Source organism: Pseudomonas bohemica (assembly GCF_002934685.1).
In the GTDB taxonomy this organism is placed as follows: domain Bacteria; phylum Pseudomonadota; class Gammaproteobacteria; order Pseudomonadales; family Pseudomonadaceae; genus Aquipseudomonas; species Aquipseudomonas bohemica.
Genome location: NZ_NKHL01000120.1, coordinates 57,672 through 113,937, shown reverse-complemented (window position 1 = coordinate 113,937; position 56,266 = coordinate 57,672). Strand labels below are relative to the sequence as shown.

Annotated in this window: 53 protein-coding genes, 1 tRNA gene and 2 pseudogenes (2 of these 56 only partly in view); 29 read left to right on the top strand and 27 right to left on the bottom strand. The window is 59.4% G+C overall.

The features are described 5' to 3' along the window. From CE491_RS26150 to CE491_RS26120, 7 genes are all read left to right on the top strand, one after another. Window positions 1–1,445, top strand: the 3' portion of a protein-coding gene (locus tag CE491_RS26150; RefSeq protein ID WP_110951228.1) for an extracellular solute-binding protein. 424 nt of this gene lie to the left of the window's left edge; the window shows 1,445 of its 1,869 coding nt (coding positions 425–1,869); its start codon lies beyond the left edge, outside the window; the stop codon is at window positions 1,443–1,445. Beyond that, the gene (locus CE491_RS26145; RefSeq protein ID WP_110951227.1) at window positions 1,445–2,509 is read left to right on the top strand and encodes a microcin C ABC transporter permease YejB; all 1,065 of its coding nucleotides are present in this window, start codon (window positions 1,445–1,447) and stop codon (window positions 2,507–2,509) included. The genes CE491_RS26150 and CE491_RS26145 overlap by 1 nt, the downstream gene beginning before the upstream one ends. Further along, complete coding sequence (locus tag CE491_RS26140; RefSeq protein ID WP_110951226.1) at window positions 2,509–3,531, top strand: ABC transporter permease; 1,023 nt, start codon at window positions 2,509–2,511, stop codon at window positions 3,529–3,531. Before CE491_RS26145 ends, CE491_RS26140 begins: the two co-directional genes overlap by 1 nt. 1 nt (window position 3,532) lies before the next feature. Further along, entirely contained in the window at window positions 3,533–5,116 is a 1,584-nt protein-coding gene (locus CE491_RS26135; protein ID WP_110951225.1) for an ABC transporter ATP-binding protein, read from the top strand. Window positions 5,117–5,197: 81 nt separating this feature from the next. Further along, window positions 5,198–6,616 (top strand): sigma-54 interaction domain-containing protein, encoded by a 1,419-nt coding sequence (locus CE491_RS26130; protein ID WP_110951224.1) that lies wholly within the window; start codon window positions 5,198–5,200, stop codon window positions 6,614–6,616. 343 nt (window positions 6,617–6,959) lie between these two features. Continuing rightward, window positions 6,960–8,351, top strand: coding sequence for a GntP family permease (locus tag CE491_RS26125; protein ID WP_110951223.1), 1,392 nt, complete (start codon window positions 6,960–6,962; stop codon window positions 8,349–8,351). Between the two features lie 10 nt (window positions 8,352–8,361). Next, window positions 8,362–9,132 (top strand): 3-hydroxybutyrate dehydrogenase, encoded by a 771-nt coding sequence (locus CE491_RS26120; protein ID WP_110951222.1) that lies wholly within the window; start codon window positions 8,362–8,364, stop codon window positions 9,130–9,132. A 230-nt stretch (window positions 9,133–9,362) separates the two neighbouring features. Here the strand turns inward: CE491_RS26120 and CE491_RS26115 are convergent, their stop codons facing one another. Continuing rightward, a complete protein-coding gene (locus tag CE491_RS26115) occupies window positions 9,363–10,529 on the bottom strand; it encodes a PilT/PilU family type 4a pilus ATPase (protein ID WP_110951221.1) in 1,167 nt (388 codons plus the stop codon). A gap of 193 nt (window positions 10,530–10,722) precedes the next feature. On the opposite strand from CE491_RS26115, the gene CE491_RS26110 reads away from it, so the two are divergent. Further along, on the top strand, window positions 10,723–10,998 hold the full coding sequence (locus tag CE491_RS26110) for a peptidylprolyl isomerase (RefSeq protein ID WP_110951220.1): 276 nt from the start codon (window positions 10,723–10,725) through the stop codon (window positions 10,996–10,998). A gap of 151 nt (window positions 10,999–11,149) precedes the next feature. Here the strand turns inward: CE491_RS26110 and kdgK are convergent, their stop codons facing one another. The 8 genes from kdgK to CE491_RS26070 form a co-directional block, all read right to left on the bottom strand. Next, window positions 11,150–12,091 carry a 2-dehydro-3-deoxygluconokinase gene (kdgK, locus tag CE491_RS26105; protein WP_110951219.1) on the bottom strand — a complete coding sequence of 314 codons (942 nt, stop codon included), beginning with the start codon at window positions 12,089–12,091 and terminating at the stop codon, window positions 11,150–11,152. Between the two features lie 12 nt (window positions 12,092–12,103). Continuing rightward, a complete protein-coding gene (locus CE491_RS26100; RefSeq protein ID WP_110951218.1) occupies window positions 12,104–13,327 on the bottom strand; it encodes an amino acid deaminase in 1,224 nt (407 codons plus the stop codon). A 74-nt stretch (window positions 13,328–13,401) separates the two neighbouring features. Beyond that, a complete protein-coding gene (locus tag CE491_RS26095) occupies window positions 13,402–14,166 on the bottom strand; it encodes an IclR family transcriptional regulator (protein ID WP_110951473.1) in 765 nt (254 codons plus the stop codon). Window positions 14,167–14,341: 175 nt separating this feature from the next. Next, the gene (locus CE491_RS26090) at window positions 14,342–14,731 is read right to left on the bottom strand and encodes a RidA family protein (RefSeq protein ID WP_110951217.1); all 390 of its coding nucleotides are present in this window, start codon (window positions 14,729–14,731) and stop codon (window positions 14,342–14,344) included. Window positions 14,732–14,754: 23 nt separating this feature from the next. Next, on the bottom strand, window positions 14,755–15,546 hold the full coding sequence (locus CE491_RS26085; protein WP_110951216.1) for an amino acid ABC transporter ATP-binding protein: 792 nt from the start codon (window positions 15,544–15,546) through the stop codon (window positions 14,755–14,757). Continuing rightward, window positions 15,543–16,205 (bottom strand): amino acid ABC transporter permease, encoded by a 663-nt coding sequence (locus tag CE491_RS26080; protein WP_110951215.1) that lies wholly within the window; start codon window positions 16,203–16,205, stop codon window positions 15,543–15,545. The genes CE491_RS26085 and CE491_RS26080 overlap by 4 nt, the downstream gene beginning before the upstream one ends. Before the next feature lie 12 nt (window positions 16,206–16,217). Next, window positions 16,218–16,880: an amino acid ABC transporter permease gene (locus CE491_RS26075; protein ID WP_110951214.1), complete on the bottom strand. Its 663-nt coding sequence runs from the start codon at window positions 16,878–16,880 to the stop codon at window positions 16,218–16,220. A 64-nt stretch (window positions 16,881–16,944) separates the two neighbouring features. Further along, window positions 16,945–17,793 (bottom strand): transporter substrate-binding domain-containing protein, encoded by an 849-nt coding sequence (locus CE491_RS26070; RefSeq protein ID WP_110951213.1) that lies wholly within the window; start codon window positions 17,791–17,793, stop codon window positions 16,945–16,947. A 395-nt stretch (window positions 17,794–18,188) separates the two neighbouring features. Here CE491_RS26070 and CE491_RS26065 point away from each other — a divergent pair, with 395 nt between their 5' ends. After that, window positions 18,189–18,506 (top strand): hypothetical protein, encoded by a 318-nt coding sequence (locus CE491_RS26065; RefSeq protein WP_110951212.1) that lies wholly within the window; start codon window positions 18,189–18,191, stop codon window positions 18,504–18,506. Window positions 18,507–18,700: 194 nt separating this feature from the next. Next, window positions 18,701–19,069 carry an NUDIX hydrolase gene (locus CE491_RS26060; protein WP_110951211.1) on the top strand — a complete coding sequence of 123 codons (369 nt, stop codon included), beginning with the start codon at window positions 18,701–18,703 and terminating at the stop codon, window positions 19,067–19,069. A 173-nt stretch (window positions 19,070–19,242) separates the two neighbouring features. Here CE491_RS26060 and CE491_RS26055 read toward each other — a convergent pair whose 3' ends face one another. Both CE491_RS26055 and CE491_RS26050 read right to left on the bottom strand, forming a co-directional pair. Beyond that, window positions 19,243–20,064: an NADPH-dependent oxidoreductase gene (locus tag CE491_RS26055; RefSeq protein ID WP_110951472.1), complete on the bottom strand. Its 822-nt coding sequence runs from the start codon at window positions 20,062–20,064 to the stop codon at window positions 19,243–19,245. Between the two features lie 43 nt (window positions 20,065–20,107). Beyond that, a complete protein-coding gene (locus tag CE491_RS26050; RefSeq protein ID WP_110951210.1) occupies window positions 20,108–21,427 on the bottom strand; it encodes an LLM class flavin-dependent oxidoreductase in 1,320 nt (439 codons plus the stop codon). Window positions 21,428–22,003: 576 nt separating this feature from the next. On the opposite strand from CE491_RS26050, the gene CE491_RS26045 reads away from it, so the two are divergent. Genes CE491_RS26045 through CE491_RS26035 form a run of 3 tightly spaced genes read left to right on the top strand, consistent with a single transcriptional unit; the run spans window position 22,004 to window position 24,840 of the window. Then, window positions 22,004–22,972 (top strand): aliphatic sulfonate ABC transporter substrate-binding protein, encoded by a 969-nt coding sequence (locus CE491_RS26045; RefSeq protein WP_110951209.1) that lies wholly within the window; start codon window positions 22,004–22,006, stop codon window positions 22,970–22,972. Further along, window positions 22,969–24,300, top strand: coding sequence for an LLM class flavin-dependent oxidoreductase (locus CE491_RS26040; RefSeq protein ID WP_110951208.1), 1,332 nt, complete (start codon window positions 22,969–22,971; stop codon window positions 24,298–24,300). Before CE491_RS26045 ends, CE491_RS26040 begins: the two co-directional genes overlap by 4 nt. A gap of 48 nt (window positions 24,301–24,348) precedes the next feature. Then, window positions 24,349–24,840 (top strand): GNAT family N-acetyltransferase, encoded by a 492-nt coding sequence (locus CE491_RS26035; RefSeq protein ID WP_110951207.1) that lies wholly within the window; start codon window positions 24,349–24,351, stop codon window positions 24,838–24,840. Between the two features lie 58 nt (window positions 24,841–24,898). On the opposite strand, the pseudogene CE491_RS30890 reads toward CE491_RS26035, so the two are convergent. Both CE491_RS30890 and CE491_RS26025 read right to left on the bottom strand, forming a co-directional pair. Next, window positions 24,899–25,074 (bottom strand): annotated as a pseudogene (locus CE491_RS30890) (ParA family protein); the annotation flags it as partial. Window positions 25,075–25,198: 124 nt separating this feature from the next. After that, window positions 25,199–25,274, bottom strand: a tRNA-Asn gene (locus CE491_RS26025). 184 nt (window positions 25,275–25,458) lie between these two features. Between CE491_RS26025 and CE491_RS26020 the strand changes: the two genes are divergently transcribed. Next, window positions 25,459–26,133 carry an MgtC/SapB family protein gene (locus CE491_RS26020; protein WP_110951206.1) on the top strand — a complete coding sequence of 225 codons (675 nt, stop codon included), beginning with the start codon at window positions 25,459–25,461 and terminating at the stop codon, window positions 26,131–26,133. Here the strand turns inward: CE491_RS26020 and CE491_RS26015 are convergent, their stop codons facing one another. Both CE491_RS26015 and CE491_RS26010 read right to left on the bottom strand, forming a co-directional pair. After that, complete coding sequence (locus tag CE491_RS26015) at window positions 26,134–26,865, bottom strand: tRNA (adenine(22)-N(1))-methyltransferase (protein ID WP_324881953.1); 732 nt, start codon at window positions 26,863–26,865, stop codon at window positions 26,134–26,136. It abuts the gene before it with no gap. A 121-nt stretch (window positions 26,866–26,986) separates the two neighbouring features. Next, entirely contained in the window at window positions 26,987–27,223 is a 237-nt protein-coding gene (locus CE491_RS26010; protein ID WP_110951205.1) for a hypothetical protein, read from the bottom strand. 513 nt (window positions 27,224–27,736) lie between these two features. Here CE491_RS26010 and CE491_RS26005 point away from each other — a divergent pair. From CE491_RS26005 to CE491_RS25995, 3 genes are all read left to right on the top strand, one after another. Next, window positions 27,737–29,323, top strand: coding sequence for an ABC-F family ATPase (locus tag CE491_RS26005; protein ID WP_110951204.1), 1,587 nt, complete (start codon window positions 27,737–27,739; stop codon window positions 29,321–29,323). Window positions 29,324–29,478: 155 nt separating this feature from the next. Continuing rightward, window positions 29,479–30,576, top strand: coding sequence for a tetratricopeptide repeat protein (locus CE491_RS26000; protein ID WP_199885256.1), 1,098 nt, complete (start codon window positions 29,479–29,481; stop codon window positions 30,574–30,576). Between the two features lie 371 nt (window positions 30,577–30,947). Then, entirely contained in the window at window positions 30,948–31,310 is a 363-nt protein-coding gene (locus tag CE491_RS25995) for a histone-like nucleoid-structuring protein, MvaT/MvaU family (RefSeq protein ID WP_110951203.1), read from the top strand. Window positions 31,311–31,761: 451 nt separating this feature from the next. Here the strand turns inward: CE491_RS25995 and CE491_RS25990 are convergent, their stop codons facing one another. After that, entirely contained in the window at window positions 31,762–32,313 is a 552-nt protein-coding gene (locus CE491_RS25990; protein WP_110951202.1) for a DUF4946 domain-containing protein, read from the bottom strand. Window positions 32,314–32,461: 148 nt separating this feature from the next. On the opposite strand from CE491_RS25990, the gene gloA reads away from it, so the two are divergent. Beyond that, the gene (gloA, locus tag CE491_RS25985) at window positions 32,462–32,983 is read left to right on the top strand and encodes a lactoylglutathione lyase (protein WP_110951201.1); all 522 of its coding nucleotides are present in this window, start codon (window positions 32,462–32,464) and stop codon (window positions 32,981–32,983) included. Window positions 32,984–33,141: 158 nt separating this feature from the next. On the opposite strand, the gene ahpF is transcribed toward gloA, so the two are convergent. Continuing rightward, window positions 33,142–34,704, bottom strand: coding sequence for an alkyl hydroperoxide reductase subunit F (ahpF, locus tag CE491_RS25980; protein WP_110951200.1), 1,563 nt, complete (start codon window positions 34,702–34,704; stop codon window positions 33,142–33,144). Between the two features lie 130 nt (window positions 34,705–34,834). Continuing rightward, the gene (gene ahpC, locus CE491_RS25975) at window positions 34,835–35,398 is read right to left on the bottom strand and encodes an alkyl hydroperoxide reductase subunit C (RefSeq protein WP_110951199.1); all 564 of its coding nucleotides are present in this window, start codon (window positions 35,396–35,398) and stop codon (window positions 34,835–34,837) included. 326 nt (window positions 35,399–35,724) lie between these two features. Here ahpC and CE491_RS25970 point away from each other — a divergent pair, with 326 nt between their 5' ends. After that, window positions 35,725–36,429 carry a DNA-binding protein gene (locus CE491_RS25970; protein ID WP_110951198.1) on the top strand — a complete coding sequence of 235 codons (705 nt, stop codon included), beginning with the start codon at window positions 35,725–35,727 and terminating at the stop codon, window positions 36,427–36,429. Window positions 36,430–36,508: 79 nt separating this feature from the next. Here the strand turns inward: CE491_RS25970 and CE491_RS25965 are convergent. The 3 genes and pseudogenes from CE491_RS25965 to galU form a co-directional block, all read right to left on the bottom strand. After that, a pseudogene (locus CE491_RS25965) lies at window positions 36,509–38,143 on the bottom strand (response regulator); the annotation flags it as partial. A gap of 155 nt (window positions 38,144–38,298) precedes the next feature. Next, window positions 38,299–39,654, bottom strand: a complete 1,356-nt coding sequence (gene gorA, locus CE491_RS25960) for a glutathione-disulfide reductase (protein WP_110951196.1) — start codon at window positions 39,652–39,654, stop codon at window positions 38,299–38,301. Window positions 39,655–39,790: 136 nt separating this feature from the next. Next, window positions 39,791–40,633: a UTP--glucose-1-phosphate uridylyltransferase GalU gene (gene galU / locus CE491_RS25955; protein WP_110951195.1), complete on the bottom strand. Its 843-nt coding sequence runs from the start codon at window positions 40,631–40,633 to the stop codon at window positions 39,791–39,793. A 293-nt stretch (window positions 40,634–40,926) separates the two neighbouring features. Between galU and CE491_RS25950 the strand changes: the two genes are divergently transcribed. Then, entirely contained in the window at window positions 40,927–41,112 is a 186-nt protein-coding gene (locus CE491_RS25950) for a hypothetical protein (RefSeq protein ID WP_110951194.1), read from the top strand. Window positions 41,113–41,274: 162 nt separating this feature from the next. Continuing rightward, entirely contained in the window at window positions 41,275–41,556 is a 282-nt protein-coding gene (locus CE491_RS25945; protein WP_110951469.1) for a hypothetical protein, read from the top strand. A 35-nt stretch (window positions 41,557–41,591) separates the two neighbouring features. Here CE491_RS25945 and CE491_RS25940 read toward each other — a convergent pair whose 3' ends face one another. Continuing rightward, complete coding sequence (locus tag CE491_RS25940; protein WP_110951193.1) at window positions 41,592–41,948, bottom strand: hypothetical protein; 357 nt, start codon at window positions 41,946–41,948, stop codon at window positions 41,592–41,594. Between the two features lie 171 nt (window positions 41,949–42,119). Here CE491_RS25940 and CE491_RS25935 point away from each other — a divergent pair, with 171 nt between their 5' ends. The 3 genes from CE491_RS25935 (at window position 42,120) to alkB (ending at window position 43,376) form a co-directional block, all read left to right on the top strand. Then, window positions 42,120–42,425, top strand: coding sequence for a DUF1883 domain-containing protein (locus CE491_RS25935; RefSeq protein ID WP_110951192.1), 306 nt, complete (start codon window positions 42,120–42,122; stop codon window positions 42,423–42,425). A gap of 76 nt (window positions 42,426–42,501) precedes the next feature. Then, window positions 42,502–42,681, top strand: coding sequence for a hypothetical protein (locus tag CE491_RS25930; protein ID WP_110951191.1), 180 nt, complete (start codon window positions 42,502–42,504; stop codon window positions 42,679–42,681). Window positions 42,682–42,698: 17 nt separating this feature from the next. Then, complete coding sequence (gene alkB / locus CE491_RS25925) at window positions 42,699–43,376, top strand: DNA oxidative demethylase AlkB (RefSeq protein WP_110951468.1); 678 nt, start codon at window positions 42,699–42,701, stop codon at window positions 43,374–43,376. Between the two features lie 78 nt (window positions 43,377–43,454). On the opposite strand, the gene CE491_RS25920 is transcribed toward alkB, so the two are convergent. The 4 genes from CE491_RS25920 to gnd all read right to left on the bottom strand — a co-directional run bounded on the left by CE491_RS25920 (window position 43,455) and on the right by gnd (window position 48,725). Continuing rightward, window positions 43,455–45,269: a glycoside hydrolase family 15 protein gene (locus tag CE491_RS25920; RefSeq protein WP_110951190.1), complete on the bottom strand. Its 1,815-nt coding sequence runs from the start codon at window positions 45,267–45,269 to the stop codon at window positions 43,455–43,457. A 140-nt stretch (window positions 45,270–45,409) separates the two neighbouring features. After that, window positions 45,410–46,228 carry an HAD family hydrolase gene (locus CE491_RS25915; RefSeq protein ID WP_110951189.1) on the bottom strand — a complete coding sequence of 273 codons (819 nt, stop codon included), beginning with the start codon at window positions 46,226–46,228 and terminating at the stop codon, window positions 45,410–45,412. Further along, window positions 46,225–47,748, bottom strand: a complete 1,524-nt coding sequence (gene zwf / locus CE491_RS25910) for a glucose-6-phosphate dehydrogenase (RefSeq protein WP_110951188.1) — start codon at window positions 47,746–47,748, stop codon at window positions 46,225–46,227. Before zwf ends, CE491_RS25915 begins: the two co-directional genes overlap by 4 nt. Next, window positions 47,748–48,725, bottom strand: a complete 978-nt coding sequence (gene gnd, locus CE491_RS25905) for a phosphogluconate dehydrogenase (NAD(+)-dependent, decarboxylating) (protein ID WP_110951187.1) — start codon at window positions 48,723–48,725, stop codon at window positions 47,748–47,750. Before gnd ends, zwf begins: the two co-directional genes overlap by 1 nt. 314 nt (window positions 48,726–49,039) lie before the next feature. On the opposite strand from gnd, the gene CE491_RS30460 reads away from it, so the two are divergent. Both CE491_RS30460 and CE491_RS25900 read left to right on the top strand, forming a co-directional pair. Continuing rightward, window positions 49,040–49,213: a DUF6026 family protein gene (locus CE491_RS30460; RefSeq protein WP_199885255.1), complete on the top strand. Its 174-nt coding sequence runs from the start codon at window positions 49,040–49,042 to the stop codon at window positions 49,211–49,213. 348 nt (window positions 49,214–49,561) lie between these two features. Beyond that, window positions 49,562–51,307: a phosphoethanolamine transferase CptA gene (locus CE491_RS25900; RefSeq protein ID WP_110951186.1), complete on the top strand. Its 1,746-nt coding sequence runs from the start codon at window positions 49,562–49,564 to the stop codon at window positions 51,305–51,307. A 182-nt stretch (window positions 51,308–51,489) separates the two neighbouring features. On the opposite strand, the gene CE491_RS25895 is transcribed toward CE491_RS25900, so the two are convergent. Further along, window positions 51,490–51,981 (bottom strand): GNAT family N-acetyltransferase, encoded by a 492-nt coding sequence (locus CE491_RS25895; protein ID WP_110951185.1) that lies wholly within the window; start codon window positions 51,979–51,981, stop codon window positions 51,490–51,492. 600 nt (window positions 51,982–52,581) lie between these two features. Between CE491_RS25895 and glgA the strand changes: the two genes are divergently transcribed. The 3 genes in view from glgA to malQ are tightly spaced (at most 25 nt apart) and all read left to right on the top strand, a layout consistent with a single transcriptional unit that may run on beyond the window. Next, on the top strand, window positions 52,582–54,168 hold the full coding sequence (gene glgA / locus CE491_RS25890; RefSeq protein WP_110951184.1) for a glycogen synthase GlgA: 1,587 nt from the start codon (window positions 52,582–52,584) through the stop codon (window positions 54,166–54,168). Window positions 54,169–54,193: 25 nt separating this feature from the next. Next, window positions 54,194–56,008, top strand: coding sequence for a malto-oligosyltrehalose trehalohydrolase (gene treZ, locus CE491_RS25885; protein ID WP_110951183.1), 1,815 nt, complete (start codon window positions 54,194–54,196; stop codon window positions 56,006–56,008). After that, window positions 55,998–56,266: the beginning of a 4-alpha-glucanotransferase gene (malQ, locus tag CE491_RS25880; protein WP_110951182.1), read on the top strand. 1,801 nt of this gene lie beyond the right edge of the window; only the first 269 of its 2,070 coding nucleotides appear in the window; the start codon lies at window positions 55,998–56,000; its stop codon lies beyond the right edge, outside the window. The genes treZ and malQ overlap by 11 nt, the downstream gene beginning before the upstream one ends.

Below are 56,266 nucleotides of genomic sequence, written 5' to 3'. Positions count from 1 at the left end.
TGCGCTTCACCTACAACCTGCTGATGACCCAAGGCAGCCTGTCCTATCGCACCGAGTTCGGTGATGTGCAAGGTGTCGAAGTCGAGTCGCCGACGCAGATTCGATTTGACTTCAAAAGCAACGAAAGCCGCACCCTGCCACTGGACCTGGCATCCCTGCCGGTGTTTCCCGAGCACTATTGGAAAGACAAGGACTTCGCCAACAGCGGCGGTTTCGAGGTCCCGGTGGGCAGCGGTCCGTATCGCATCGGCAAGGTCGACCCCGGCCGCAGCATCACCTTCGAGCGCGATCCGAACTGGTGGGCCAAGGATCTGCCGGTGAACCGAGGCGTCTACAACTTCGATCATTTCAGCGTCGAATACTTCGGCGACACCGACGTCGCTCGCCAGGTGCTGCGCGGCGGCGGCTATGACTACAACCGCGAGTACTCGGCCACGGGTTATTCCATCGGCTACGACAGCCCGGCCCTGACCGAAGGTCGTCTGCAGCGCGCGCATCTGGCCAAGGGTGCGGTGCAAAGCTCTCAAGGCTTCGTGTTCAATCTCGATCGGCCCAAATTCCAGGACCGCCGCGTGCGTCAGGCGCTGGCCATGCTCTGGGACTTCGAATGGACCAACAAGCAGATGATGCGCAACGTGTACGTGCGCCAGAACAGCTACTTTTCCAACAGTGACCTGGCCGCCACGCAGTTGCCTACACAATCGGAGCTGAAAGTGCTGGAGCCCTTGCGCGGTCAGGTTCCCTCTGAAGTTTTCACCACTGTTTTCCAGACACCGAAGACCGATGGCACCGGCTTCATCCGCGATAAGCAGTTGCAAGCGCTGGCATTGCTGGAGGAAGCAGGCTGGATGCCCAGGGAAGACAAGCTGGTCAACGCCGCTGGCGAGCCGCTGAGCTTCACCTTCCTCAACGGTCAGAGCGGTTTCGAGAAGATCCTGCTGCCCTACAAGCGCAATCTTGCGCAGATCGGTATCGATTTCGAAATCCGGCGCATCGATTCGGCCCAGTACCTGAATCGGGTAATGGCCCGTGATTACGACATGATCGTCACCGGGTACGGCGTATCGACTTCACCGGGCCTGGAGCTGTACAACAACTTCGGTTCCAAAGTGGCCAGAGATTCGGGGTCCAGCAACTACATGGTGCTGCGTGATCCTGCCGTCGACACCCTGATCAACGGCCTGGCCAAGGCCGACACCAAACCCGCCATGATCGACTATGCCCACGCGCTGGACCGCGTGCTGCAATGGGGCTTCTATTGGATACCCAACTATTATCCGCCAGGCTCTTCCACGGTCTGGTGGAACCGTTTCGGCATCCCCAAGGTGCAGGCCAGCAACAGCGAAGCCATCGACACTTGGTGGGAAATCAGCCCGCAGCCGCTGACCACTGAACAATTCGCCCAGCAACGGGGCGCCTCAGCCATTCCTTCGGAGGTGAAGTAATGCTCGGCTACCTGACCCGGCGTTTGCTGCTGATCATCCCGACCCTGCTGTGCATTCTTCTGGTGAATTTCTTCATCGTCCAGGCAGCGCCGGGCGGCCCGGTGGAACAAGCCATTGCCAAGCTGCAAGGCGTGGCCGGTGGCACCATCGGCGCCGGTCATACCGAAACCATGAACACCGGCCAGTCCCGTGCCAGTCGCGGTCTGGACCCCAAGCTGATCAAGGAAATCGAACACCAGTACGGCTTCGATAAACCGCTGCACGAGCGCCTGTGGCTGATGCTCAAGAACTACGCCAGCCTGGATTTCGGCAACAGCTTCTTCCGCGGGGCCAAAGTTACCGACTTGATTCTGCAGAAGATGCCCGTATCCATATCCCTGGGTTTATGGGCGACGCTGATCACGTATCTGGTGTCGATTCCGCTGGGCATTCGCAAGGCGGTTAAGCATGGCAGTCATTTCGACATCTGGAGCAGTACCGCAATCATCGTCGGTTACGCCATGCCAGCCTTTCTGTTCGCCATGCTGCTGGTGGTGCTGTTCGCCGGCGGCACTTCGCTGAGCTGGTTCCCGGTGCGCGGGCTGGTCTCGGAAAACTTCGATCAGATGACCACCCTGGGCAAGCTCGCCGACTACTTCTGGCACTTGGTCCTGCCTGTCGCGTCGCTGGTGATCGGCGGGTTTGCGACGCTGACCATCCTGACCAAGAACTCTTTCCTCAACGAAGTCACCCGGCAATACGTGGTCACCGCCCGCGCCAAGGGCTTGAGTGAGCGCCGCGTGCTCTACGGGCATGTGTTCCGCAACGCGATGCTGCTGGTGGTAGCGGGCATTCCGCAGGCGTTCATCAGCGTGTTCTTCGCGGGCTCTCTGATGATCGAGGTGATTTTCTCCCTCGACGGCCTGGGTCGCATGAGTTACGAGGCCGCGGTGTCTCGTGACTATCCGGTGGTGTTCGGCTCGCTGTTTATCTTCACCCTGTTCGGGCTGCTGATAAAACTGGTCGGGGACATCTGTTACACCCTGGTCGACCCCCGAATCGACTTCAGCGCGAGGAACGCCTGATGCGCAGACTGTCCCCGGTGGCTCGCCGGCGTTTCGAGCGTTTCCGCAACAACCGCCGTGGCTGGTGGTCGCTGTGGTTGTTTTGCGCCTTGTTCGCCATCAGCCTGTGCGGCGAGCTGATCGCCAACGACAAACCCCTGGTGCTCAGTTATCAACACGAGTTGTACTTTCCTGCCTTCAAGCGACACACCGAGCAGGAGTTTGGCGGCCAGTTGCCGTTCCAGCCGGATTACCGCAGTGACTACGTACGCCAGCTGATCAGCAAGGGCGACGGCTGGATGCTGTTTCCGCCGATCCCGTTCAGCGACGATACCCCCAACTACGACCTGAACAAGCCCGCACCCAGCCCGCCGTCGGCAATCAACTGGCTGGGCACCGACGATCAGGCCCGCGACGTGCTGGCCCGGGTGATCTTCGGCGCGCGGGTATCGATCCTGTTTGCCCTGGCCCTGACGGTCATCAGCGCCTTGATCGGCATCGCCGCAGGTGCCCTGCAGGGTTATTACGGCGGCTGGGTCGACTTGATCGGTCAACGTCTGCTGGAGGTCTGGTCCGGACTGCCGGTGCTGTATCTGTTGATCATCCTCTCGGGGTTCGTCGAACCCAACTTCTGGTGGCTGCTGGGCATCATGGCGCTGTTCTCGTGGCTGGCCCTGGTGGACGTGGTGCGTGCCGAATTTCTGCGCGGACGCAACCTGGAGTACGTCAAAGCTGCGCGTGCGCTGGGTCTGGATGACCGCAAAGTGATCCTGCGCCACATTCTGCCCAACGCGATGAATGCGACCCTCAGCTACCTGCCGTTCATTCTCACCGGCGCCATCTCGACCCTCACCGCCCTGGATTTCCTGGGTTTCGGCATGCCGGCCGGCAGTGCGTCACTGGGTGAATTGATCGGCCAGGGCAAGCAGAACCTGCAAGCACCCTGGCTCGGCTTCACGGCATTCTTCACCCTGGCGTTGATCCTTTCGCTGCTGGTGTTCATTGGCGAGGCGTTGCGTGACGCCTTCGACCCGAGGTCCTGACATGTCTGAACATCTCATTGAAATCCGAGACCTGTCGGTGTCTTTCAACGGCAATACAGTGGTCAAGCACATCAGTCTCGACATCCCGGCCGGCGAATGCCTGGCGCTGGTAGGCGAGTCGGGTTCCGGCAAGTCGGTGACGGCGCACTCCATCCTGCAGTTGCTGCCTCAGGCCGGTACGGTCAGCAGCGGCAGCATTCGCTATCGCGGCCAGGAGTTGCTGGGTGCCGACGGCAAGCTGATGCGGCGCATCCGTGGCAACCAGATCGCGATGATCTTCCAGGAGCCGATGACCTCGCTGAATCCGCTGCACACGGTGTCCCGGCAGATCGGCGAAACCTTGCTGCTGCATAAAGGCTTGAGCGGCAAGGCTGCACAGACACGCATTCTCGAATTATTGGAGCTGGTCGGTATTCAGCACCCGAAGAAGCGCCTGAAGGCCTACCCCCATGAATTGTCCGGCGGCCAGCGCCAGCGGGTGATGATCGCCATGGCCCTGGCCTGCGAGCCGGAGCTGCTGATTGCCGACGAGCCCACCACTGCACTCGACGTCACCGTTCAGCGCAAGATTCTGTTTTTGCTCAAGGAGCTGCAGCAACGTCTGAACATGTCGCTGTTGCTGATCAGCCATGACCTTAATCTGGTGCACAGCATCGCGCAGAAGGTCTGTGTGATGCGCGCCGGGGAGATCGTCGAGCAGTCCAACTGCCAAACCCTGTTCAAGCACCCGCAACACCCGTACAGCCAGCTACTGCTCGACGCTGAACCTGCTGGCGAACCTCTGCCCCGCGACACCCGTGAGAAAGTCCTTGAAGTCGAAAACCTGCGGGTCTGGTTCTCGCTGGGCGGCGGCATCTTCAATCGCCATCAGGAGTACCTCAAGGCCGTCGATGACATCAGCCTGAGCATCGAGCGCGGCAAGACGCTGGGCATTGTCGGCGAATCCGGCTCGGGAAAATCGACACTTGGTCAGGCAATTCTGCGCTTGCTGGAATCCCGTGGCAGTATCCGCTTCAAGGGTCAGGCACTCGACAGTCTGAGTCAGAAGCAGATGCGCCCCTGGCGCAAGCAGATGCAAGTGGTGTTTCAAGACCCTTACGGTAGCCTCAGCCCGCGCATCTCGGTGGCGCAGATCATCAGCGAGGGCCTGGAAGTACACAGCGAACTGGACAAGGTGCGCTGTGAAGCCGAAGTGATTCGTGTCCTGGAGGAAGTCGGCATCGATCCGTTGAGCCGACATCGGTACCCCCATGAGTTTTCCGGCGGGCAACGGCAGCGTATCGCCATCGCCCGGGCCCTGGTGCTCAAACCTGCCTTGATTTTGCTCGATGAACCCACGTCGGCACTGGATCGCACAGTGCAGAAACAGGTGGTGGCGCTGTTGCGCCAGCTGCAAGAGAAACACGGCCTGACGTACCTGTTCATCAGCCACGATCTGGCGGTGGTCAGGGCCCTCGCCCATGACCTGATCGTGGTCAAGGACGGCAAGGTCGTCGAGCGCGGCGCAAGCCACGATGTGTTCGACGCGCCGCAGCATCCCTACACCCGGGAGCTGCTGGCTGCGGCGCACCCGGGTTTTAACTGACGCCCCGGGGTTCAATTGAGAAAGCGCTTAACCTGCAGTCTGATCGGCCAGATGCCGGGTATGGGAACCACGGAACAGTGCATGAAAGACAGTGACAGCCTCAAGGATTACCGACGCGTGCGGCACTTAGCGATCCGTTCGTTGTTCGAAATCATCGAGCAGTCCAGTGAAGGTACTGTGATCGTGGACAAGGATGCGCGGATCGTCTGGATCAACGAACGCTACGCACGGCGCTTCGGCCTTGAAGATCCGGATCGGGCCGTGGGCCAGCCGTGCGAAAAAGTCATTCCGGGAAGTCTGCTGCGAGAGGTCGCGAGCAACGGCCAGCCGATCCTGCTGGACATGATGGACACCGCCAAAGACCCGCTGGTGGTCATGCGCCTGCCGATCCATGACGACAGCGGAGGGGTGATCGGGGCGATTGGGTTTGCCCTGTTCGACGAGCTGCACGCGCTGTCGCCATTACTCAAGCGCTACGCGAGCATGCAGCAGGAACTGGCGTCGACCCGCTCGCTGCTGCGCGCCCGTCAGGCCAAATACAGCTTCGCGCAGTTCATCGGCACCAGCGCCGCGAGCCTTGAGGTCAAGCGTCGCGCCCGACGCAGCGCGAGCACCGAGTCCGCCGTCTTGCTGCTGGGCGAGACCGGCACGGGCAAGGAGCTGCTGGCCCACGCCATTCACAACACTTCGCCCAGGGCTCACAAACCCTTTGTCAGCATCAACAGCGCGGCCATTCCCGAAACGCTGCTTGAAGCCGAGTTTTTCGGCACGGCACCAGGCGCGTTTACCGGTGCTGACCGACGCGGCCGACCAGGCAAGTTGCATCTGGCTGAAGGCGGCACGCTGTTTCTCGACGAGATTGGCGACATGCCCCTGGCCCTGCAGAGCAAATTGCTGCGGGTGTTGCAGGAAAAGGAATACGAACCTGTAGGCTCCAACCAGATGATCAAAAGCAATGTCCGGCTGATTGCCGCGACGTCCACGGACCTCGACGCGGCGATCAAACGCGGCGAGTTTCGCGCCGATCTGTATTACCGCTTGAGCGTGCTGCCGATCGAGGTACCCCCCCTGCGAGACCGGCTGGATGACCTGCCGGCGCTGAGCGAAGCGATTCTGGAGGATTTGCACAGCCAGCATGAGCTTGATCCCGGTGCCATGGCGATGCTGGGACAACACGCCTGGCCGGGCAATGTCCGGGAATTGCGCAACGTGCTGGAACGCGCTGCGCTGCTCAGCGACGATTTGCAATTGACCGCTGCCCAGATCCGCGCGGCCATCGGTACGTTGATTCCCCACGAAGGCGGCGCGCTGAGCCGGCGCCTGCAGCCCGTGACGAACGAAACCTACAGTGAGGCCCGCGACCGGTTCGATCGCGAGTTTATCCAGGCAAAACTTGCGCAATGTCGAGGCAACGTGGTCCTGGCGGCGCGTCAGCTGGGTCTGGGGCGTTCGACGCTGTACAAGAAGATGGCTGCGCTGGGGATTGCCGAGTCTCGTTAAAGAGACTTAATCCACAAATAGAGACTTAACTGCTTTCTCATGACTGGCGCAGAATTCATTCTTGACCGTGCCCCTAAGCATCCGCCCTGGGTGAACGCGGATGGCCAAACGGCATCCCCACTGCATTCCCCGGCAAGCAGCTGCTACGAATGCCCATCTTCGAGGCGAAGGTTAAATTTCGCGTCGCGAGACGTCTCTGTATGGAGACAAACCCAGTATGGCGCTTCCGAAATTTAAATTATTTTCCTAAAAATCAATGACATAGAAGAGCGGCACAAAACTAGCTATATCACTAGGCAAGCGGCTCGACCGCGTCCATAACAAAAACAACAGGAGACACTCGATGAGTGTGATCATCGCCTTGGCAGCCCTCGCGCTGCTGATGCTTGCTGCGTACCGTGGTTACAGCGTCATTCTATTTGCCCCCATTGCCGCGCTCGGCGCGGTGCTGCTCACTGATCCGTCCGCCGTGGCGCCCGCCTTTACCGGCGTGTTCATGGACAAGATGGTAGGTTTCGTCAAACTCTACTTTCCGGTTTTCCTGCTCGGCGCAGTGTTCGGCAAGCTGATCGAGCTGTCCGGGTTTTCCCGCTCCATCGTTGCCGCGGCGATCAGGCTGTTGGGCACCCGTCAGGCGATGCTGGTGATCGTGCTGGTCTGCGCCCTGCTCACCTACGGCGGCGTTTCGCTGTTCGTCGTGGTGTTCGCGGTCTATCCGTTTGCGGCCGAGATGTTCCGCCAGAGCAATATTCCGAAACGGCTGCTCCCGGCCACCATCGCCCTCGGCGCGTTCTCGTTCACCATGGACGCCCTGCCCGGCACGCCGCAGATTCAGAACATCATTCCCTCGACCTTCTTCAACACCACCGCCTGGGCTGCGCCGTGGCTGGGTTTGATTGGCACGCTGTTCGTGTTCTGCGCCGGGATGCTGTTCCTCCAGCGTCAGCGCAACAAGGCCCAGCGCGCGGGCGAAGGTTACGGCAGCGAATTGCGCAACGAGCCGGAAACCCCAGCCGACATTCATCTGCCCAACCCCTGGGTCGCCTTGGCGCCGCTGCTGCTGGTAGGGGTGATGAACCTGCTGTTCACCCAGTGGATTCCGCAATGGTATGGCAAGACTCACACCCTTGCCTTGCCCGGCATGGCCGCCCCGGTACAGACAGAGATTTCCAGGATCACCGCGATCTGGGCGGTTGAGGCTGCTTTGCTGGTCGGCATCGTTTTCGTACTGCTGTTTGCCTTCAGCGCCGTGAAATCAAAACTGGCCGAGGGCAGTAAAGGCGCGGTCAGCGGTGCCCTGCTGGCGGCGATGAACACGGCGTCTGAATACGGCTTCGGTGCAGTCATCGCCTCGCTGCCGGGTTTTCTGGTACTGGCGGATGGGCTCAAGTCGATCCCCAATCCGCTGGTCAATGAAGCGATCACCGTAACGCTTCTGGCGGGCATCACCGGTTCGGCATCGGGCGGAATGAGCATCGCGCTGGCGGCGATGTCAGATAGCTTCATCGCTGCGGCCCATGCCGCCAACATCCCGCTCGAAGTGCTGCACCGCGTGGCGGCCATGGCCAGCGGCGGCATGGACACCCTGCCGCACAACGGCGCAGTGATCACGCTGCTGGCGGTCACCGGCCTGACTCATCGAGAGGCGTACAAGGACATTTTCAGCATCACCATCATCAAGACCCTGGCGGTGTTCGTCGTCATCGCCACTTTCTATGCAACCGGCATCGTATGAGGAACCCAACATGAGTCTGCAAGGCAAAACCGCATTGGTCACCGGCTCCACCAGCGGCATCGGTCTGGGCATTGCTCTGACCCTGGCCAAGGCCGGCGCCAACCTGGTGTTGAATGGCTTTGGCGATGCGTCGGCAGTGATCGAACAGGTCAAGCAGTTCGGCGGCAAGGTCGGCCATCACCCGGCCGACGTCAGTGACGTGGCGCAAATTGCCGACATGATCGCTTACGCCGAGCGTGAATTCGGCGGCGTGGACATTCTGGTGAATAACGCCGGGATTCAGCACGTCGATGCGGTCGAGGACTTTCCGGTCGAAAGCTGGGACAAGATCATCGCCATCAACCTGTCTTCGGTGTTCCACAGTACCCGCCTGTGCCTGCCGGGCATGCGCGCCAAGGGCTGGGGGCGGATCGTCAACATCGCTTCGGTGCATGGCCTGGTGGGCTCGACGGGCAAAGCCGCCTACGTTGCGGCCAAGCATGGCGTGATCGGCTTGACCAAGGTCGTCGGCCTGGAGACCGCCACCCGTAACATCACCTGTAATGCCATCTGCCCCGGCTGGGTGTTGACGCCTCTGGTGCAGAAGCAGATCGATGATCGGGGTGCCGAGACGGGAGATCTGGAACAGGCCAAACAAGACCTGCTGGCCGAGAAACAGCCGTCGCTGGAGTTCGTGACACCTTCGCAACTGGGCGAGCTGACGCTGTTTCTGTGCAGCGAGGCCGGTTCCCAGGTGCGTGGCGCGGCGTGGAATATCGATGGAGGGTGGCTGGCCAGATAAAGACTTTCCAGATACCTCGCCCCTGCAGCAATGAGCTTTTTCACACATGCGGCGTGTCAGTCACCCTAGTTACAAACTGACGCACCGCCTTCGCTGACGTCGCTACTCCGGCGTCTTCACAGCAATTGCGCTGAGTCGAAGATGCGCGAACACCGCTGGACCTGTAGGAGTCGGCGGTGTGAGCGGGGGTAAGTGGTGAGTGTCAGCACGTTCGGGGCAGACATCAGACCTCATGCCCCAGGCTCATCCCGCTCATCCACCAGCCCCCAATCCTTCACATCCACCTGCACGGCGGGCTGGGGCGCGGGAGGCGGCGTAGTGATCGCTGATACGCGGCCTTCGTCATGCAGCTTCAGGCGCAGACGCACGTTGTTCGCCGAGTCGGCATTCTTCAGCGCTTCGTCCTCGGTGATGGCCCCTTCCACCGCCAGGTCGTACAGCGCGTTATCGAAGGTCTGCATGCCCAGATTGGTGGACTTCTCCATGATGCCCTTGAGCTCGGTCAACTCGTTGCGATGAATCAGGTCGCGGATGGTCGGCGTGCCGAGCATCACTTCCACCGCAGCCCGGCGCTTGCCGTCCTTGGTCTTGACCAGTCGCTGGGAAACGAACGCCTTGAGGTTGTTGCCCAGGTCATGCAACAACTGCGCGCGCCGTTCTTCGGGGAAGAAGTTGATGATGCGATCCAGCGCCTGGTTGGCGTTGTTGGCGTGCAGGGTCGAGATCGCCAGATGCCCGGTATCGGCGAAGGCCAGGGCGTGCTCCATGGTTTCGCGATCGCGGATTTCACCGATGAGGATCACGTCCGGTGCCTGGCGCAGGGTGTTTTTCAGGGCCGCGTGGAAGCTACGGGTGTCGACCCCGACTTCGCGCTGATTGATGATCGATTTCTTGTGTTTGTGGATGAACTCCACCGGGTCTTCAATGGTGATGATATGGCCGCTGGCGTGGCGGTTGCGGTGGTCGATCAAGGCTGCCAGCGATGTGGACTTACCCGAACCGGTGGCGCCGACGAACAAGACCAGGCCGTGCTTTTCCATGATCACGTCGAGCAGCACTTGCGGCAGGTGCAGGTCTTCGAACCTGGGAATATCGAGCTTGATGTTACGCGCGACGATGGAGACTTCGTTGCGTTGCTTGAAGATATTGATCCGGAACCGGCCAACGCCTGACAGGGAAAACGCCAGGTTCATTTCCAGTTCGCGCTCGAAGTCCTGACGCTGCTCGACGTCCATGATGCCATCTGCGATCAGCGCGACATCGCCGGGTTTGAACGCTTCGGTGCCCAGCGGCTTGAGCACGCCGTTGAACTTGGCGCAGGGCGGCGCACCGGTGGAAAGGTACAGGTCCGATCCGTCCTGGGTGGCCAGAACCTTCAATAACGCCGGGAAATCCATAATTCGCACCGCACATAAAAGTTTAAGAAGACAGCAGGTCGACGCTATACATCAAGCTTGTAGGTGCGACCATCGACCCGTACCAACGTTCGCTCAAGGTTAGCGCAACGCTCGTCCGTCCAAGGTGAAGGAAATTACCTGAAATCGCGCGACAAGGGCATAATGCGCGGCTTTTTTATCGAGGCGATTCATCATGAAAGCTCAAGCCCGTCACATTCTGGTCAAGACCTTTGATGAGGCCGAACAGCTCAAGCAACGCATTGCCAAGGGCGAAGCCTTCGATGTGCTGGCCAGGAAGTATTCCACCTGCCCGTCCGGCAAGCGCGGCGGCGACCTGGGTGAAGTGCGACCGGGGCAGATGGTCGGTGCGATCGACCAGATCATCTTCAAAAAGCCCCTGCGCACGGTGCATGGGCCGGTGAAGAGCAAGTTCGGGTATCACCTGGTGCAAGTGTTTTATCGGGATTGACGTTGCGCTCTCAACGCCGCCTCTGCCGACTTGCCTCGAACCTGTAGGAGCGCGCTTGCCCGCGATAGCGGTGTGACAGTCACAATATCCGGCACAGGAAAATCACATCGCGGGCAAGCGCACTCCTCCAGGTGGGTGCGCGTTTACACGATCAAACCGGCATGACACTGCGCGGAATCAGCGCCCCTGGATGTTGAATGACCAGGCTCGCCAAGCGGTGCCCGGCCTCGGCCGCTTCTTCCGGGCTGCTGCCACGCAGGCGCCGGGCCAGATACGCCGCGCTGAATGAATCCCCCGCCGCGGTGGTGTCGATGACCTTCTGCACCGGTTGTGCGGGCACTTCGTAACGACGATTGTCTGCGCAGACCAGACAGCTCTGCGCGCCGCGCTTGATTACCACTTCGGCAATGCCCAGATCCCGATAGGTCGTCATGATCTGCTCGCTGTCGGTGCAGCCGAACAGCGCTTGCTCGTCGTCTTCGGTGAGCAGCGCGACGTCCACCTCATGCATCACCGCCCGATAGGCCTGCCGTGCCTGATCGACATTGCGCCACAGCCGTGGCCGATAGTTGTTGTCGAACACCACCCGCGCGCCACGATCACGGGCATCACCCAGGCTCGACAACAGCCGCGCCCGACCCACTTCACCCAGCACCGCCAGGGTAATCCCGCTGAAATACAGCACGTCGTATTCCGGCAACGCGTTAAGAATCGGCTCGGCGGAGGGCGTGGTGAAACACTCGCGCACCGCCGCCTCATTGCGCCAATACAGGAAGCGTCGCTCACCATTGGCATCGGTCTGGATGCAATACAGACCTGGCAGACGTCCCGGCAGACGCTGCACACGACTCAGGCCAATGCCTTCGTCGGCCCAGATCGCGCACATGGCGTCGCTGAAGCTGTCGTCGCCCAACGCCGTGACGTAATCCACCTGGGACGCCGAACCCAGCAGGCGCGACAGATACACGGCCGTGTTCAACGTGTCGCCGCCGAAGCTCTGCTTGAGCGTGCCGTTGGCGTGCTGCTGCAGCTCGATCATGCATTCGCCGATCAGGGCGACCCGTGGATGACTGTGGCTGACCAGCTCACTCATCACAGACTCCTGTCAGAAGAAGGTTGCAAACGATTCGATGACGCTCAGGTCATCGCCGACCAGACAGCCCGTGCGCCATTTGTCGAAGGTCAGGCAAGGGTGCGAAGTGCCGAAGGAGATGATGTCGCCGATGTTCAGCTCACAGCCCGGCGCCACGGTCATGAATGCGTGCTGATCCATCACCGCCGTCACCTTGCAGGCACTGACGTCGTCGCCCTGAGCCGGGACCACGCCTGCCTTGTAACGCTTGATCGGGTTCGGCATGCCGGCATCGAACGCCACATCGCGTTTGCCCAGGGCGATCACGGCAAAACCCGGTTCGGGCATCGATTGCACGTGGGCCCAGACTTCCATGGCCGGCTGCAGGCCTTCGCTCAGATCATGGCGGCGATCCAGCACGCAGCATTGAGCCTCTTTGTAGATGCCATGGTCATGCACCACATAGCTGCCGGGGCGCAACACGCCGAGGAAGCGATCGCGCACCTGCTGCTTGTCGAACTCTTCGGCGATCAGGTCGTACCAGGCCGAACCTGACGCGGTCACGATCGGGCGAGCCAGTGCGAACGCGCCCTTGTCCTGCAGGGTCACTGCCAGGCGTACGAGTGACGCAGCGAACTGACGAATGCCGCTGACGGCCTGATCGCCATGAATCACGCCCTCATAGCCTTCTATACCGGTCAGCTTCAACGCTGGCTGCGCCGCGATGGCGTCGGCCAGGGCCATGACTTCGGCTTCGCTGCGGCAACCGCAACGGCCGCCCACCACGCCATACTCGATCATCACGTTGAGGTGCAGGCCCCGGGCGGCGAAAAACTCGCCCAGCGCCTTCACGTTGTCCGGGTGATCGACCATGCAGTGGAAATCGAACATCGAGTCGGCGAGCAACTCGGCGATGATCGCCATGTTTGGCGCGCCGACCAGTTGGTTGGCCATTAGTACCCGCCGCACACCATGGGCGTAGGCCGCGTGAGTCTGCGTGGCGGTGGCCAGGGTCATGCCCCAGGCGCCGTGCTGCAACTGACGCAGGAACAGCGCCGGGACCATGCTGGTCTTGCCGTGGGGAGCGAGTTCCGCGCCGCTGTCGGTGACGAACGTCTGCATCCAGCGCAGATTGTGTTCCAGCGCCTTGTTGTGGATGACCAGGGCCGGAAGGCTGACATCCAGCACAAGCTGGTCGCCCGGGTTGGCGCCGCCCTTTTCTACTACCGCGCCCTTTTTTACTGTGGCAGTGGTCATGTCTGTTCTCCAGAATTCTTGTGGGTACGGGATATCGAACCGATGCTCGTCCATCCCGTTAATCGGTGATCGCGCTAATCATTGACTCGGCGCGCCAGGCCATTGGCGCTGTCGATCAGCACGCGCCGGTAGTCGTCGTAGTGCGCGGTGGCGTCGGCCCGAGGGGCGACGATGCACAGGGTGGCGATGCAGATGCCCTGCTTGTCCTTGACCGGCGCGGCGAAGCAATGGGTGAAGGTGTCGGCGATGCTGTCGAAGGAAAAGAAGCCTTCTTCATGGGCCTTGCGAATCTCACCAAGGAACGTCTCCAGCGGCAGGCGTTTGCCGTCCGGGAGAATGAAGTCCTCAGGGTCGATCAGGTCGATGATCTGCTGATCGCTGAGATGCCCCAGCAGCAGGCGACCGGATGCGGTCCACGGGATCGGTGCGTCCTCGCCGATGTCCGAAGAGATGCGGAAATGCCGGGCGCCCTCCTTCATCAGCGCGACGGTGTATTTACGGCCGTTGAGCAGGCACATCTGCGCGGTCTCGCGGGTCTGCTCGACGATCTCGACCAGGCTCACTTCGGCCTCGCGGGTGAAGTCGAAATGACGCAAATGCGCCTGCCCGAGGAAATACAGCTGGCGCCCCAGATAGACGTGGCCATCCTTGCCCACGGCTTCGAGAATACGTCGTTCCAGCAAGGAGCCAACCAGCTCATAGACCGTCGATTTCGGGCTGCCGATGCCGCTGGCAATTTCGTTCGGGCGCAACGGCGTGCCCTTCTCCTTGAGGAAATCGAGAATATCGAACGCCCGATCCAGACCTCGCGCCCGGCGTTTGATGGTGTCTTCGGTCATGGTGACGGTGTCCATTGAGGCGGTTATATCCTGAAATAAGTACGCAGTTTACAAGCACGGCACCGACCGCAGGAGCGCGCTTGCGCGCGATAGCGTTCTGTCAGGCAATATTTGGCTTGCAGACACATTGCCATCGCGGGCAAGCGCGCTCCTATAGGGCCGCGCCCGTCCTCATTTACGCCTTCTTCTTGTAGGCGATGCAATCGATCTCTACCTTGCAGTCGACCATCATGTTCGCCTGCACACAGGCCCGCGCGGGGGCATGTTGGGGTTTGAAGTATTCGCCGAACACCTTGTTGAAGCTCCAGAAATCCCGAGGGTCTTCCAGCCAGACGCCCACGCGCACCACGTCTTCGAGGCCGTAACCGGCTTCGGTGAGGATGGCGACCAGGTTTTGCAGGGTCTTGTGGGTCTGTTCGACGATACCGCCATTGATGATTTCGCCATTCTCCGCCGGCACCTGGCCGGACACATGCAGCCAGCCATCGGCCTCCACGGCGCGGGCGAAAGGACGTGGCTGGCCGCCACCTGCAGTGCTACCTGCGCCGTAACGAGTAATGCTCATGAAAATCTCCTTTGATTGAGCGTTTAAAAACGGATGTTCTTGAGGAATTCTGCCAGGCGCGCCGACTTCGGCTGCTCGAACAGCGTTTTGGGTGGGCCCTGCTCCTCGATGCGGCCCTGGTTCATGAAAACGATCTGATCGGACACTTCATAGGCGAAGCGCATTTCGTGGGTCACCAGCAGCATGGTCATGCCCTCTTCAGCCAGGCCCTTGATCACGCTGAGCACCTCGCCCACCAGTTCCGGGTCCAGGGCCGAGGTCACTTCATCGAACAGCATCAGGCTTGGGTTCATGGCGATGGCGCGAGCAATCGCCACACGCTGCTGCTGGCCACCGGAAAGCTGACCAGGGTAATGATTGCGACGCTCCAGCAGGCCGACTCGTTCCAGCCATTTCTCGGCCAGGGCGACCGCTTGATCCTTGGGCAGCTTCTTGACCTTGAGCAGGCCCAGGGTCACGTTCTGCAATGCGGTCAGGTGCGGAAACAGGTTGAATTGCTGGAACGCCATTCCGGTCATGGCACGGTGTTGCGCGATGACCTTTTCGCAATGGCGCACGCGCTTGCCACTGACGTCGCTGTAACCGATGTCCTGGCCGTCCAGCCGAATGTGGCCGCCCTGAAACTCTTCCAGCAGGTTGACGCAACGCAGCAGCGTGGTCTTGCCCGAGCCACTGGACCCGATCAGGGTCACCACGTTGCCCTTGTTCATCGTGAGGTCCACGCCCTTGAGCACTTCTACAGGGCCGTAGGATTTGTGCAGCCCTTCGATGCTCAGCAATGCCGGGGTGGCAGTCGCGGTTTGAGTCTGTGTCATGGCAAGGCCACCCGTTTTTCGATTTGCCGCCCAAGAAGCTCGATGGCGTAGTTGATGACGAAGAAGAGGAATCCGGCGAACAGGTAAAACTGCAGGGTCATGAAGTTGCGCGCGATCACCTGCTGCGTGCTAAGCAGGAGCTCGGCCACGCCGATGACCGAGAGCAACGTCGAGGCCTTGACGATTTCGGTGGACGAGTTGACCCAGGTCGGGAGGATTTGACGCAGCGCCTGGGGCAGCAGCACATAGCTCAGTGACTGATTGAACGTCAGGCCAATCGCCTTGCCCGCCTCCAGCTGTCCTCGGGGAATCGCCTGCAACGCGCCGCGCACGATTTCCGCGACATGAGAGCCGCAGAACAGCGTCAGGCCCAAGGCGCCAGCCTGAAACGCGCTGATCTGCCAGCCAAGGGCCGGGGCCATATAAAAGCAGGCCAGCACCAGCACGAAGACCGGTGTGCCGCGGATCAGGTCGACGTAGCAACGAAACGGCAGACGCGCCCACAACTTGCCGTAGGTCAGGATCAGCCCGGCAAACACGCCGATCACGCTGCCGAAGATGATCGCCAGACCCGCGCACTGCACGCTGGTCAGAAAGCCGCTCCACAGCGCTTCGCGGGCGATCCACAATTCATGCAGCCAGGTAGGTTGTTCGTACATGTCCCGGGCCTCCTAGCGGCGAATCGCCAAGCGCTGTTCGAGGTAGCGCAAGAGCATGGCGATGAGGTAACAGGCCGCGACATACAACGCCGTGGTCACCAGCCAGGTTTCGATGACCCGGTAGCTTTCGACGTTGATCTTGCGCGCGTAGTAAGTCAGTTCCGGCACGGCGATGGCGGCCGCCAGCGAAGTGTCCTTGAACAGCGAGATGAAGTTGTTCGACAGCGCTGGCAGCACGTTGCGCAGCATGACCGGCACGATGATGTAGGCCCGCACTTGCCATTCCCCCAGTCCAATCGCCAATCCCGCTTCCCGCTGGCCCTTGTGAATGCTCAAAAGGCCGGCCCGGAAGACTTCGGTCAGGTAGGCCCCGGCATACAGCGACAAGGTGACGATAAACGAGGGAATCTTGTCCAGGCGAATCCCTAAGCTTGGCAAGGCAAAGTAGATCAGCAGGATCAGCACCAGAATCGGCGTGTTGCGGATCACCGTGACATATACCGACGACACCACGCGCAAGGCGCGGTAGCGCGACAGCATCGCAAACGCCGCCATCAGGCCGATCACGCAGCCGATGGCGATGGAGATCAGGGCCAGTTCAAGGCCCAGCCCCAGCCCCGCCAGCAGACTGGGAAAATCCCGCCAGACCGCTGCAAAGTTCAACTGATAATTCATGGTCGGTAGTACCTGGGATGGGAAGGCGCCACGGTCTTCCCTGCCCTGTCAGTTGCGGGTCGTATCACTTGTATTCCATTGGGAAGCCGATCTGCGGCGTCGGCAGATCGACGCCGAACCACTTCTTGAAGGACTCGGCATACGTCGGGAATTCCACGCCGGTCATGGCCTCATGCAGCGCGGTGTTAACGAAGTTCAGCCAGTCCTGATCGCCACGTTTCACCGCACAGGCGTAGGTCTGAGGGCTCCAGGCGAACGCTGGCGAGCGGTACCGGCCAGGGTTCTGCACCATCAGGTATTTGACCGAAGACTGGTCGGTGGCGGCGGCATCGGCGCGGCCGGAGTTGATCGCCTGATACATCAGATCGACGCTGTCGTATTGATCGACCTTGGCCGTGGGCAGCGCCTGATGCACCAATTCCTCGGCATAGACGTTTTGCAGCACGGCCACGGTAAGGCCGTCGCCCGCCGCTTTCAGGTCATCGATTTCCTTGTACTTGCTGTTGGCCGGCAGCAGCAGCGCCACGCCTTCGCGGTAGTACGGCAGGGTGAAAGCGACCTGTTGCGCGCGGCTGGCGGTGACGGTGATGAACTGGCAGCTCATGTCGACCTTATCGGTCAGCAGATTGGGAATCCGCGCATCGGAGGATTGCACCACGAACTCGACCTTGCTCGGGTCATTGAACAGGCCCTTGGCGACAATGCGCGCGATGTCGATATCGAAGCCCTGCAATTTGCCGTCTGCACCCTGGAAGTGCCACGGGGCGTTGGTGCTGCCGGTGCCGACCACCAGATGGCCGCGCTGCAATACGCTGTCGAGCTTGCTTTCGGCTGCCTGAGCAGTCGCTGCCAGTGTCGCTGCTGCCGCCAGAACGAACGCACAAGCTTTAAGAAAAAAAGGTTCGCGATGCATGTGATGAACTCCGCCGAGAAAGTGTTTATTCCGCTATACCGGAACCTAGTATGTAACAACGGAATTAACAGCAGAAAGTGTGCCACACAACGGCGGCAAAAAAACAGGGAATGAAAAGTTTGAAATATCAAGGGTTAGCGACAAGCACGTGCAAGCGAATCGGAAAATACAGGCCCCTGAAGCCGCTACCGATCACCACAACAGCTGTGTAGCCCGGCCCCACAGTTGTGCGTGACGCGTCAAAAGTGGGCAGCGCGTGCGGTTCTCGGTTTCAGGTGTAAACCTCAGCGAAGACCCTGCACGCGTGCAGCACCCACCGTTCGTCATGCGGACGGCACATTGGCACCCGTTCACTGGCCTAAATTCAGATAACAACCCTCGAGGGGAGGCACATCATGACCACGCGCACAACGTCGAAGCTGCTGTTGACCGCGCTACTGATCTGGGCAAGCGCGCCCGTTCTGGAGGGCAACTTTGCGCTGGCGGCATCCGAGTCGACAGGATCAGGTCTGCCACCGGGCATCGATCCGTCCTCGCCCGCCGGCGGCAATGGCAGTGACGCGCAGGGCTACGACAAAAAGCCGATTGCTCCCGCGCCAGCCGGTACGCAGCTAAAAGCTTCCGAACCTTCGTCATCTGGGGGCACTACAACCCCCAGGACCGAACGCAAGCATTCCGACCCTGATAAAAAAAACGAGGTTAAAAATCCGTAACGGGATGCAGCTTGTCCACTCCGACATTGGCTACGCTGCATGTCACTAAGGACGAGTCAGTACCCGCCAACCTTAACGTATGGGGAACATTGGCACCGTTAGTGCTTCAAAGCTTTTTATGAAGCTTTTGTGACAAGCGCGTGACGAGGCGTCATCACTGCGCATCTCACAGCGTGTACGGCGGAGGAACACCAATGAAAGAACGAGCCACAGTCATTTGCCGGCGGGACAATCAGATCCTTTACGTGCGCAAGCCCAAAGCCCGCTGGACATTGCCTGGCGGTAAGGTCGAGCCCAACGAATCTCCAGCCCAGGCAGCGGCCCGTGAACTGCGCGAAGAAACCGGCCTGATACTGCAGGAACTGGCTTACGTCACGCGTTTCGAGGGCGACAGCGTGGTGCATCACGTGTTCGAAGTGTCAGTCACCTTCATGGCCACGCCGATGCCGAAAAACGAAATAGCCGATTGCCGCTGGTTCACCGCCAAAGAACTCAACGACCTGAAGGTCAACCCTTCGGTGAAGTCCATCGTCAAAGCATTCCTCGACAATGCGATCGCCTAATCGGCGCTGACGCTGAATCTGGAAACTCCGCCCTTGATCAGTTGCTTCTGTCATCGGCATTGGGGTATCGGGGCTGTACCGTCGCCCCGGCTGGCGTGTTTATGCCGAAATGGCGTCGGGTTGAGCGCAGTTTCAGGCACAGCCTTCATGGCCCTGCCCGCTTTGGTGATCACTCAGCGCAAGCCAAAACCCAGCCGTTTCAATTCATCCACCAGCTCTTCGCGACCATGAAGGTTTGCCACGCTGCGCAACCGGGCAATGACCTGCTCTGACCAACCCGCGGCTTTCAGCCCTTCCCGGCTATAGAACGCGCCGAGACGACTGTCGTACTGCTCGATCGCTGCAAATTCGGTTTGTGCAGAGTAAGTTTCGTGATGCAGCACGGCAGCCTGGGGCAGACGCGGTTTAACCTGCGCAGGACGTTCCAGCGAGGGATAGCCCACGCACAGACCGAAGACCGGATAGACCTGAGGCGGCAACTCAAGCTCCTTCGCCACGGCCTCGATGTCATTACGAATCGCGCCGATATAGACGCTGCCAAGCCCCAGCGACTCCAGTGCCACGACCGCGTTCTGCGCCGCCAACGCCGCGTCGATGGTGCCCAGCAGCAGGCTTTCAAGATAGGGGACCGCTTCAAGCGCCACGCCTTCGCGTTCCGCCAAACGAGAAACCCTGGAAAGGTCGGCCAGCCAGACAAGGAAAAGCGGCGCCTGACGAATGTGCGCCTGATTCCCGGCAAAAGTCGCGAGGCGCGCCTTGCACTCCTGACTCTGAACCGCAACCACGCTCCAGACCTGCAGGTTCGACGAACTGGCGGCGGACTGCGCGGCCGCAACCAGCGCTTCGAGCGTTCCCTCTGGCAATGGTGCGTCGGTAAACGAGCGCACGCTGCGATGATCAAGCAAGTGGTCGAGGACTGGGCTCCAGTTGCCAGGCACCTGAATGTCCGCCTCGCCGTAGCGGGAGGCCAGCTTTTTTTGCGTCACATCGGTCATGAAGAGCATCCGGCATTATCAATTGAAGAAATCGGTTTGAGCCTCAGATCTGCCCGTTCCAGCGACGATGCGCCGGACGCGGCAAGCCCAAATGCTCACGCAGGGTAGCCCCGCTGTATTCGTGACGAAACACCCCGCGCTGACGCAGGATCGGCAGAACGCCACTGATGAATGAGTCCAGACCTTCGGGGAAATGCGGCGGCATGAGGTTGAAACCATCGGCAGCCTCACCCTCGAACCAGGCAATCATCTCGTCCGCGACCTGCGCCGGGGTGCCCACGACGATCTTATGCCCCCGTGCGCCAGCCACCAGATTACAGATTTGGCGCAAGGTCAGGCCGTCACGGTGGCTCATGTCGAGCAACAGCCTGGCGCGGCTTTTCATGTTTTCCGGCAGCGGCAGGTCGGGCAGCGGCTGATCCAGGTCGAACCCGCTCACGTCCTGCCCCAAGCGCTCGCCCACCAGAGTCAGCGCGTTATCGATATTCGTCCACTGCTGCAGACGCTCGAAATTATCCTGCGCTTCGGCGGCGCTGGCGCCCAGGATCGGCATAATGCCAGGCATGACTAGGCAGTGCTCAGGCTTGCGCCCCTGCGCCATCACCTGACGCTTGAGGTCACCGTAGAACTGCCGGGCCGTCTCGATATCCTGCTGGGCGGTGAACACCACCTCGGCAATCCGCGCGGCCAGGCTCATGCCCGGCCCGCTCGATCCGGCCTGAATCAATACCGGATGGCCCTGAGGACTGCGGGTCAGATTCAATGGACCGTCAATGCTGAAATGCTTACCCCTGTGATCCAGCCGGTGCATTTTGTCGGCATCCAGATAGACACCTGACTCGGCATCGCGCACATAGGCCTCGTCATCGAAGCTGTCCCACAAGCCCCTCACCACGTCGACGAACTCCTCAGCCACTTCGTAGCGCAGATCGTGATTGGGATGGGTGGCGCGGGAGAAATTCGCGGCGCTGTCGTAACCGGTGGTGACGACGTTCCAGGCGGCTCGGCCAGCGGAAATATGGTCCAGGGTGCCGAACTGGCGCGCGACGCTGTACGGCTCGCCGTACGTTGTGGACGCAGTGGCCGCAAGCCCGATTTTGTCCGTGATCGACGCCAGTGAACCGAGCAAGGTCAACGGCTCGAAACGCACGATCATCGAAGGATGCTCCTGCGGGCTGGTCACCAGCTTGTCACCGAAGAACACCATGTCCAGGCACGCTTGCTCGGCAGCCAGGGTCAGCTGTTTGATCAACGCGAAGTTTTCGCTGCCGCTTTGGGCACCTGGGTACCGCCAGCCGCTGGCATGATGGCCGGCGGCCTGGATGAACAGCCCAAGGCGCATGTGTTGAAGAGTCTGACTCATGAAGATCTCGAGTACCTGATCGTCGCGCGTCGCTCACAGCACGCATCCAGCATCGGGACGCTGCCATCGCACGCGACGATCTAACGTTAGATGAAACAGTTATTAAAAGTATTCATTAAATACGTAATTATAATAAATATTTTTCATGCGAAACGTCTAGCGCAGGTGCTCTGCTGATGCCTGATTAGGAACTTCTGCCCTGGCACTGTCCACGCGAGCGGCAAGCAAATCACTTCTGATTCATCAACGTGTCCGCATCGGCGGACGTTGAGTCCAGCTCCAGCAGCCATTACTCCGCTGTCAGGACCTGTCCAGCTGTCATGTGGATGGATTTGACCATCGCCTGACCTTCGTCTTGCACTCGGAATGATCATGCCTGTCGCTGTAGCAACCCCGTCAATTTCTCCAATGCCTGCCCAGGACAGGGCAAGGCCGAGGCCGACCTCTTACTCTTTCTCGAGTAACACCCGGCCGGTAATCGTTGTTTGCACGTATAAGCTTATGTTTATTGGATATTTATAGCGCAGTGCCAGGACTGGATACCCTGACGGCCCTCCCGTTCATGAAGCGTCAATAATGCACATTCAATTCAAGGCAACGCTATGGGTTGCCGCAGTCCATCTGGCAGTTCTGTGTGTGAGCACAGCGCAGGCCGCGGCGCAATATCCGCAGACCATTCGGGTCGGCTACCAGAAAGGCAACAGCCTGGTGGTGCTGAAAAATCGCGGGACGCTGGAAAAGGCCCTCGCCGACCATGGCGTCAAAGTGGTTTGGCAAGAGTTCGCTTTCGGCCCGCCACTGGTCGAAGGCATCAACAGCGGTGACATCGACATCGGCTTCGTTGGCGCGACGCCGCCCGTCTTCGCACAGGCTGGCGCCGGCCCCGATGTGACGTATGTGGGTTATAGCGAACCCTATCAAGACAACTACGCGATCCTCGTCCCCAAGGATTCCACGGCAAAATCCCTGGCAGATCTGCGCGGCAAGCGCATCGCTGTGGCCAAGGGTTCAGCGGGCCAATACTTGCTGATTGCTGCACTGGAGCAGGCGAACCTGAAACTCGGCGATGTAGAAGAGGCGTATTTGGGCTATAGCGAGGGTCGTGCTGCGTTCGAGCGCGGGGACGTTGCAGCATGGGTGGTACCGGACCCACGCCTGGCGGATACCGAGCAGTCAAGTGGCGCCCGCCCTTTGATCACCGCCCGCAGCTTGCCGACCCAGTACAGCTTCTACATAGCGCCAAGGCCCTTCGCCAAGCGCTATCCGGAAACGCTCGCCACCGTGTTGCGTGAACTCGACAGCACCGAGCGATATGCCCAGACTCATCAGCAGGAAGTGGCGAAACTGTTGAGCGACGACACCAAGGTGCCGGTGCCGGTATGGATTCAGTCCCTGGCCCGGCAGCCCTGGGGCGTGCACTTTCCGCTCACCAGCAAGGTGATCGCCTCCCAGCAACAGGTGGCTGATACGTTCTACCGCAACCAGTTACTTCCCAAGGCCGTGCATGTCGCCGATGCAGTCGTCGATCTGGAGCACCCGCAATGAGTCGGCAACTGCATCTTGGCGCCTTCCTCATGGGTATCGGCCACCACGCCAGCGCCTGGCGTCTGCCTGATGCCGAGCCCTCTCAGCTGACCAGCCCCGCCTACTACAAAGCTTTGGCTCAGACCGCCGAGCGGGGCAAGTTCGACTATCTGTTTTTCGCCGACCGACTGGCACTGTCCGACCGTTACGGCGACAACCTGGAAGCCAGCCTGCGCTATCTGAGCAGCTCTCGGCTTGACCCGGTGGCGTTGCTGGGTCTGCTGGCGGGCGCGACTTCGCACATCGGCCTCGCGGCTACCGCCTCCACTACCTTCAATCACCCTTTTACCCTGGCACGCACCTTCGCCACACTCGACCACTTGAGTGAGGGGCGAGTCGGTTGGAACATCGTCACTTCCACCAACGACGGCGAAGCGCTGAACTACAGCGCCGAGCCGATCCTTGAGCATGAGCTGCGCTACCGCCGCGCCCGGGAATTCGTCGAGCTGGCGATTAAACTGTGGGACAGCTGGGAGGACGACCCATTCATTCACGATAAGGCCACCGGCGAATTTGCTCACCCGGATCGGGTTCATTATCTGAACCATCAAGGCGATTTTTTCAACGTTCGAGGGCCACTCAACGTTCCGCGCTCGCCCCAGGGCCGTCCGGTGCTTATCCAGGCAGGCTCCTCCGACACCGGCCAGGACTTTGCCGCGAGCGTCGCTGATGTGATCTTTACGGCACAACCGGATCTGCAAAAAGCCAAGGAGTTTTACCAGGCCGTCAACCAGCGCCTGCTCGCTCAGGGCCGACCGGCCGGCTCGTTGAAAATCATGCCGGGAGTCATGCCCTTCGTGGGTAAAAGCAAGGATGAAGCCCTGGCACGGTTTGCCGCGCTGGAAGAAAACGTACACCCTCTGGCCGGCCTGGCGCTGCTGTCAGACAGCATGAACCACGACCTGTCGATCTACCCGCTGGACGAGCCGTTGCCAGAGGTCAAAGACATTCGCGGCAATCAGAGCCGCTTCAAACTCGTGCAAGAACTGTCGCAGCGTGAAGGCCTCACCCTACGCCAGCTGGGAAAACGTTTCGGTGGCAGCCGTTCTCACCGGGTACTGGCAGGCACTGCGAGCGAAATAGCCGACGACCTCGAACAATGGTTCAGCGAACGGGCCTGCGATGGGTTCAACATCATGCCTCCCTATCTGCCGCACAGCCTCGATGACTTTGTCAGCGGCGTAGTGCCTGAGTTGCAGCGACGTGGACTGTTCCGCCGGGAATACACGGGACGTACATTGCGCGACCACCTGGGCCTGGCGCGGCCAGCGAGCGAGTCTGGATTGTGACGTAGGCCTTCGATCCTGCCGGCTCCTCTTCAACACCGAGACATTGTGATGACCGAGCGACAAGGAAGTATTGAGTTTTCAGGCCTGACGTGCCGACCGATCGAATCAGGTGATGCCGATATGATTTGTTCACACCGACAAGCGATGTTTCTTGAGGCCGGCGGGGATCCGGAAAAGCTAAGAGTGATGACTCAGCACTTTCGCCCCTGGCTCACGAAGCGACTGAATGATGGCCGGTACTACGGTTTCGTACTGTCCGATGCGCAACGGGCTGTTGCCGCCATCGGCCTGATGACCATCGACTGGCCGCCCCATCCTTCGCACCCGACCCTGGATCAGCGCGGTTACGTGCTGAATGTGTTCGTCGAGCCGGAATACCGCCGCCGTGGTTTGGCCTCAGCGCTAATGCAAACAGCTGACGCCGAGTTTGCTCGACGAGGCATCACCTTCGCCGTACTGCACGCGACCAAGGCTGGCAGACCCGTATACGAACAAATTGGCTGGCTGGGAACCTCGGAAATGGCCAAGGTCATCTCTTGAAGCGGCCTTTCCGGGCCCAGACGCCTTTAGCGCCCACGTTTCGCTGGCGACCTGGCGGGTAAGTCCCGCCGATTGCTTCGTTTTCAATGCGATAAAACGACGACAACGAGGGCTGCGTGTCGAGATCGATCAGTAGGGTTCGTATGTTTGAGTCGGCGCAGAATGTGCCAGGATTTGCGGTAACCGTCGTTTTGCCGGGCCGCCTTTGGTCGAGCTAATCGACGCGATTTTCATGATGCTTGCCTCTGAATCGATTGATTAAGAGACAGCGGGTTGAGAAATGTATCTTCGATGCAGCCGAGCAGCTATGGAAGCTGATGGAAAATCCAACAAAACGCGTGCTCGACCTTGAAATGTTTGGCTCCACGACCTGGACTCGAACCAGGGACCCAGTGATTAACAGTCACTTGCTCTACCAACTGAGCTATCGCGGAATGCGAGCTATCTTACTGATTGAAAAAGAGAAGTCAAGCAACCGAACAAAAAATCTTCTGTTTCATCAGCGACGCTGCTGCCCCAAGTCGTGAAGGTACAAAGGCGTGAGAGCAAGCACCGCAAAGTGAACCAACACCTTCCGCGTCCGGTCCATCCTCAACACCAAATGTTCAGGACAACGCAATGCTCAGCGATTGGGAAATGTGTATTCGACTGTTGCTGGCTGCATTGCTCGGCAGCCTGATCGGCCTTGAACGTGAGCGGCTGTTATGGGCGGCCGGGCTGCGTACCCACATGCTGGTGTGCGTGGGTTCATGTTTGCTGATGATCGTCTCAGCCTTCGGTTTCAACGATGCGCTGCAAATGGCTCACACCGAACTCGACCCTTCGCGGGTAGCCGCGCAAGTGGTGTCGGGCATCGGTTTTCTCGGTGCAGGCTCGATTCTGCTGCGCGGCGAGGTGATCCGGGGGCTGACCACTGCCGCGAGTCTGTGGACCGTGGCGGCAATCGGCCTGGCGGTAGGCGGAGGCCTATATGCGGTCGGCGCTGCCGCCACCTTCATCATCCTGGTGATTCTGGTCGCGATCAAACCCATGGAGCGGGTATACCGCAACCGGATCAAGGTGCACGTACTGAAGCTGGTGGCGCCGTCGCACATTCTGACCATGGGCAAGCTCAACGATGTGATGGGCAACCGTTCGAGCAAGGTCAAGCAGTTCATCGTCGAGAAAGGCAGCCACGAAGACACCGACAACATCACTATCGAACTGGTGAATACTTCAGGCGCGCAGGCGAAGGAGATACTCGCGCAATTGCTGACGATCGACGGCGTGCACGAGGATCAAGCGGGTCAGTGATCATTCTGCGCAGGTGCTGGCTTGCGTATCGGCCGGGCCGTCGAGCAACGTGACTATCCACTCGATTTGTCGTGCCATCTCTTGCAGTTTCTCTTGGGGCACAGCCCGCCGTGCGCGGGAGAAATTGGTCAAGGTCCGTTTCTTCAGACTCAACAGACGCTGCCACTTGAGCAGGAACGCCGGGCTACGGGCTTGCATATGTAGCGGGCCAAAATACAGTTGCTCGGCGGTGTACGGCACAGGTCCCGTGCGCTCGGCGACAATGATCTCGTAGTCGAAGCGCTTCTCGCGCAGCATTTCCTCGCAAAGGATGCGGTAATCATTGTTCATCAACCAGTGGCGCAAGGGCTGTTCGCCGCCGTTGGGCTGCAGGATCAGACGCTCCTGACCGGTCAAATGCGCCTTGCCGCTGTCGAGGATGTCGCGAATCGTCTTGCCGCCCATGCCGCAAACGCTGATCGCCGTGATCCGGTCGGGCGGTTCGATCGCCGCGAGTCCATTGGCCAGACGCACAGTGATCTGTCGACCGAAGCCATTCTCATGCACCGTGCGCACAGCCGACTGGAATGGCGTCACTGCCACTTCCCCAGCTACCGCTGCCTCAATGAGGCCGCGACGCATCAGCGCGACCGGCAAATAGCCGTGATCCGAACCTATATCCGCCAGTCGCGCCCCCATCGGCACATGGGCCGCCACGCGCTCCAGGCGCATGGACAATGTTTGTTCGTTCAACTGCTGCCCCAATTCACTTCAACCTTCCGGCAAGTGGCTGCCAGATCGGGGCGCGATTCTGTGGGACAACGCGAGGCTTTTCAAATGCTACCGCAACAATGCACCTGTTTTGACGACTGCGTCAGGCGGATTGATCGACGACCCTGATTTCAGTCAGCCCATCGCGCTTGGCCTGCTCCAGAATTTCTTCCGGCGACGCTTCGCCATTGGGCATGATCAAGCTGTTCTCGGCATCGCCGAAATGCAGCTGGAGCAGGTGCATGGCCGCCTCATGCACGGGCAGCTGCGGCTGTTTGAGTTCGAAGCGATGCGTCCGCGGTTCGTCGTTGAACAGGTACTCGAGGGTGTAGGTGCGCATGATGATTCCTTGGGAGAGAAAATGCCGATGACTATCCTGACTTACCAGTCAGTTTTTAGTTCAGCTTTTTCCCCTTTCAAAGCTCAGCGAGCTTCGTAATGAAACTCTGACTCGTCAGCTCACGTCGCACCGCCCAGCCCGGGTCCACCAGTTGCTACGAACCGCATGGCAGCTTTGCCGGATATGCGAGCTATTTCCCAGCCTTTTGTAGGATTGCTGAATAAATCCCAAATTTCCTGCCCTAGGCCCTGCCTACCGCCGGCGATAAAACATCGGATAGCCAAGCGACGTGATTTTCGATTGACCAGAGGGCCGCCATACAACTGTCGTCCGACTTATGCGACAATGCGCGCAAATTCCGGTTTGATTCCGCGTCAAGTTTCTCAGCAGCTCCGCCATGAAGCGTGGACGCTGCTGTTTATGTATGCGCGCAGGATTGACTCAAGTTCAGATTGGTATCAAATCGGTATCAGCTCAAACCGGCGCTCCGTAAGTTATTGATAGGTAAGCCCTTTGATTTCCACAGCTAATATTACGATGCAGTTTGGCGCCAAGCCGCTGTTCGAGAACGTCTCGGTCAAATTCAACAACGGCAATCGCTATGGCCTCATCGGCGCAAATGGCTGTGGCAAATCCACTTTCATGAAGATTCTGGGTGGTGACCTGGAGCCTTCTGGTGGCCAGGTCATGCTCGAGCCGAACGTGCGCCTGGGCAAGCTGCGCCAGGATCAGTTCGCCTATGAAGAATTCACCGTGATCGACACGGTGATCATGGGTCACGAAGAGCTGTGGAAGGTCAAGGCCGAGCGCGACCGTATCTACTCACTGCCGGAAATGAGCGAGGACGACGGCATGGCCGTTGCCGAACTGGAAACCGAATTCGCCGAAATGGACGGTTACACTGCAGAATCCCGCGCTGGCGAGCTGCTGCTGGGTCTGGGCATTGCGCTGGAACAGCATTTCGGCCCGATGACTGAAGTCGCGCCGGGCTGGAAACTGCGTGTGCTGCTGGCTCAGGCGCTGTTTTCCGATCCGGAAGTGTTGCTGCTCGACGAACCGACCAACCACCTGGATATCAATACCATTCGCTGGCTGGAAACCATTCTCACGGCGCGTAACAGCACCATGATCATCATTTCCCACGACCGGCACTTCCTCAACAGCGTCTGCACCCACATGGCCGACCTGGATTACGGCGAGCTACGCCTGTTCCCGGGCAACTACGACGAGTACATGACCGCGGCGACCCAGTCCCGGGAGCAATTGCTGTCGGACAACGCCAAGAAGAAAGCACAGATCGCCGAACTGCAGACCTTCGTCAGCCGCTTCTCGGCCAACGCCTCGAAAGCCAAGCAGGCCACCTCTCGCGCCAAGCAGATCGACAAGATCCAGTTGGCCGAGGTCAAGCCATCGAGCCGCGTCAGCCCGTTCATTCGTTTCGAGCAGACCAAAAAGCTGCACCGCCAGGCTGTGACCATCGAGCAGATGTCCAAGGGCTTCGACGGCAAGACGCTGTTCAAGAACTTCAGCTTCACCGTCGAAGCTGGCGAGCGCGTGGCAATCATCGGCCCGAACGGGATCGGCAAGACGACTCTGTTGCGCACGCTGATGGGTGAGTTGACCCCGGACGCAGGCTCGGTGAAGTGGACCGAGAGCGCGGAACTGGGCTACTACGCTCAGGACCACGCCCATGACTTCGAAGACGATGTCAGCCTGTTCGACTGGATGGGCCAGTGGACTCAGGGCGAGCAAATCATCCGTGGCACCCTGGGTCGCATGCTGTTCTCCAACGACGAAATCCTCAAGTCGGTGAAGGTCATCTCCGGTGGTGAGCAAGGCCGCATGCTGTTCGGCAAGCTGATCCTGCAAAAACCGAACGTGCTGGTGATGGACGAACCGACCAACCACCTGGACATGGAATCGATCGAAGCGCTCAACCTGGCGCTGGAGAACTACCCGGGCACGCTGATTTTCGTCAGTCACGACCGCGAGTTCGTATCGTCTTTGGCCACCCGAATCATCGAGCTGAGCCCGAACGGCGTCACCGACTTCAGCGGCACGTACGACGATTACCTGCGCAGTCAAGGCGTGGTGTTGTAAGCACGACTGCGCAATAGCTCAAAGCCCCGTCCTGTTGACGGGGCTTTTTGTTTTCGGTGCCTGATGCCAGCAAATTCATGCCCAATGCACTCAAGCCGTTTGACACCCGGCCGGCACTCCCCGAAGCTGCTGCCCACGCAGAAACGGAAATCGGTATGTCAAAAGCGTCTTTGCAGAACTCCCCAGCGCAACCCAAAGCACGTCGCCGCAGGGAGATCGCGATCGCCGCGATCGTGGTGCTGGCGTTGCTCGGGCTGGGATTACTGGTACGTGCCTGGCATGCCCCGCCCGCCGCGCCAGTCGTCAATCACAGCTATGCCGAGGCATTGGAGCAGGCCCATAACGGCAAGCCAGGTGCCGCACGTGTGCTCTACCAGCAATTCACTCGCACCGATCTCTCGGACATTCGCCGCGCCGGCCTGCTGGCCGAACTGAGCAACTACCCCAGCGCGCAGGCGCTGAAAATTCTCGACGGCGACCTTAAACGCCCTGCTCCCCTGGTGCAGCAAGCCGCGATCGACACGGTGCTCGCCATCGTCCCGGAAGCGCAACGCAGCGTGCTGATCGGCCCGCTGCTGGACGATCCCGATCAAGGCGTACGCTTCAGCGCGGTCCGCGCGTTGCTGGACCTGTCCCCCGATGACGTCGGACTGTATTACGGCCCACTCCAGGACGCCGCCGCGCAATATGAAAGCACCCTGGCCTCGCAACCACCCAGCGGGCAGAGCCAACTAGAGCTGGCAAGGCTATTTGTCAACCGCTCCGATACCCGCAAGGCCGCCGATGCGCTGGACCTGGCCCTGAAATTGGAGCCCAACAACATTCCGGCCGGGCTCGCCCAGGTGCAACTGCTGGATCAACAGGGCCAGACCGATCGCTCACGCCAACAGCTAGCCCAACTGCTGGAAAAACATCCCCAATCTTCGTTGCTGCAACACGCGCTTGGCATGTGGTTGCTGCACCACCAGCAGAATGAATACGCGTTACTGGCGCTGGCCAAGGCCGTGGAGTTGGAGCCTGAGAATACGGCTTACCGTTATGATCTGGCCGTCGCCCTGCACGACCTTCAGCAACTTGAGCCAGCGCAACGCCAACTGGAAGATATCCTGCAACGACAGCCTGCCAATCGCAGCGCCCGCATCCTGCTCATCAATTACTGGAAGCAAGCCGGACAGCTGCAGAAAGTGCAGGTTTTGCTCGCGGAGCTGGAACAGCTGAACCCGGATGATCCTGCCTTGCAACAAGGGCTGTAGAGACCGGGAACAGTGGCGTACAGCGCAGATCGATAGTTTCCGCGCGACGCCTAGTTTGAGAAATTACTTACAAGGGCTTGCGCCCGCCACGGCATTTTTTGTCAGACGTGTTTATCTCGGCCTGCATGTTTCATATAACAAATGCCCCTCACCTATTTTCCATCTCGTAAAAAACGTGCATTATTTGTCCCGTAGCGAATCACAACTACCCCCACCATCGACGTGAAGCTGACAGCACGACGTTAGTTTCCACCGCGATGTCAATGTCAAGGCGCAGAGGGGTAGTGACAAAATGAGCACAAGGCCTTCTATTTGCGTCTATGTTGCTTGCGTTGGGCTGACAACAGCCATTCACCGCCGGAGTACTATATTTGTCCAGACTTGCCGAGTTTCGCGCAGCAGAAAAAGCCCTTCAGGAACAGCTGGCCCAGCTGGAGAATCTGAAGAATGATGCCGGACTGAAAAAGGAGATCGAATTCGAGCAGAAACTCCAGGCACTGATGAGCACATACGACAAGAGTCTGCGTGACATCATCGCCATCCTCGATCCTAACCCGTCGACCGCAACCGCAGCCCCGGCAGGCCCAAAACGCCGCCGGGCGCGGGTGGTCAAGGTTTATCACAACCCACACACTGGCGAACTGATCGAGACCAAGGGCGGCAATCATCGCGGCCTGAAATCATGGAAAGAGCAATACGGTGCTGAAACCGTTGATTCCTGGCTGCGAGGCTGATCGCTCGCCTTGCAATACCAGAGTCTTATAAAAAAGCCCCTACTACAGGGGTTTTTTATAAGCGTATTTACCCCCGCATTATTCGCGCAGCATTTTATCGGAAATTGGATTTCGCCACTGCCCCGCCGAACAAGCAAGGCATTCAAGTTCATACCGTTCCCAAGGGTCGACGATCCTGTATACCCGGCCCTGCAACTAGAGCCCCCGCAGCACATCAAATCAATACAAAGCAGTAACGAGTTCGCGTTATTATTCACATTGACAGCACGCCCCGGACTAAACTCTCGTGGCTCGTTGAACCGACGAACAGCCGCTAAAAAAGTGCCCGTAACTGGCCTGCCGCGAAGTTCTTCACATTTTTTTCACACGCACTTCTACAGGATGAAGACTGCTAAAGGATTAGCGCCCCATGCCCGCTTCGGCGGGCTTCTTTATGTCCGGTGACTCATGCTCAAGGCGCTGTATTCAGATGCAGGCTGTTCCTAATGCGCAGGACTTCAGCCTTATTGGCGGCGTATCCGTCGGCCGAACCCGCATAGGACAGCGACCAGGCCATCTCATCGTTGGCCGCCGCGACCAGCGTCTGGGTCATCACGTGGGCGCCGTTCTGCGTGATCGTGCAGGTGGTTTCCATCGCAGGAATCTCGCTCAACGTGCTCTCCTTCATCTTCGTGCAAACGCTCTGAAATCCGCCGCGCACGAAATTGATCTGCACCGCTTTTCGCATTTCCAGCAGGACACTCTGCACATTGACGTCATGACCGGGCTGTAAGCGCGTTTGAGTCAGCTCCACGACCATCGCCGGGTCGCCGTTTTCATCGTTCTTCACTGCCCTCTGCCGGACCTGCACCGAAGGACGATCAGGGGCAGGCTGTGACTGCGGCAAGGTCTCGACTTCCCAGTCGCCGGGCCAGACGATCATTGCATCTGCAGCCGCTGCCGGGTTCAGGCCAAGCGCCAGGCAGACGCCTGCCAGAGAGAAACTGCGTAACGAGAAAACCATGTCCGATACCTGAACGTCGAGCCGGAAAGTGTGAGCCACGCAGACCCCGCCCACAAGAGCTGCGGGACAGGTTCTACACTTTCGGGTTTGGCTCGGGCGCGCCGTCCCGTATCATGGCGCAACATTTTCACGATTACCCGGAGTCACCATGAGTCTGCACGAACTGAACACCCTCCCAGGCGTCACTGCACAGCCGGACGCCGTCACTGCCCAATTCGTGTTCAACCACACCATGTTGCGGGTCAAGGACGTCACCGCCTCGCTGGACTTCTACACCCGCGTGCTCGGCTTCAGCCTGGTAGAGAAACGCGATTTCCCTGAAGCCGAATTCAGCCTGTACTTCCTGGCACTGGTGGACAAGGCGCAGATTCCAGCTGACGACGCCGCGCGCACGGTCTGGATGAAAGGCATTCCCGGCATTCTCGAGCTGACTCATAACCACGGCACCGAAAAAGACCCGGCCTTTGCCTACCACAGCGGCAACAGCGACCCACGCGGTTTTGGTCACATCTGTGTGTCGGTGCCCGACGTGCATGTCGCCTGCGCGCGCTTTGAAGAGCTGGGTGTGGACTTCCAGAAACGCCTGAGCGATGGGCGCATGAACAGCCTGGCCTTCATCAAGGACCCGGATGGCTACTGGGTCGAGATCATTCAGCCAACGCCCGTCTGAAGAATCACTGGCGCCGGTAGCAGCAGCACGGCTTGGCGCCAGTAGCGATATCAAAGACGCCACTTCCAGCGAGCCGGACGGCTACTGAATTGAGGGCACGAAAAAAACCTCATGATCGCTCATGAGGTTTTTCGTTTCTACGCTAACTCAGCCCGGTATCACGCTGGAGCGCTGGTGCGGATCAGGTGATCGAATGCGCTGAGGGAGGCCTTGGCGCCCTCGCCTACGGCAATCACGATCTGCTTGTACGGCACAGTGGTCACGTCACCGGCGGCGAAGATGCCGGGGATCGAGGTTTCACCCCGGTTGTCGACAACGATCTCGCCACGCGGCGACAACTCGATGGTCCCCTTGAGCCACTCGGTGTTCGGCAGCAGACCGATCTGCACGAAGATACCTTCCAGCTCGACGTTGATTTCTTCGCTGGTAATGCGGTTCTTGTAGCGCAGGCCGTTGACCTTCTGGCCGTCACCAGTCACTTCGCTGGTCAGGGCGCTGGTCAGCACGGTGACGTTCGGCAGGCTGTGCAGCTTGCGTTGCAGCACCGCGTCGGCACGCAGCGAGCTGTCGAATTCCAGCAGGGTCACGTGAGACACGATACCGGCCAGGTCGATCGCCGCTTCCACGCCAGAGTTACCGCCGCCGATCACCGCCACGCGCTTGCCCTTGAACAGCGGACCGTCACAGTGCGGGCAGTACGCCACGCCCTTGTTGCGGTATTGCTGCTCACCCGGAACGTTCATTTCGCGCCAGCGCGCACCTGTGGCCAGGATCACGGTCTTGGCTTTGAGCACACCGCCACTGGCGAACTTGACCTGATGCAGCGCGCCATCCTTGCCCGGAATCAGCTGATCACCGCGCTGCAGGTTCATAATATCGACTTCGTATTCCTTGACGTGTTCTTCAAGGGCGACGGCCAGTTTCGGACCTTCGGTGTGCTGCACCGAGATGAAGTTTTCGATGGCCATGGTGTCCAGCACCTGACCGCCGAAGCGCTCAGCTGCGACACCGGTGCGAATACCCTTGCGCGCCGCGTAGATCGCCGCCGCAGAGCCAGCCGGGCCACCGCCGACGACGAGCACGTCGAACGCTTCTTTGGCGTTGAGTTTCTCTGCCTGACGATCACCGGCGCTGGTGTCGATCTTGGCCAGAATCTCTTCCAGGTTCATGCGGCCCTGGGCGAACAGTTCGCCGTTCAGGTAGATGCTCGGCACCGACATGATCTGGCGGTCGGTCACTTCCTGCTGGAACAAGCTGCCTTCAATGGCGACATGTTGCACATTGGGGTTGAGCACAGCCAGCAGGTTCAACGCCTGGACCACGTCAGGGCAGTTCTGGCAGGTCAGGGAGAAATAGGTTTCAAATTTGAAATCACCGGTCAGGGAACGGGCCTGCTCGATGGTTTCCTCAGTGGCCTTGGATGGGTAGCCGCCGACTTGCAGCAGCGCCAGTACCAGCGACGTGAATTCGTGACCCATTGGCAGGCCGGCAAAACGCAGCTTGATGTCCTGGCCCGGGCTATTCAGGGCGAAGGACGGCGTGCGTGCATCCGAGCCATTGGTGTCGAGGGTGATCTGATTGGAGCTGCTGACGATGTCGTTGAGCAATGCCAGCATTTCCTGGGATTTTGCGCCGTCATCGAGGGACGCGACGATCTCGATCGGGCGAGTGATCCGCTCCAGGTACGATTTCAATTGAGCTTTAAGATTGGCGTCCAACATGATGGCTTTCCTTTTTACTTAACAGGTTCTGAAAAAAACAACGCCCGGGCGATAACCGCCCGGGCGTTTTTTGGGGGCGATGCGGCTTACTGACTTACGGGCTGAACGCCCCCGGTCCTGTCATGAGGACTTAGATCTTGCCGACCAGGTCCAGGGAAGGAGCCAGAGTCGCTTCACCTTCTTTCCACTTGGCTGGGCAGACTTCGCCCGGGTGAGCAGCAACGTACTGAGCGGCCTTGATTTTGCGCAGCAGCTCGGAAGCGTCACGGCCAACACCACCATCGTTCAGTTCGACGATCTTGATTTCGCCTTCCGGATTGATCACGAAAGTACCGCGGTCAGCCAGGCCAGCTTCTTCGATCAGCACGTCGAAGTTGCGGGAGATGGTCAGGGTTGGGTCGCCGATCATGGTGTACTGGATTTTGCCGATGGCTGGCGAAGTGTTGTGCCAGGCAGCGTGAGCAAAGTGGGTATCGGTCGATACGGAGTAGATTTCAACGCCCAGTTTCTGGAACGCATCGTAGTTGTCGGCCAGGTCTTCCAGTTCGGTTGGGCAGACGAAGGTGAAGTCGGCTGGGTAGAAGAACACCACAGACCATTTGCCTTTGAGGTCAGCATCCGAAACTTCAACGAAAGAGCCGTTTTTGAAAGCGGTCGCTTTGAAGGGTTTAACTTGGCTGTTAATGATAGGCATCGGGTGGATCTCCTTAGGGTTTGTAGAAAATGACGTTTTGAAATTCGATAGGAAGGATCTTACGCACAATCACCGGCAACGGCTCATTGGTAAACCTGATGCTGATGATTGGTTTTCGCTATAAACGCAATCTATTAATAGAAGGATTCGTGACGCCATGACGAAGCCAAGCGCACAACGTCCTGATCGATCCGCCCGACAGCCTACCCACTTCATCCGTCGATGTTCAACCCGCAGCAGACACCCCCCTGAAAATCCCGCAGAATAAACGGTTTTGATGATACGTAATCCGCGATACGTAGGCGGTGCATTATTCAGGAGGCGGCATGGCCCGCAGTGGCATAAACAGGGCTGACGTGCAGGCTGCACGGATGGCATTGATCGCTCGGGGAGAAAATCCCAGCATTGATGCAGTACGTATCGAAATGGGCAATACCGGATCGAAGAGCACCATACATCGCCTGATGCGTGAGCTTGATGCGTCGGAAAGTGAGCTGACACCGCTGCAGATCGACGCTGAATTGAACAGCCTGGTGACCAGACTGGGGGAGCGCCTGCGGGGGCAGGCCCAGGCGCGCGTCGACGAGGCTCAGGCCAGGCTGGACGCCGAAAAGAAACAGCTGCAGGACACGCTGAGCAGCGTAGAGCGCCGGCTTGCCGATCTCATCGAGCGCCACGCCGCACAGACTACCAAGTTGGGCACCCAGACTGCGACGCTGCTCAACACCCAGGAAGCATTACAGACCCAGCAAAAAGAAAACGCGCGGTTGACTCAGGGCGCCCAAGACAGTGCGTCACGCCTTGAGGACAAGGACGAACAGATCCGCACCCTCAAAGAGCACCATCTGCAAGCGCACACCCAATGCGCCCTGCTGCAGGAACGCCTGCACAATGCCCAAATCGAAAATGACAAGCTGCAGGAGCGCCTGACCGAACGCGACCAGCAGAATCGGGTACTGGAGCTGATTCTGATCAAGACCGAAGTGGCGTTGGAGAATCTGCGAGCGGCGCAACCTGCGACGGCCACATGATGAGCTGCACCCCGGCTTGCTGGCCGCGCCGTTACTACCGCTCCCGTAGGCAAGCCGTGCTACTACAAGCACAAGAACGCTACGGCACTTCGATCAAGCCGCGTACCCGTTGCGCCAGGTCGTCGATGCTGAATGGCTTGGTCAGCATGTCCATGCCCTTCTCCAGGAAATCGCCACGCACCTGAGCATTGCGGGCGTAGCCGGTCATGAACAGCACATGCAAGTCCGGGCGATGCTGGCGGGCAATCTCTGCCAACTGCCGCCCGTTCATGCCTGGCAGACCCACGTCGGTGACCAGCAGATCGATGCGCCCGGCATCCTGCAGGAATGGCAAGGCAGACGCACCATCGGCGGCCACGTCCACCGAATACCCCAGCTCGCGCAACACATCGACCACCAGCATCCGCACGTCCGGCTCATCTTCTACAACCAGCACGCGCTCGCCCTGCCCGGCCCTGGGAGTCGCCGCATCCTGGTCGGGCGGCGGATGCCGGTGAGCGGATTCGAGGAGACACGGCAGGTAAAGATCGATGCGCGTGCCGCGACCTTCGACACTGTCGATCTGCACGTACCCGCCGGTCTGGTTGATGAAGCCATAGACCATCGACAGCCCCAGCCCCGTGCCCTGCCCGATCGGCTTGGTGGTGAAGAACGGATCGAACGCCCGCGCGATTACTTCGGCGGACATGCCCGCGCCCGTGTCCTGCACGCTGAGCCGCACATAGTCGCCCGGCGAGAGCGTGTCGTGCAGCCCCGCGATATGAATGATCTCGGTCTGAATCAGCAGCCGCCCGCCGTCGGGCATGGCGTCCCGGGCATTGATCACCAGGTTCAACAGGGCGTTTTCCAGCTGATGCTCATCGGTGTTGGTCAGGCGCAAGGCGCTGTTCAGATCGATTTCCAACTCGATGCTTTCGCCAATGGTCCGGCGCACCAACTCCTCCATGGACACCACCATCCGGTTGACGTCCACCGGGCGCGGGTCCAGGGATTGGCGTCGGGCGAAGGCCAGGAGGCGGTGCGTCAAGGACGCCGCTCGGTTGGCCGAGTTCATGGCCGCTTCGATGTACCGATCAATCTCGGACACCCGCCCCGCCGCGACTCGCCGCTGGATCAGGTCCAGAGCCCCAAGCACCCCAGTCAGCATGTTGTTGAAGTCATGGGCAATGCCGCCGGTCAACTGGCCGATGGCGTCCATCTTCTGCGCATGGCGCAGGGCCTCTTCAGCTTGGGCGCGCTCGCTGATCTCAACTTGCAGGCGCTCGTTGATTTCGGCCAGTTCACGGGTACGCTCGGCCACCCGCCGTTCAAGGCTCTCGTTGAGCTCGCGCAAGGCATCTTCAGCACTGACCTGGGCCGTGACGTCGGTACTGGTGCCGAGCCAATAGGTAATGCTGCTCTGCTCGTCGCGAATGGGCAGCGCACGGCAAAGGAACCATCGGTAGAGGCCGTCCTTGCCGCGCAAGGGGAAGGTGTCTTCCCAGATCGAACCGGTGGCGAAACAGCGCCGCATGCGTGAATCCACGCGTTCCAGGTGATCGGGATGATGCAGCGAGCGCCAGCCCAGCGCCATCATCGCTTCATGGGAAGTGCCGGTGTAGCTGTACCAGCGGGCGTTATACCAATAGATTTTTCCGGCGGGGTCGGCAATCCATGCCAACTGGCTCATGTTGTCGGCCAGGGTGCGAAACTGGCGCTCGCTTTCGTGCAGGGCGTCGGCTTGGGCGGCCCCCTGATCGTCAGCTTCCCGATCTTCAGATGCAATGGGATTCAGGGGCATGGATGCCGGAAAACTCTCAGTGGTCAAAGCGGTTCCATCCTTTAACGATTGCAGGCCCTGCGCTCATCCATGAGGCCGGGATTCAGACATCAACGCGTTGCGGTACGCATGGTGACGAATTCCTCAGCTGCCGTCGGATGCACGCCGATCGTGTCATCGAAAGTCTGCTTGGTGGCCCCGGCCTTCACGGCAATGGCCAGGCTCTGGATGATCTCGCCGGCATCCGGACCCACCATATGGCAACCCAGCACGCGATCAGTTTGCGCATCCACCACCAGCTTCATCAGGGTCCGCTCCTGATTGTCTGTCAGCGACAGCTTCATCGGCCGGAAGCGGCTTTCGAAAATCTGCACCTGGTGACCCGCCTTTTTCGCTTCTTCTTCGGTCAGACCCACGGTTCCGATGTTCGGCAAGCTGAAAACCGCCGTTGGAATATGATTGTAGTCCACCGCACGGTATTGCTCGGGTTTGAACAGTCGCCGCGCCACGGCCATGCCCTCGGCCAGTGCCACCGGTGTCAGTTGCACGCGACCGATGACATCGCCCACTGCGATGATCGAAGGTTCGCTGGACTGGTAATGTTCGTCGACCTTGATGAAGCCCTTGTCATCCAGCACGACATTGACCGTCTCCATGCCCAGATCGTCCAGCATAGGGCGGCGGCCGGTGGCGTAGAACACGCAGTCGGTGTTGAATGTGCTGCCATCGTTGAGCTTCAGATCGAGCGTGCCGTCGGAGCGCTTTTCGATGCTTTCGATTTCGGTCTTGAAACGGATGTCCATGCCGCGCTTGGTCAGTTCTTCATGCAGATGTTCACGCACGCCTGCATCAAAGCCGCGCAGGAACAGCTCGCCGCGGTACATCAAACTCACGTCCGCGCCCAGGCCATCGAAAATCGAGGCGAATTCGACTGCGATATACCCGCCGCCGACGATCACCACGCGCTTGGGCATCTGCTCGAGAAAGAAGACGTCATTGGAAGTGATGGCGTGTTCGCAGCCCGGAATCTCCGGAATCTGTGGCCAGCCCCCGGTGGCGATCATGATGTGTTCGGCGGTGTGCACTTGACCGTTGATTTCCACCTCATGGGGGCCGCGCAGGCGCGCGTGCCCTTCCATCAAGGTCACGCCGCTGTTGGCCAACAGGTTACGGTAGACACCGTTGAGGCGACTGATCTCGCGGTTCTTGTTGGCGATCAGGGTTGGCCAGTCGAAGCTCGGCTCAGCGCTGCTCCAGCCGTAACCCTTGGCTTGTTCGAAGTCCTCGGAGAAATGCGCCCCATACACCATGAGTTTTTTCGGGACGCAGCCGACGTTGACGCACGTCCCGCCCAGATAGCGGCTCTCGGCGACCGCCACGCGGGCGCCGAAACCGGCTGAAAACCGCGCGGCCCGAACACCGCCGGATCCGGCGCCGATGACGAAAAGGTCGAAGTCGTAAGTCATGTTTTTCTCCTGGCAGGAGGGCTAGCATAACCGCTCCAGCGCGCTCGGCAAGGCCCCGAAGACAGAAACGACAAAGCCACCCGAAGGTGGCTTTGTGCTGCAACACAGTGGCCGGTAAGTTACCGGTACACACGTGTCACTGAGTGGATTTACCCGTTTTGTAGAAGTGCTCGAAGCAGAAGTTGGTCGCCTCGATGTAACCTTCGGCGCCACCGCAGTCGAAACGCTGGCCTTGGAACTTGTAAGCCAGCACGTTACCTTCAGCCGCTTGCTTCATCAGTGCGTCGGTGATCTGGATTTCGCCGCCCTTGCCTGGTTCGGTCTGTTCGATCTTCTCGAAGATGTCCGGGGTCAGGATGTAGCGGCCGATGATCGCCAGGTTCGACGGTGCGTCTTCCGGCTTTGGCTTCTCGACCATGTCAGTGACGCGGAACAGGCCCGGTTTGATTTCTTCGCCGGCGATCACGCCATACTTGTTTGTTTCGTTCTCAGGCACTTCCTGAATCGCGACGATGGAGCAGCCATAGTGCTTGTGCAATTTGACCATTTGCGCCAGCACGCCGTCGCCTTCCAGGTTCACGCACAGGTCGTCGGCCAGTACCACGGCGAACGCTTCGTTACCGATCAGTGGACGACCGCTGAGGATCGCGTGGCCCAGGCCTTTCATTTCGGTCTGACGGGTGTAGGAGAAACTGCACTCGTCGATCAGCTTTCGAATACCGACCAAGTACTTCTCTTTATCGGTGCCCTTGATCTGGTGTTCCAATTCATAGCTGATGTCGAAGTGGTCTTCCAGCGCGCGCTTGCCACGGCCGGTCACGATGGAGATTTCTTTCAAACCCGCAGCAAGTGCTTCTTCCACGCCGTACTGGATCAGCGGCTTGTTGACAACTGCCAGCATCTCTTTGGGCATGGCTTTGGTCGCTGGCAAGAAGCGAGTGCCGTAACCGGCTGCAGGGAACAAGCATTTCTTGATCATATAAGTCCTTGATGGGGCTGGGGGTGTTGCGGCGCAGTCTAATGAGGAGGCGATCACCTTACAATGCCCCGCTACTGGCCGGCTCGATGTCTTGGTAGAGGAACTGTCGCGCAGATAGTTCCACAAATCGTTGCGCAAGATTTGCGATATCGCGATCTTCGGGCAGTTCCCCCCTGCCCCACAAATGCTGTGGCATGCCTGAATCAAGCGTAGCCGTGATCACTCGTTTGCGTAGGAAAATAATTCCAGTACGCCTTATCATGGCCGCCTGAATCACTTGTCGAGATGGATCGATGTCGGAAGTCAAAAGCGTAAACGGTTACCAGATCAAGAAATTGCAGGATGGCCAGTGGTGGCTGGTGGGCCACGACGAAGAGGCAGTGGCTGGGCCATTCGCCAGCGAAAGCAGCGCCATCGAAGTCGCCTCCGTGTTTCAGGACACCCCTGCCCCGCGCCGCCGCGCTGACAAGAAGCCCTGATTCTGAAAACCGTTCAGGCCCGCATACGCTGGGCCTGAACCGTTCCAGCATAAAGGTGGCAATCGGAAAAAATGTTTCGGTGATGCCGGAACGATGGCACGGCCGGTCAGTCTCAGAGAGGCTGATTATTCAACCTCGGCCCTCATCGTGAAGCATTCGAAAATGATCAAGATTCTGTCCGTCATTGCTGTATTGGGCTTGACCGGCTGCGCGACCGCGCAAAACACCTATCTGAAAAACGGCAAGCAGGCGCTGAGCATCGACTGCTCCGGTGAAGCCATGTCGTGGGCCGCCTGTTACGAGAAAGCCGACGCCTCATGCCCAGGCACCGGCTACAACATCGTCAGTACCAACGGCACGCCCCAACCCAAGGAAGATGACAAAACCCTGGGCGTGGATGTCGGCAACTACAAGACTCGCAATGTGCTGGTGATGTGCAAATAACCGCTGGCAGGGTTCGAAGCGTCACGCAACCGGCCTCATTCGCCCGAAATACACGCCGTCACGGCGTGCTGAATGTCCTTGGGTCGCAACGGGTTGTTGCCCCCGTCCTCGAACAACTTGATCGAGCTGCCACTGGAGCGTCTTTCGATATCGACGATGGCCGTTGGCGTACCGCTGGAAAACTTCTGCGGGACGATTACGCGCAGACCTTCCTTGTGCGGTTCGATCTGCGGGGGCTTGCGGCTGTCACTGATCCTGGCGACGAAGCATTCGGCATACTCTTGCGGGTTCTTCCCTGACATCACACTCATGGTGGCGGGCGTGTGCTCGATGTCAGTGACGCTGGCGCAACCCGTCACCGCCAGAGCCAAAACTACAACAGCCAGTTTCATACAATCCCTCCAGTAAAGGCTCTACGACAAGCCGGGCGCTGATTATATCCCCGGCTGTCGGACTTTTTTCACCGCGGGTGCGGTAATAAAAAACATCATCGGTCATCAACCGAGGGGCCGAGCGTGCTATCGTTTCGGGTTTTCGAAAACGCCTTGTCTGCGGAGATACCCATGAAATTCGTTCACCAGCGCGAGCACCTCAACGAAGACGACGTCGTCGTCATCGAATGCTCACAGCTCTGCAACATACGCCTGATGAGCGACGCGAATTTCCGCAGCTTCAAAAACGGCGGCCGCCATACCTACCACGGCGGCGCATTCGATCGCTTCCCGGCGAAGATCGCGGTGCCCAGCACCGGTTTCTGGAATATCACCATCGACACCGCCGGGCGCAAAATGGATACCCATGGTGGCCGCAAGACCACGTTCACCCACTCGATCAAGATCGTGCGACGCACGTCTTCGCGCCTGAGCTGATCAGGCCCAGTCAACCACGAGCCGTGTGAAAGCTTCGTGTTTTCACGCCAGCCCCAGCCTGTTAAAGGAATCCATCGTGAGTACGTCCGCCCCTGTCGTCAAATACGCCATCAGCTACAAACTCAACGGCGAACGCCGCTTCGAGTTCGCCTTGCTGCAATCCCCATGCGCTGAAGAAGCGTTGGCCGCCCTGCAGAAAATGCACAGCGGCAGCGACGATGTGATCAGCGACGTAAAGGTCAGCAAGGCGCTTTAACCAGGAATGCTGCGATGATGCAACGCAAGGGCACGACGCTGACCACGCTCGATCTGTTTGCCGACGATACGCCTCAGCCGCCGTCCACTGAACAGATCGGCCCTCAATCGTTTGTCTTTCGAGGTTTTGCCCTGCCCTTGGTCGAGCAGCTATTGCCTGCCCTTCAAACCATTCTCACCCAGTCCCCTTTTCGCAACATGGTCACCCCAGGCGGCTACACCATGTCGGTTGCGCTGAGCAGCTGCGGGCAGTTCGGCTGGACCACTGACAGCCAGGGTTACAAATATTCGCGCACCGACCCGCAGACCGGTCAGCCATGGCCCGACATGCCTTACGTTTTTCTGGAGTTAGCGCGCGCGGCAGCGGATGCAGCCGGGTTTGCGGATTTCAATCCCGACGCCTGCCTGATCAATCGCTACATTCCCGGCGCAAAGATGTCGCTGCATCAGGACAAGGATGAGCGCGGCTACCAATGGCCGGTGGTTTCGGTGTCGTTGGGCATCCCGGCGATGTTCCTGTTCGGTGGGCACGCCCGCAGCGATGCGACTCAGCGAGTGCCGCTGTTTCATGGCGATGTGGTGGTCTGGGGTGGCGAGGACCGGTTGCGCTATCACGGCGTGCTGGCGATCAAACAGGCCGAACACCCGCGACTGGGCGAGCAGCGGATCAATTTCACCTTCCGCAAGGCGCGTTGAACCCGGCGCATCCAGAACAACCGGCCCGGCGGCAGCGATGTTACCGCCGCCAAGCTGCGCGGCTACAGAACCATCCTTTCAGCCAGCCTCAGCCTGCGCAGCGGCGCGGGTTTTCACCGGGCAGACCACGCGATGCAGATTCAACGCGGTATTGATGATCCCGATGTGACTGAACGCCTGAGGGAAGTTACCCAGCATGCGCCCGGCTCGCGGGTCGTACTGCTCAGCCAGCAGGCCCACGTCATTGCATAAGCCGCAAAGCCGAGCAAACAGGTCGCTGGCTTCCTGATCACGCCCTTGCAGCACATACACGTCGGCCAGCCAGAACGAGCAGACCAGGAACGTGCCTTCGCTGCCTGACACCCCGTCGGTGCTGCGCTCGCTGTCGTAGCGCAGCAGCAAGCCGTCCTGCATCAGGGACCTCTCGATCTGCGCCACGGTGCCTGTAACGCGTGGATCATCCACCGGCAGGAAACCGGTCAGCGCAATCTGCAACAGGCTGGCGTCCAGCTCTTTGCCGCCGTAGGTCTGCACGAAGCAGCCCAGTTCGGCGTTGTAGCCGTTGGTGCAGACATCGGCATGAATCTCGTCAGCGATCAGCCGATAATGCCGACCCCGCTCGCGATCGTCCGGGTTGTCACTTTGCGCCAGCACCACGGCGTTGCGATCGAAGGAGACCCAGGCCATCACCTTGGAGTGGGTAAAATGTCGCGGTTCGGAGCGGATCTCCCAAATCCCGGCGTCCGGCAAGTGCCAGACCTTTTCCAGAAACGGCATGATCACCTTCTGGATTTCCGTACTGCGCGGCAGCCGAGGCAGACCACTTTTCAACGCCTGGGTCATGGCGTCAGCCACTTCCCCGTACACGTCCAGCTGCATCTGGATGGCAGCGGCGTTACCAATACGAACCGGACGGGAGTTTTCATAGCCGCTTAGCCACGGCAATTGATACTCCGGCAAGCGCCGCTCGCCGCCCAGCCCGTACATGATCTGAATCTGCTCGGGGTTACCCGCGATCGAACGCAGCAACCAGTTGCGCCAAGCGGTTGCCTCTTCGTAATAACCCAGGTTCATGAACGCCAGCAGGGTCATGGTCGCATCGCGCAGCCAGCAAAACCGATAATCCCAATTGCGCTCGCCGCCCAGCTGCTCCGGCAGCGAGGTGGTCACCGCGGCGACGATGCCGCCCGTGGGCGCATAGGTCATGGCCTTGAGGGTAATCAGCGATCGCTTGACCTGAGCGGTCCACGGCCCGACATCCGGGCAGCGATCGGAGAACTCCCGCCAGTAGCCCTCGGTCTGCTCCAGTGCTTTTTCGATATCGAAAGCTCGGCGGACCGGTTCGTGGGACGCCTGCCAGCACAGCGAAAAACCCAGGCGCTGACCGGCCTCGACCGTAAACTGGCTTTCGGTGTGATGATCCAGCGGATGCAATTCGGATGGGGTGTGCAGCACCAGCATTTCCGGGCCTGCCACAGCGGTCATGGTGTGGGGCTCGCGTTTTTCGACCCAGGGCACGGTGCTGCCGTAGTCGAAGCGGATCGCCAGATCCATCGCGAAATCGACGCGCCCTTCCAGCCCGATGACCATGCGCACCACGCTGCTTCCTTCTGCCATCGGCATAAAGTCCAGAAGCATAGCGGAGCCTGAGTCGGTGCTGAACACGGTTTCAAGGATCAACGTGCCGTCGCGGTAGCCGCGCCGCGACTTGCATTTGCCATCGGTGGGCGCGATTTTCCAGCGACCATTATCACTGTCGCCCAACAGAGCGGAAAAACAGGCAGGTGCGTCAAAGCGTGGAAAACACAACCAGTCCAGCGACCCGTCGCGGGCTACCAGCGCTGCGGTGCGGCAATTGCCGAGCAGCGCGTAATCTTCGATCAATACAGCCATGGGGCGATGATCCCTCTTGGTGTCTGAAGAGTCTGTAGCAGCGGCCGCTTGCCGAAATTGCAGGCAGGTCGGGCGATGAATCTATCGCCGACAGAGCGCAACCGTCGGCCGGCCAGGCTGCTACAGAAAGGCGCCGCGTGTCAGTGCGGCAGGATGTAACGTTCGATGGCCGTGGCCACTCCGTCCTCCAGATTGCTGCCCGTCACGTAATGAGCCTGGGACTTGACCGCAGTTTCCGCCTGCCCCATCGCAATCGACAGCCCTGCGCGCAGGAACATTGCCACGTCGTTGCCAGCATCACCGATAGCCGCGGTATGCGCCAGCGCCACCCCCAGCTCTTCAGCCAGGGTTTCCAGCGCCGTGCCCTTGTTCGCATCCAGTGCCGTGACATCCAGGTAATAGGACTGCGAGCGTGCTGCCAGTGCCGTTTCGGCGATCAGCGGGTTGAGCTGGATTTCCAGTTGCTTGAGCAGCTCGAAATCCTTGCTGGCGGCAACGATCTTGTCGATCCGGTCGATATAGTCATCGAAGTGATCGACCTGAACGAAGTCGTAACCCAGCGTATTGCGCTCATGCTCGACGTAATCCCCCTGCGGATCGATCAGTAGCCACTGATCGTCCGCGAACACCCACACCGCCACTTTCTCACCGGCAAACAGCTCGAGACTGGTACGCGCCGCCTTGAGGGCGATGCGATGGGCCTTGAGCAAGCTGCCGTCCGGATTGATGATGTTGGCGCCATTGAACGCCACTGTCGGCAGATCGATGCCCAAGGCCGCGATCTGCTTACGCATCGCGCGCGGCGGCCGGCTGCTGGCGACCGAGAAATGAATCCCGGCCTGGTGCAACTTGCGCACAGCGTCGATATTGGCCTGACTCAGGCTGTGATCGGGCCGCAGCAGCGTGCCATCGATGTCGGACAACATGAAACGGATGAGGGGTTGCGCGGAGTCGCTCATCCGAGGCGTTGCCAGCTGTGGCCGTCGCGGGCCAGTAGCTCATCGGCGGCTGCGGGACCGTCTTCGCCGGCCTGGTAGGTTTCCACTTGCGGATCCTTGGCCCAGGCATCGATGAACGGCTGCACGACACGCCAGCCGTTTTCGATGTTGTCGGCACGCTGAAACAAGGTTTGGTCGCCGGTGAGGCAGTCATAAATCAGGGTTTCATACCCGGTCGATGGCTGCATTTCGAAAAAGTCCTTGTACGCAAAGCCCAGTTCGATGGTTTGCATGTCCAGTGTCGGTCCGGGCTTTTTGGCTTGTAGATCGAACCACATGCCTTCATCCGGCTGAATCTGGATCTTGAGGAAGTTCGGCTCTACGCGATCGACGTCGGTATCGCGGAATTGCGCGTACGGCGCGGGCTTGAAGCAGATCGCGATCTCGGTGTCACGCACACTCATGCGCTTGCCGGTTCGCAGGTAGAACGGCACGCCGACCCAACGCCAGTTATCGACCATCACCTTGAGCGCGACGTAGGTTTCCGTCGTGCTGTCCGGCGCGACCCGTTCTTCCTGACGATAACCGGGCACACTCTTGCCGCCGATGTTGCTCTCGGTGTACTGGCCGCGCACCGAGTTGGCCAGGGCCTCCATCTCCGACCAGGGCCGGATGGCACCGATGACCTTGGCTTTTTCGCCACGTACTGCGTCGGCGCCGAAGGCAGCAGGCGGTTCCATGGCGACCATGGCCAGCAACTGGAACAGGTGGTTGGGAACCATGTCACGCAACGCGCCGGTGGTTTCGTAGAAACTGCCGCGGGTTTCGACGCCCACAGTTTCGGCCGCAGTGATCTGCACATGATCGATGTAGTGGTTGTTCCAGAACGACTCGAACAACCCATTGGAGAAACGGCTGACCAGAATGTTCTGCACCGTTTCCTTACCCAGGTAATGGTCGATCCGATAGATCTGCTTCTCGGTCATGACCTTCAGCAAGCAAGTGTTCAGCTCGACGGCGCTGGGCAGGTCATGGCCGAACGGCTTCTCGATCACCACGCGACGAAAATGGTCGTCGCCCTCGCCCATCAGGCCCGACGAGCCGAGGCGCTTGGTCACTTCACTGAAGAAACGCGGCGCGGTCGCCAGGTAGAACACGGCGTTTTTGGTGCCGGTGCTCTTGATCTTCTCGTCGATGGCCGTATAGGTGCCGTCGTCGAGAAAGTCGCCCGTGATGTAGGTAATGCGCTTGGCCAGACTGCCCCACAACGCCGGATCCAGAGGCTCGTTGCCGCCTTCGGCGACCTTGCTGGCCGCCTCCTGGCGAATGAAATCCTCAAGCTTGCTGGCGAAGTCGGCATCGCTGACGCTGTTGTGGTCGACGCCGACGATGTGCAGATCCTCGCCCACCAGTCCGTCACGGAACAGGTTGTAGAGGGCCGGCATCAACAGCCGCTTGACCAGATCGCCATGCGCACCGAACAGGAATAGCGTGGTCGCCGGAGCGACCGGGGCCTTTTGCTTGCTTCGGGTTAAACCCATTATTTTGGTTCCTTATGACCACCGAATCCGAAACGCATGGCGGAGAGCATCTTGTCGCCGTACGTGCTTTGTTGACGTGAGCGGAAGCGGGCAAACAGCGAAGTCGACAGCACCGGAACCGGTACTGCCTGCTCCATGGCGGCTTCGATGGTCCAGCGGCCTTCACCGCTGTCGGCCACGGAGCCGGAATAGGCATTGAGCTGTGGATCGGTCGCCAGGGCGTCGGCTGTCAGGTCCAGCAGCCAGGAGGACACCACGCTGCCACGACGCCAGACTTCGGCGATGTCACCCAGATTCAAGTCGAAACGCTGATCGGCAGGCAGGTTTTCCGAGTTCTTGGTCTTGAGGATGTCGAAGCCTTCTGCGAAGGCCTGCATCATTCCATACTCGATGCCGTTGTGAATCATCTTGACGAAGTGGCCAGCGCCCGGTGGGCCGGCATGAATGTAGCCCTGCTCGGCGCGTGGATCGGCATCCTTGACACGATCCTTGGTGCGCGGCACGTTGCCGATGCCAGGAGCCAGGGTCTTGAACAGCGGATCCAGACGACTCACGACTTCAGTTTCGCCACCGATCATCATGCAGTAACCGCGCTCCAGGCCCCATACGCCGCCGGAGGTGCCGACATCGACGTAGTGCAGGCCCTTTTCCTTGAGCACGTGAGAGCGACGCACGTCGTCCTTATAGAAGGTGTTGCCACCATCGATGATCACATCGTCGGCATCCAGCAGGTCGGCCAGGATGTTGATGGTATCCTCGGTCGGAGCGCCAGCAGGCAACATCACCCAGACGGCTCGAGGTTTATCCAGCGCTGCGACCAGTGACTTGAGGTCATCGGCTGGCGTCGAACCTTCGTTGGCGAGCACGGTGCGAGACTGCTCATCGCGATCATAGACCACGGTCGTGTGGCCATTGAGCATCAGTCGACGTGCGATGTTGCCGCCCATGCGGCCTAGTCCAACAATCCCGAGTTGCATGTAGAGGTGCTCCTTAATTCGTAAACAGGGGTGCCCCATTTTATAGCCCAGTGCCGCATCTAGGGTTAGTCCGGGGGAGGCAAACGAAGGTTTCCCGGTGAAAATAGTTTCATGTTGGGGCGTCAAAGCTGCGTTAGGACGCCTGTTTTCGCGATCAAGAAACGTTCGCGACAATAAAAAATAAAAAAGTTCCCTTTTTCCTCAAAAGAAATCAGAATCCGCGCCGATAAAGGTAGGAGCATGGACAAGTCGGGTAGCGATCGTGTCATTGCTTGAACCTTACGAAGTTGAATCCGCCATTTGCGAGGTGAGCAATGGGCACTGTACTACCAGCAAGCGTTCCACAGACTCTGTACGTTACCGTTCGTCGTGACGAGCTGCGCCAGCTCAGGGAAGAACGCGACCAGCTGCAAAAGAAAGTCGCTCACATGGCCCTGATGCTGCAACACGCTCATCTCGCCAATAGCGGTACGGCCCTGCAGGCCTGATCCATCCCGCCTTTACCGATTGTGGCAAGCCCGATTCGCTGGCTTGCCCTTGTGACTGGCTCTCCTCGCTTACGTCATCCCCTCGCCTGGTCTCCCCAAAAATCGACAGTCCCTTGTCGGACCAGACACATCGGGTAACGTTCCGCCTCCCCGCCAAATCCCGGTCTTGAGCTTTCCAGGGCCTGCAGACACCCGCCTCACATTTTTTTCACCTCCCGTTCGCCATACTCGCGCACCTCTATGGAACGACTGTCGGTCTGCTGCTGTCCGCACATCCCCTTCCATGGCACACGAGGACACACGAGGCGGCTACTGAGCCGCTCGATAGATTCATAGCGGGAGCGCCTGATGGCAACAATGAAACGGAGCACCACGGCTCCGAAAGGGTTCGACTGGGCCGGTGTGGCCTGGCTCTTCTTATTCTTCTGGTACTTTTCCGGTATCACGCAACTACTGATTCAACTGACCGGTATCACCGGCTTCTCGGGCTTTCGTCAGGCGTTCGTAATGAGCGGCATCTGGCTCGCCCCCATGCTGATCTTCCCCAACAAGACCCGGATCATGGCCGCTGTGATCGGTGTGGTCCTGTGGGCCTGCTCCATGGCGAGCCTGGGGTACTTCTTCATCTACCAGCAGGAATTCTCGCAGAGCGTCATCTTCATCATGTTCGAGTCGAACATCTCAGAAGCTGGCGAATACATGACCCAGTACTTCGCCTGGTGGATCGTGCTGGCATTCATCGCCCACACCGCTTTCGCGATCTTCCTGTGGACCCGCCTGCGCCCGGTGTACATGCCCCGTGGTCGCGCCTGGGTCGTCGCCACCGCGCTGCTGGTCGCGATTATCGGCTACCCGCTGGCCAAGCAGATGGCGCGTAACGACACGGTGGCAGCCGGCCTTGAAGGCTTCGAATCGCGCATCGAGCCTGCCGTGCCATGGCAGATGCTGGTCGCCTACCATCGCTACACCCAGCAGTTGGACAGCATGCAGGACATGCTCACCACCAGCAGCAACATCCCGCCACTGACCAATCTCAAGGATCAGCAGGCGGGCCTGCCCACCACACTGGTACTTGTGATTGGCGAGTCGACCAACCGCGGGCGCATGCATCTCTATGGCTATCCGCGGCAGACCACGCCTAACCTTGACGCCATGAAAGACCAGCTGGAGGTCTTCAATAACGTCATTACTCCGCGCCCGTACACCATCGAGGCATTGCAACAGGTGCTGACTTTCGCGGACGAGGAAAACCCGGATCTGTACCTGAAGACTCCCTCGATCGTCAGCGTGATGAAACAGGCAGGCTACAAAACCTTCTGGATCACCAACCAACAGACGATGACCAAGCGCAATACCATGCTCACCACCTTCTCCGAGCAGGCGGATGAACAGGTTTACCTGAACAACAACCGTAACCAGAACGCCCGCCAGTACGACGGCGATGTGCTGGAGCCGTTTGCCAAGGCGCTGACCGATGCCGCACCGCGCAAGTTGATCGTCGTGCATCTGCTGGGCACGCACATGGCGTATCAGTATCGATATCCGGAGCAGTACGAGAAATTCACCGGCCGCGAGGGTGTGCCTGCCGCGATCGATGACAGCAAGCTGCAGATGTACAACAGCTACGATAATGCCGTGCTGTACAACGACTTCGTCATCTCGAGCCTGATCAAGAGCTACAGCAAGGCCGACCCTAACGGTTTCCTGTTGTATCTGTCCGATCATGGAGAAGACGTTTATGACTCCCCCGGTCACGACACGTTGGGTCGCAATGAGGGCAAACCGACGATTCCGATGTACACGGTTCCGTTCATTGCCTACGCCTCCCCCAAATGGCGGGAGACCCATGACTGGAACTTCGACAGCATTCACAACCGCCCATACACCAGTTCCAATCTGATCCACACCTGGGCGCAACTGGCCGGGCTGAGCTTCGATGAGCTGGATCCGACCAAGAGTCTGGTCAGCCTGGACTTCAAGGAGCGTCCACGACTGATTGGCGATCCTTATGCGCAGAAGGGTTTGAGCGACTTTGCGGTGATGGAAAAGATTGCCAGGCAGCCTGATACGGCACCTGAGGTGGCCAAGCGGTAGAGCGCGGCTCGGTCATGCCTTGAACACAAAGGCCTGCGTAAGCAGGCCTTTTTTGTGTACAAGAAATTTAGCGGGGACGGGTCAGGATGAACGATATGGGAATCGGCCGGCAGGTGCGCTCCGGTAATTTCTGCGTGTCCCCCGCGCTCAGGTTCTGCAGGACCCCTTTCGCCCAGAGATGCTTAAAGCGCCTTCTGCCAAAACAGCGCCCGGCCCATTTGCGGATCGAGCTGGTAATCGGAGAAGCCAAGCTTGCGATAAGCACCCTGGGCAACCGCGTTACCCTCCAACACTTCCAGCGTCATCTTGCAGCAGCCGCGCTGACGGGCGATTTCCTCGACCTTGGCCAACATCTTCTGACTGATACCTTGCCCACGGGCCGAGGCAATGACCACCACATCGTGGATGTTCACCAGCGGACGACAGGCAAAGGTGGAGAAACCTTCGAAACAGTTGACCAGCCCTACGGGCTCACCGGCAATAAACGCCAGCACGCTGAAGGCGTGAGGCCTTTTGGCGAGTTCGATCGCCAATTGTTGACGGGTGTCCATGGACAGTGGTTCGCCGCCGCCCATGGCATCCGTGGCGTATTGGTCGAGCAGGAAACCGATGGCTTCAGCATGGACCGGGTTGGTATAGCTGGCTTGCAGGACCAGCACCTCAGAGGCTTGCATTGCTTTCCTCTACAACTAGGGAATAACAGGCAGCGGGCTGGAAGCCCGTTTGCCGCGTGCTCAGGATTCTACCGTGGAGCGCACCAAAATTTCCCGGTACAGAAGTAGGAATTTTCTCATTGCGCACGAGAATTGAGCGCTCTCGCACCGAGAAAAGGCCATGTCAGCTTTTTGTGACTGGCCAGTCGCAAAAAAACCGAAGAGGCCTATGCTTTTCTGGCGCCGCTGCGTTTATTGTCGAACAATCCGACCAGCGGTGGTAAACCCTTTTGGTAAGCGATCCGTGCCCCAGGACGGCGCATTTGGCGGTCAGAGAAATTCTGTAGCGCGCTCGATACTTTCCTACAACACCCCGCAGTGCCGCATGCCAGACATTTCCGATAAAAAAAGGCGAAACTTCTACAAATGCCCTGGGTCAGCTGATTAGAGCGCCTATGCTATTGGATAACGCCCGAGCAGAGGCCGCTTTCACCCTGTCCTTCATTATGCAGTCGGTAAATGGGTATCGATCTTGCGTAGGTCTTGTGTGCCTGGCCATAGGATATGGCTGATTAGAAATCGAGTGCTGTACCAACACTGCGTATCGAATGGGAGAAAACGATGATTAGTGCCGCTGTCAAAACCCAGAAGGGAGAGAGTTTTAATCAGCCGGCCAGCGAGCTGACCCATCTGCCGGTCTTCGCAACGACGAGCGCACCTCTGCTGCAACTGCCCCCTGTACAACCAGGCATCTCCATGGCGAACCGGAAAAAAATCCTGTTCGTGACTTCGGAAATGGCCGATCTGGTGAAAACCGGCGGTCTGGGTGATGTGTCTGCTGCACTGCCGCGCGCCATGCGCCACCTGCACGATGTCCGCGTGCTGATTCCCGGCTATCCACAGGTCATCAATAGCGGTAACCCGATTCACATCATCAGCGAACTCAGCGGGCATGCCGCGCTGCCTCCGTGCAAGATCGGCCGTATGGACATGAAAGACGGTCTGGTCATCTACGTGTTGATCTGCCCGGAACTGTACGAACGTGAAGGCACGCCTTATGGCGACAATCATGGCCGTGACTGGTCCGACAACCATATTCGCTTCGCGCGTCTGGGGCTGGCAGCTGCCGATTTCGCCGCCGGGGCGGTGAAAACCCAATGGTGTCCGGAGCTGGTTCATGCTCACGACTGGCCGGCAGGTCTGGCGCCTGCCTATATGAAGTGGCGCGGTCAGAACACCCCGAGCATTTTCACCATTCACAACCTGGCCTATCAGGGTTTTGTCAGCACCGCGTCGAGCCGTGAACTGGGCATACCCGATTCGGCGCTGGGCCCGGATGGCATGGAGTTCTACGGCAAGCTGTCGTTCATCAAGGCGGGCATGGCGTACGCCAGCCACATCACCACGGTCAGCGCCACCTATGCCAAGGAAATCACCACCCCGGACTTCGGTTGCGGGCTGGAAGGCTTCCTGCAGAGCAAAGCCGACATCGGCAAGCTCAGCGGGATTCCCAACGGTATCGACGAAAGCTGGGACGCCGCCACCGACGACCACCTGATTTGCCGGTTCGCGCCCAACGAGTGGACGCGTAAGGAAATCAACGCCGACTACGTGCGCGAGCTGTTCGAGCTCGAGCCGTCCACCGGTCCGCTGTTCGCCGTGGTTTCGCGCCTGGTGTACCAGAAGGGCCTGGACCTGACCATCGGCGTCGCAGAGTACATCGTCAGTAAAGGCGGTCAGATCGCAATTATCGGCCGTGGCGAGCCTGAGGAAGAAGACGCCATGCGTGACCTGGCGGCGCGCTTCCCTGGGCAGATCAGCGTGCGCGTGGGCTTTAATGAAACCGATGCCCGTCGCATGTTCGCCGGCAGCGACTTCTTGCTGATGCCTTCGCGTTACGAGCCCTGCGGCCTGAGCCAAATGTATGCACAGCGCTTTGGTTCGTTGCCGGTAGCGCGCAAGACCGGCGGCTTGGCCGACACCATCGAAGACGGCTGCACCGGCTTTCTGTTCGATGAGTCCACCGTTGAGAGCTACACCGAGGCGCTCACTCGCGCCTTCAATGTTTTTGCCAACCCGACGCTGCTCAACGCCATGCGCTGCCGTGCCATGGCCGCACCGTTCGACTGGCACAAGGCAGTAGAGCCCTATGCCGACCTGTATCAGGAACTGCTGAAGAAAAACGTGGGTGCTGCACTGCACTACTGATCGATGAACGAAAAAGGGGTAACGGATGCCTTCGCGCACGGATAAGAACTGGCGCCACGGCGCCGTCCTGCTGGAATCCGATCACACCCGGTTCGCCCTCTGGGCACCGGATGCGGAATACGTAAGTGTCGAGATCGAGAACGGGCCTTCCCAGGCCCTGCTGCCGCAGGAAGATGGCTGGTTTGTCCTTGAAACGCGCTGCTCGGCCGGCTCGCACTATCGCTACAAAATCAACCATGAACTCGACGTACCTGACCCGGCTTCCCGGGCTCAGGTCGGAGACGTGCACGGCTACAGCGTGGTAGTCGATCCCGGCGCCTATCAATGGCAGCACGATGCCTGGAATGGACGCCCCTGGGTTGAAGCGGTCATCTACGAGCTGCATGTTGGCGCGCTGGGCGGCTTTGCGGGCGTCGAGCAGCACTTGCAACATCTGGCCGACACAGGCGTCACTGCCATTGAGTTGATGCCCATCGCGCAGTTTCCCGGCAGCCGCAACTGGGGTTACGACGGCGTTTTGCCCTATGCGCCGCAATCGTCCTACGGCACGCCGGAGCAACTAAAACACCTGATCGACACTGCGCACGGCCTGGGTCTGGCGGTCATTCTGGACGTGGTCTACAACCACTTCGGTCCCGATGGCAATTATCTGGGCGCGTACGCCCGGCACTTTTTCCGCAGCGACAAGAAAACCCCGTGGGGCGACGCAATTGATTTTCGACGTCGCGAGGTGCGCGATTTCTTCATCGACAACACCCTGATGTGGCTTCTGGAGTACCGCTTCGACGGATTGCGTTTCGACGCCGTGCATGCCATCGAAGACCCGACGTTCCTCAAGGAACTGGCTGAACGGGTCAAGCAGCAGACTCCCTCTGGTCGTCACATCTGGCTGATGCTGGAAAACGAATTCAACGAAGCCCACCGTCTGGAGCAGGACTACGACGCGCAGTGGAATGACGACGGCCACAACACATTGCATGTGCTGCTTACCGGCGAAACCGACGCCTACTACACCGACTTCGCTCAGCAACCGACGCACAAACTGGCGCGCCTGCTGAGTGAGGGCTTTGTCTACCAGGGCGAGTCCACCCGTCACGGGCATAATCGTGGGGAGCCGAGCGCGCACCTGTCGCCGACGTCGTTCGTGTTGTTTTTGCAGAACCATGACCAGATCGGCAACCGTGCGCTGGGCGAGCGCCTCGTGCAACTGAGTCCGCCCCAGGCGCTGCGTGCCGCCACGGCACTGTTGCTGCTTTCACCGATGATTCCGCTGATGTTCATGGGCGATGAATGGGGCGCCAGCGAGCCGTTCCTGTTCTTCACTGATTTTCATGACGAGCTGGCCGATGCTGTGCGCGAGGGCCGTCGGGGCGAGTTCGCCGATTTCGCGGCGTTTGCCGACCCGGCCAAGCGCGAGCGCATTCCCGACCCCAACGCCCTGCAAACCTTCGAGGCTTCGCGTCCGGCGTTCGACGCCCTGCTGCTGGAAACCGATAAGGGCCAGGACCATCGCAACTGGCTGGCGTTGTACCGTGAGCTGCTGCAAATCCGCCGCGAGCATATCGTCCCGCTGCTGGAGGGCGCAGAGGCGCTCGGTGCACAAGTGTTGGCGGACAAGGCAGTCAGCGCACGCTGGCAGTTGGCTGAGGGCTACATCCTGCGCATTGACCTGAATCTGAGTGAACACGCCGTGCAGATCGGCGAGCACAGCGTCTGGAAGGTTCTCCATGAGTCCCATCCAAAATCGGCAGAACTTTCCCAACACGGCAACCTCAATCCATACACGGCCATTGTCAGCCTGATATCGAGTGACGTTGTGGAGGAACAGGATGAGCAATGAGCAACTGGAGATGCTGGCCGCCGAAGCCGGATTATCCGTCGATTGGAAAGACGCCAACGCAAGACCGCAACGAGTCAGCCCCGAAGTACTGCGCAAGGTCCTTGCGGGCCTTGGCTGTCCCGCCGAGAACGATGAGCAGATCGCCGCAAGTCTCAAGCAGTTGCAGGATCAGAGTCTATCCACCACCCCTCCACCCCTGCTGACCGTCGACCACGGCAGCAATCTGGACCTGTCGGCCTGGTTCAAGCCGGACACGCC

Bases quoted from the DNA above. Each gene is read 5' to 3' on its own strand.
- CE491_RS26145 (WP_110951227.1), top strand. From the start codon at position 1,445: ATGCTCGGCTACCTGACCCGGCGTTTGCTGCTGATCATCCCGACCCTG.
- CE491_RS26140 (WP_110951226.1), top strand. From the start codon at position 2,509: ATGCGCAGACTGTCCCCGGTGGCTCGCCGGCGTTTCGAGCGTTTCCGC.
- CE491_RS26135 (WP_110951225.1), top strand. From the start codon at position 3,533: ATGTCTGAACATCTCATTGAAATCCGAGACCTGTCGGTGTCTTTCAAC.
- CE491_RS26130 (WP_110951224.1), top strand. From the start codon at position 5,198: ATGAAAGACAGTGACAGCCTCAAGGATTACCGACGCGTGCGGCACTTA.
- CE491_RS26125 (WP_110951223.1), top strand. From the start codon at position 6,960: ATGAGTGTGATCATCGCCTTGGCAGCCCTCGCGCTGCTGATGCTTGCT.
- CE491_RS26120 (WP_110951222.1), top strand. From the start codon at position 8,362: ATGAGTCTGCAAGGCAAAACCGCATTGGTCACCGGCTCCACCAGCGGC.
- CE491_RS26115 (WP_110951221.1), bottom strand. From the start codon at position 10,529: ATGGATTTCCCGGCGTTATTGAAGGTTCTGGCCACCCAGGACGGATCG.
- CE491_RS26110 (WP_110951220.1), top strand. From the start codon at position 10,723: ATGAAAGCTCAAGCCCGTCACATTCTGGTCAAGACCTTTGATGAGGCC.
- kdgK (WP_110951219.1), bottom strand. From the start codon at position 12,091: ATGAGTGAGCTGGTCAGCCACAGTCATCCACGGGTCGCCCTGATCGGC.
- CE491_RS26100 (WP_110951218.1), bottom strand. From the start codon at position 13,327: ATGACCACTGCCACAGTAAAAAAGGGCGCGGTAGTAGAAAAGGGCGGC.
- CE491_RS26095 (WP_110951473.1), bottom strand. From the start codon at position 14,166: ATGACCGAAGACACCATCAAACGCCGGGCGCGAGGTCTGGATCGGGCG.
- CE491_RS26090 (WP_110951217.1), bottom strand. From the start codon at position 14,731: ATGAGCATTACTCGTTACGGCGCAGGTAGCACTGCAGGTGGCGGCCAG.
- CE491_RS26085 (WP_110951216.1), bottom strand. From the start codon at position 15,546: ATGACACAGACTCAAACCGCGACTGCCACCCCGGCATTGCTGAGCATC.
- CE491_RS26080 (WP_110951215.1), bottom strand. From the start codon at position 16,205: ATGTACGAACAACCTACCTGGCTGCATGAATTGTGGATCGCCCGCGAA.
- CE491_RS26075 (WP_110951214.1), bottom strand. From the start codon at position 16,880: ATGAATTATCAGTTGAACTTTGCAGCGGTCTGGCGGGATTTTCCCAGT.
- CE491_RS26070 (WP_110951213.1), bottom strand. From the start codon at position 17,793: ATGCATCGCGAACCTTTTTTTCTTAAAGCTTGTGCGTTCGTTCTGGCG.
- CE491_RS26065 (WP_110951212.1), top strand. From the start codon at position 18,189: ATGACCACGCGCACAACGTCGAAGCTGCTGTTGACCGCGCTACTGATC.
- CE491_RS26060 (WP_110951211.1), top strand. From the start codon at position 18,701: ATGAAAGAACGAGCCACAGTCATTTGCCGGCGGGACAATCAGATCCTT.
- CE491_RS26055 (WP_110951472.1), bottom strand. From the start codon at position 20,064: ATGACCGATGTGACGCAAAAAAAGCTGGCCTCCCGCTACGGCGAGGCG.
- CE491_RS26050 (WP_110951210.1), bottom strand. From the start codon at position 21,427: ATGAGTCAGACTCTTCAACACATGCGCCTTGGGCTGTTCATCCAGGCC.
- CE491_RS26045 (WP_110951209.1), top strand. From the start codon at position 22,004: ATGCACATTCAATTCAAGGCAACGCTATGGGTTGCCGCAGTCCATCTG.
- CE491_RS26040 (WP_110951208.1), top strand. From the start codon at position 22,969: ATGAGTCGGCAACTGCATCTTGGCGCCTTCCTCATGGGTATCGGCCAC.
- CE491_RS26035 (WP_110951207.1), top strand. From the start codon at position 24,349: ATGACCGAGCGACAAGGAAGTATTGAGTTTTCAGGCCTGACGTGCCGA.
- CE491_RS26020 (WP_110951206.1), top strand. From the start codon at position 25,459: ATGCTCAGCGATTGGGAAATGTGTATTCGACTGTTGCTGGCTGCATTG.
- CE491_RS26010 (WP_110951205.1), bottom strand. From the start codon at position 27,223: ATGCGCACCTACACCCTCGAGTACCTGTTCAACGACGAACCGCGGACG.
- CE491_RS26000 (WP_199885256.1), top strand. From the start codon at position 29,479: ATGTCAAAAGCGTCTTTGCAGAACTCCCCAGCGCAACCCAAAGCACGT.
- CE491_RS25990 (WP_110951202.1), bottom strand. From the start codon at position 32,313: ATGGTTTTCTCGTTACGCAGTTTCTCTCTGGCAGGCGTCTGCCTGGCG.
- gloA (WP_110951201.1), top strand. From the start codon at position 32,462: ATGAGTCTGCACGAACTGAACACCCTCCCAGGCGTCACTGCACAGCCG.
- ahpF (WP_110951200.1), bottom strand. From the start codon at position 34,704: ATGTTGGACGCCAATCTTAAAGCTCAATTGAAATCGTACCTGGAGCGG.
- ahpC (WP_110951199.1), bottom strand. From the start codon at position 35,398: ATGCCTATCATTAACAGCCAAGTTAAACCCTTCAAAGCGACCGCTTTC.
- CE491_RS25970 (WP_110951198.1), top strand. From the start codon at position 35,725: ATGGCCCGCAGTGGCATAAACAGGGCTGACGTGCAGGCTGCACGGATG.
- gorA (WP_110951196.1), bottom strand. From the start codon at position 39,654: ATGACTTACGACTTCGACCTTTTCGTCATCGGCGCCGGATCCGGCGGT.
- galU (WP_110951195.1), bottom strand. From the start codon at position 40,633: ATGATCAAGAAATGCTTGTTCCCTGCAGCCGGTTACGGCACTCGCTTC.
- CE491_RS25950 (WP_110951194.1), top strand. From the start codon at position 40,927: ATGTCGGAAGTCAAAAGCGTAAACGGTTACCAGATCAAGAAATTGCAG.
- CE491_RS25945 (WP_110951469.1), top strand. From the start codon at position 41,275: ATGATCAAGATTCTGTCCGTCATTGCTGTATTGGGCTTGACCGGCTGC.
- CE491_RS25940 (WP_110951193.1), bottom strand. From the start codon at position 41,948: ATGAAACTGGCTGTTGTAGTTTTGGCTCTGGCGGTGACGGGTTGCGCC.
- CE491_RS25935 (WP_110951192.1), top strand. From the start codon at position 42,120: ATGAAATTCGTTCACCAGCGCGAGCACCTCAACGAAGACGACGTCGTC.
- alkB (WP_110951468.1), top strand. From the start codon at position 42,699: ATGCAACGCAAGGGCACGACGCTGACCACGCTCGATCTGTTTGCCGAC.
- CE491_RS25920 (WP_110951190.1), bottom strand. From the start codon at position 45,269: ATGGCTGTATTGATCGAAGATTACGCGCTGCTCGGCAATTGCCGCACC.
- CE491_RS25915 (WP_110951189.1), bottom strand. From the start codon at position 46,228: ATGAGCGACTCCGCGCAACCCCTCATCCGTTTCATGTTGTCCGACATC.
- zwf (WP_110951188.1), bottom strand. From the start codon at position 47,748: ATGGGTTTAACCCGAAGCAAGCAAAAGGCCCCGGTCGCTCCGGCGACC.
- gnd (WP_110951187.1), bottom strand. From the start codon at position 48,725: ATGCAACTCGGGATTGTTGGACTAGGCCGCATGGGCGGCAACATCGCA.
- CE491_RS30460 (WP_199885255.1), top strand. From the start codon at position 49,040: ATGGGCACTGTACTACCAGCAAGCGTTCCACAGACTCTGTACGTTACC.
- CE491_RS25900 (WP_110951186.1), top strand. From the start codon at position 49,562: ATGGCAACAATGAAACGGAGCACCACGGCTCCGAAAGGGTTCGACTGG.
- CE491_RS25895 (WP_110951185.1), bottom strand. From the start codon at position 51,981: ATGCAAGCCTCTGAGGTGCTGGTCCTGCAAGCCAGCTATACCAACCCG.
- glgA (WP_110951184.1), top strand. From the start codon at position 52,582: ATGATTAGTGCCGCTGTCAAAACCCAGAAGGGAGAGAGTTTTAATCAG.
- treZ (WP_110951183.1), top strand. From the start codon at position 54,194: ATGCCTTCGCGCACGGATAAGAACTGGCGCCACGGCGCCGTCCTGCTG.